Origin of the sequence: Mogibacterium diversum (assembly GCF_002998925.1) — a bacterium.
Classification (GTDB): domain Bacteria; phylum Bacillota; class Clostridia; order Peptostreptococcales; family Anaerovoracaceae; genus Mogibacterium; species Mogibacterium diversum.
In genome coordinates this window covers 1672476-1730146 of sequence record NZ_CP027228.1, presented here as the reverse complement: position 1 = coordinate 1730146, position 57671 = coordinate 1672476, and the positions used below count along the sequence as shown (strand labels likewise).

47 protein-coding genes, 1 tRNA gene and 2 pseudogenes (2 of these 50 cut by a window edge) are annotated in these 57671 nt (G+C 42.4%); 3 read left to right on the top strand and 47 right to left on the bottom strand.

The window, feature by feature from the left end; translation table 11 throughout:
• The 11 genes and pseudogenes from C5Q96_RS08255 to C5Q96_RS08200 form a co-directional block, all read right to left on the bottom strand.
• A protein-coding gene (locus C5Q96_RS08255; protein ID WP_106057900.1) for a hypothetical protein crosses the window boundary here: on the bottom strand, window positions 1-416 show its 5' portion. The gene continues 1036 nt to the left of window position 1, outside the view; the window shows 416 of its 1452 coding nt (coding positions 1-416); it begins with the start codon at window positions 414-416; its stop codon lies beyond the left edge, outside the window.
• Window positions 416-1606, bottom strand: coding sequence for a hypothetical protein (locus C5Q96_RS08250; protein ID WP_106057899.1), 1191 nt, complete (start codon window positions 1604-1606; stop codon window positions 416-418). The genes C5Q96_RS08255 and C5Q96_RS08250 overlap by 1 nt, the downstream gene beginning before the upstream one ends.
• Window positions 1607-2058: 452 nt before the next feature.
• Window positions 2059-2606 (bottom strand): annotated as a pseudogene (locus C5Q96_RS08885) (DUF6609 family protein).
• A 179-nt stretch (window positions 2607-2785) separates the two neighbouring features.
• A pseudogene (locus C5Q96_RS08240) lies at window positions 2786-3351 on the bottom strand (IS256 family transposase); the annotation flags it as partial.
• Between the two features lie 58 nt (window positions 3352-3409).
• The gene (locus tag C5Q96_RS08235) at window positions 3410-6580 is read right to left on the bottom strand and encodes an AAA domain-containing protein (protein ID WP_106057898.1); all 3171 of its coding nucleotides are present in this window, start codon (window positions 6578-6580) and stop codon (window positions 3410-3412) included.
• Window positions 6581-6799: 219 nt separating this feature from the next.
• On the bottom strand, window positions 6800-8386 hold the full coding sequence (gene rlmD, locus C5Q96_RS08230) for a 23S rRNA (uracil(1939)-C(5))-methyltransferase RlmD (protein WP_205763993.1): 1587 nt from the start codon (window positions 8384-8386) through the stop codon (window positions 6800-6802).
• A 585-nt stretch (window positions 8387-8971) separates the two neighbouring features.
• On the bottom strand, window positions 8972-9934 hold the full coding sequence (whiA, locus tag C5Q96_RS08220) for a DNA-binding protein WhiA (RefSeq protein WP_106057897.1): 963 nt from the start codon (window positions 9932-9934) through the stop codon (window positions 8972-8974).
• A 79-nt stretch (window positions 9935-10013) separates the two neighbouring features.
• Window positions 10014-10886 carry an RNase adapter RapZ gene (gene rapZ / locus C5Q96_RS08215; RefSeq protein ID WP_106057896.1) on the bottom strand — a complete coding sequence of 291 codons (873 nt, stop codon included), beginning with the start codon at window positions 10884-10886 and terminating at the stop codon, window positions 10014-10016.
• 3 nt (window positions 10887-10889) lie between these two features.
• Complete coding sequence (locus C5Q96_RS08210; RefSeq protein WP_106057895.1) at window positions 10890-11654, bottom strand: PHP domain-containing protein; 765 nt, start codon at window positions 11652-11654, stop codon at window positions 10890-10892.
• A gap of 39 nt (window positions 11655-11693) precedes the next feature.
• Complete coding sequence (gene murB / locus C5Q96_RS08205) at window positions 11694-12635, bottom strand: UDP-N-acetylmuramate dehydrogenase (protein ID WP_106057894.1); 942 nt, start codon at window positions 12633-12635, stop codon at window positions 11694-11696.
• A complete protein-coding gene (locus C5Q96_RS08200) occupies window positions 12595-13956 on the bottom strand; it encodes an AI-2E family transporter (protein ID WP_106057893.1) in 1362 nt (453 codons plus the stop codon). The genes murB and C5Q96_RS08200 overlap by 41 nt, the downstream gene beginning before the upstream one ends.
• Before the next feature lie 210 nt (window positions 13957-14166).
• On the opposite strand from C5Q96_RS08200, the gene yedF reads away from it, so the two are divergent.
• Together yedF and C5Q96_RS08190 are read left to right on the top strand one after the other, a co-directional pair.
• Window positions 14167-14748, top strand: coding sequence for a sulfurtransferase-like selenium metabolism protein YedF (gene yedF, locus C5Q96_RS08195; protein ID WP_106057892.1), 582 nt, complete (start codon window positions 14167-14169; stop codon window positions 14746-14748).
• An 18-nt stretch (window positions 14749-14766) separates the two neighbouring features.
• On the top strand, window positions 14767-15048 hold the full coding sequence (locus C5Q96_RS08190; protein WP_106057891.1) for a DUF3343 domain-containing protein: 282 nt from the start codon (window positions 14767-14769) through the stop codon (window positions 15046-15048).
• A gap of 145 nt (window positions 15049-15193) precedes the next feature.
• Here C5Q96_RS08190 and C5Q96_RS08185 read toward each other — a convergent pair whose 3' ends face one another.
• From C5Q96_RS08185 to C5Q96_RS08120, 14 genes are all read right to left on the bottom strand, one after another.
• Window positions 15194-20677 carry a Cna B-type domain-containing protein gene (locus tag C5Q96_RS08185; protein ID WP_106057890.1) on the bottom strand — a complete coding sequence of 1828 codons (5484 nt, stop codon included), beginning with the start codon at window positions 20675-20677 and terminating at the stop codon, window positions 15194-15196.
• A gap of 339 nt (window positions 20678-21016) precedes the next feature.
• A complete protein-coding gene (locus tag C5Q96_RS08180; RefSeq protein ID WP_106057889.1) occupies window positions 21017-23047 on the bottom strand; it encodes a hypothetical protein in 2031 nt (676 codons plus the stop codon).
• A gap of 284 nt (window positions 23048-23331) precedes the next feature.
• Window positions 23332-24735 carry an alanine/glycine:cation symporter family protein gene (locus tag C5Q96_RS08175; protein ID WP_106057888.1) on the bottom strand — a complete coding sequence of 468 codons (1404 nt, stop codon included), beginning with the start codon at window positions 24733-24735 and terminating at the stop codon, window positions 23332-23334.
• A gap of 361 nt (window positions 24736-25096) precedes the next feature.
• A complete protein-coding gene (locus tag C5Q96_RS08170; protein ID WP_106057887.1) occupies window positions 25097-25990 on the bottom strand; it encodes an RnfABCDGE type electron transport complex subunit B in 894 nt (297 codons plus the stop codon).
• Window positions 25991-26002: 12 nt separating this feature from the next.
• Window positions 26003-26584, bottom strand: a complete 582-nt coding sequence (locus C5Q96_RS08165; RefSeq protein ID WP_106057886.1) for an electron transport complex protein RnfA — start codon at window positions 26582-26584, stop codon at window positions 26003-26005.
• Window positions 26584-27288 carry an electron transport complex subunit RsxE gene (gene rsxE, locus C5Q96_RS08160; RefSeq protein WP_106057885.1) on the bottom strand — a complete coding sequence of 235 codons (705 nt, stop codon included), beginning with the start codon at window positions 27286-27288 and terminating at the stop codon, window positions 26584-26586. The genes C5Q96_RS08165 and rsxE overlap by 1 nt, the downstream gene beginning before the upstream one ends.
• Entirely contained in the window at window positions 27289-27870 is a 582-nt protein-coding gene (locus tag C5Q96_RS08155; protein WP_106057884.1) for an FMN-binding protein, read from the bottom strand.
• Window positions 27870-28838, bottom strand: coding sequence for an RnfABCDGE type electron transport complex subunit D (locus C5Q96_RS08150; protein WP_106057883.1), 969 nt, complete (start codon window positions 28836-28838; stop codon window positions 27870-27872). Before C5Q96_RS08150 ends, C5Q96_RS08155 begins: the two co-directional genes overlap by 1 nt.
• Window positions 28831-30150, bottom strand: a complete 1320-nt coding sequence (gene rsxC, locus C5Q96_RS08145; protein ID WP_106057882.1) for an electron transport complex subunit RsxC — start codon at window positions 30148-30150, stop codon at window positions 28831-28833. Before rsxC ends, C5Q96_RS08150 begins: the two co-directional genes overlap by 8 nt.
• An 87-nt stretch (window positions 30151-30237) precedes the next feature.
• Window positions 30238-31845, bottom strand: a complete 1608-nt coding sequence (locus C5Q96_RS08140; protein ID WP_106057881.1) for an aminotransferase class I/II-fold pyridoxal phosphate-dependent enzyme — start codon at window positions 31843-31845, stop codon at window positions 30238-30240.
• 181 nt (window positions 31846-32026) lie between these two features.
• The gene (gene serS, locus C5Q96_RS08135; RefSeq protein ID WP_106057880.1) at window positions 32027-33298 is read right to left on the bottom strand and encodes a serine--tRNA ligase; all 1272 of its coding nucleotides are present in this window, start codon (window positions 33296-33298) and stop codon (window positions 32027-32029) included.
• Window positions 33299-33335: 37 nt separating this feature from the next.
• Window positions 33336-35255 carry a type I glutamate--ammonia ligase gene (locus tag C5Q96_RS08130; protein ID WP_106057879.1) on the bottom strand — a complete coding sequence of 640 codons (1920 nt, stop codon included), beginning with the start codon at window positions 35253-35255 and terminating at the stop codon, window positions 33336-33338.
• Window positions 35256-35302: 47 nt separating this feature from the next.
• A complete protein-coding gene (locus C5Q96_RS08125; RefSeq protein WP_106057878.1) occupies window positions 35303-38275 on the bottom strand; it encodes a UPF0182 family membrane protein in 2973 nt (990 codons plus the stop codon).
• A 71-nt stretch (window positions 38276-38346) separates the two neighbouring features.
• Window positions 38347-40932 (bottom strand): zinc ribbon domain-containing protein, encoded by a 2586-nt coding sequence (locus C5Q96_RS08120; protein ID WP_106057877.1) that lies wholly within the window; start codon window positions 40930-40932, stop codon window positions 38347-38349.
• Between the two features lie 601 nt (window positions 40933-41533).
• On the opposite strand from C5Q96_RS08120, the gene C5Q96_RS08115 reads away from it, so the two are divergent.
• Window positions 41534-41609: transfer RNA gene (locus C5Q96_RS08115), tRNA-Lys, on the top strand.
• Window positions 41610-41804: 195 nt separating this feature from the next.
• On the opposite strand, the gene C5Q96_RS08110 is transcribed toward C5Q96_RS08115, so the two are convergent.
• The 22 genes from C5Q96_RS08110 to C5Q96_RS08005 form a co-directional block, all read right to left on the bottom strand.
• Complete coding sequence (locus C5Q96_RS08110) at window positions 41805-42776, bottom strand: hypothetical protein (protein ID WP_158696734.1); 972 nt, start codon at window positions 42774-42776, stop codon at window positions 41805-41807.
• The gene (locus tag C5Q96_RS08105) at window positions 42751-43080 is read right to left on the bottom strand and encodes a phage holin (RefSeq protein ID WP_106057875.1); all 330 of its coding nucleotides are present in this window, start codon (window positions 43078-43080) and stop codon (window positions 42751-42753) included. Before C5Q96_RS08105 ends, C5Q96_RS08110 begins: the two co-directional genes overlap by 26 nt.
• Window positions 43081-43083: 3 nt before the next feature.
• The gene (locus C5Q96_RS08100; protein ID WP_106057874.1) at window positions 43084-43386 is read right to left on the bottom strand and encodes a hypothetical protein; all 303 of its coding nucleotides are present in this window, start codon (window positions 43384-43386) and stop codon (window positions 43084-43086) included.
• 64 nt (window positions 43387-43450) lie between these two features.
• The gene (locus tag C5Q96_RS08095; RefSeq protein WP_106057873.1) at window positions 43451-43765 is read right to left on the bottom strand and encodes a hypothetical protein; all 315 of its coding nucleotides are present in this window, start codon (window positions 43763-43765) and stop codon (window positions 43451-43453) included.
• 21 nt (window positions 43766-43786) lie between these two features.
• Window positions 43787-44674 carry a hypothetical protein gene (locus C5Q96_RS08090; RefSeq protein ID WP_106057872.1) on the bottom strand — a complete coding sequence of 296 codons (888 nt, stop codon included), beginning with the start codon at window positions 44672-44674 and terminating at the stop codon, window positions 43787-43789.
• A gap of 24 nt (window positions 44675-44698) precedes the next feature.
• Window positions 44699-45736 carry a Gp37-like protein gene (locus C5Q96_RS08085; RefSeq protein WP_106057871.1) on the bottom strand — a complete coding sequence of 346 codons (1038 nt, stop codon included), beginning with the start codon at window positions 45734-45736 and terminating at the stop codon, window positions 44699-44701.
• Window positions 45737-45738: 2 nt separating this feature from the next.
• On the bottom strand, window positions 45739-46572 hold the full coding sequence (locus C5Q96_RS08080; RefSeq protein WP_106057870.1) for a phage distal tail protein: 834 nt from the start codon (window positions 46570-46572) through the stop codon (window positions 45739-45741).
• Complete coding sequence (locus C5Q96_RS08075) at window positions 46573-49476, bottom strand: tape measure protein (RefSeq protein WP_106057869.1); 2904 nt, start codon at window positions 49474-49476, stop codon at window positions 46573-46575.
• A 2-nt stretch (window positions 49477-49478) separates the two neighbouring features.
• The gene (locus C5Q96_RS08070) at window positions 49479-50054 is read right to left on the bottom strand and encodes a Gp15 family bacteriophage protein (RefSeq protein ID WP_158696733.1); all 576 of its coding nucleotides are present in this window, start codon (window positions 50052-50054) and stop codon (window positions 49479-49481) included.
• A complete protein-coding gene (locus C5Q96_RS08065; RefSeq protein WP_106057867.1) occupies window positions 50029-50637 on the bottom strand; it encodes a hypothetical protein in 609 nt (202 codons plus the stop codon). The genes C5Q96_RS08070 and C5Q96_RS08065 overlap by 26 nt, the downstream gene beginning before the upstream one ends.
• Before the next feature lie 22 nt (window positions 50638-50659).
• Complete coding sequence (locus C5Q96_RS08060) at window positions 50660-51148, bottom strand: hypothetical protein (protein WP_106057866.1); 489 nt, start codon at window positions 51146-51148, stop codon at window positions 50660-50662.
• A 9-nt stretch (window positions 51149-51157) separates the two neighbouring features.
• Window positions 51158-51592 (bottom strand): hypothetical protein, encoded by a 435-nt coding sequence (locus C5Q96_RS08055; RefSeq protein WP_106057865.1) that lies wholly within the window; start codon window positions 51590-51592, stop codon window positions 51158-51160.
• Between the two features lie 5 nt (window positions 51593-51597).
• Window positions 51598-52020: a minor capsid protein gene (locus tag C5Q96_RS08050; protein ID WP_106057864.1), complete on the bottom strand. Its 423-nt coding sequence runs from the start codon at window positions 52018-52020 to the stop codon at window positions 51598-51600.
• Window positions 52017-52358: a hypothetical protein gene (locus C5Q96_RS08045; protein ID WP_158696732.1), complete on the bottom strand. Its 342-nt coding sequence runs from the start codon at window positions 52356-52358 to the stop codon at window positions 52017-52019. Before C5Q96_RS08045 ends, C5Q96_RS08050 begins: the two co-directional genes overlap by 4 nt.
• A complete protein-coding gene (locus C5Q96_RS08040; protein ID WP_106057862.1) occupies window positions 52355-52675 on the bottom strand; it encodes a head-tail connector protein in 321 nt (106 codons plus the stop codon). Before C5Q96_RS08040 ends, C5Q96_RS08045 begins: the two co-directional genes overlap by 4 nt.
• Before the next feature lie 14 nt (window positions 52676-52689).
• A complete protein-coding gene (locus C5Q96_RS08035) occupies window positions 52690-53796 on the bottom strand; it encodes a P22 phage major capsid protein family protein (RefSeq protein WP_106057861.1) in 1107 nt (368 codons plus the stop codon).
• Window positions 53797-53801: 5 nt separating this feature from the next.
• Window positions 53802-54419: a phage scaffolding protein gene (locus C5Q96_RS08030; RefSeq protein WP_158696731.1), complete on the bottom strand. Its 618-nt coding sequence runs from the start codon at window positions 54417-54419 to the stop codon at window positions 53802-53804.
• Window positions 54420-54588: 169 nt separating this feature from the next.
• Window positions 54589-54933 carry a hypothetical protein gene (locus C5Q96_RS08025; RefSeq protein WP_106057859.1) on the bottom strand — a complete coding sequence of 115 codons (345 nt, stop codon included), beginning with the start codon at window positions 54931-54933 and terminating at the stop codon, window positions 54589-54591.
• 62 nt (window positions 54934-54995) lie between these two features.
• Window positions 54996-55316: a YjcQ family protein gene (locus tag C5Q96_RS08020; RefSeq protein WP_106057858.1), complete on the bottom strand. Its 321-nt coding sequence runs from the start codon at window positions 55314-55316 to the stop codon at window positions 54996-54998.
• Window positions 55316-55576 (bottom strand): hypothetical protein, encoded by a 261-nt coding sequence (locus C5Q96_RS08015; RefSeq protein WP_106057857.1) that lies wholly within the window; start codon window positions 55574-55576, stop codon window positions 55316-55318. Before C5Q96_RS08015 ends, C5Q96_RS08020 begins: the two co-directional genes overlap by 1 nt.
• Complete coding sequence (locus C5Q96_RS08010; RefSeq protein ID WP_106057856.1) at window positions 55573-57207, bottom strand: phage minor capsid protein; 1635 nt, start codon at window positions 57205-57207, stop codon at window positions 55573-55575. Before C5Q96_RS08010 ends, C5Q96_RS08015 begins: the two co-directional genes overlap by 4 nt.
• 25 nt (window positions 57208-57232) lie before the next feature.
• Window positions 57233-57671: the final stretch of a phage portal protein gene (locus C5Q96_RS08005; RefSeq protein ID WP_106057855.1), read on the bottom strand. The gene runs 1073 nt beyond the window's last position; the window shows 439 of its 1512 coding nt (coding positions 1074-1512); its start codon lies off the right edge, out of view; it ends in the stop codon at window positions 57233-57235.

The following is a 57671-nucleotide window of genomic DNA, read 5'->3' as shown; positions in this document are numbered from 1 at the left end:
CATGGATAATCGCTGTAATGTTGTTTAATGGCCTGTAATGACAAGTGATTTCCTGAATTGACAAACTTCTGTTGTATTTCAACACCATCTCGAATAAGATCCGCTGGGCCATTATCATTTACCCATTTATAGATGGGCATCTTTCCTAAAATCTGCTCTCTTGCATTTCCGACTCCACATTCAGCAACTTCGGCTATAAATCCATGCATCCCCTTTAGTCCGCCACGATTACGTTCAATAATCGTTTCATTGATTTTAGCCATTGTGGAAACTAAAGTATTAATTGCATCAGAAAAGTTTATCTCTTGATTGTTGAGACCTTCAATCAATCTATCCAATCGTACCTGGTTTAAGTAGTTTATCCATGATGCTACAGCCTGCTCTTCATTTCTCCTCAAAACTTTACCAAACATCATTAGTTGTCATCCTCCACTGTTTTACCCAGCAATGATGCTAGAGATTTTGTATTATTAACTAATGCAGCTAAATTTGCCTTATCTTCAGAGGAAAAAGTTGAATAATCAGCAGACTGATATATTGAGCAATCTTTATGTTGTTTTAGAAGCTTAGAATATATCGAGCTAGTTTGTACGCTTATCTTCTCAATCTTTATTTCAACTTCTTTCAGAATTTCAGTAAATGCCTTCATTCGCTTGATTTCATCGCGTTTACTTTCTTGTATTTTGAATCGTTTTCTTACCATCAAGTATACACTTGCTAATACTGACGTACCAGCAATACCCCATCCAATCGGGCCTGCCAAAGCTAATAATGCTTGACCAGCAACCATACCACCGCCTCCTGCAGTTAGGGCACCGCCTCCCAACCATGCAAGAGCTGCGTTTGTTGCAGCAGCACCACTCAAAGCTGAAATGGCTGTTCCGGTTGATGCAGTCCCAAAGGTTGTTGCTACCCACATTGCAGCTGTTGGAGCAATTCCAGCAACCGCACCACCGGCTGCAACACCAGCCCCAATACCAGCTGCACCCTTTTCAAGATTCACCTTCTGTTTTTTCGCAAAATCCAAAGAACTCTGAAATTTACTTTTTTCAACTTTTATCTCACTAAGTTCTGTATCAAACAATTTTGGTCTCTTTGCGATACTATTTACCAAATTTTCTACATCAGAAATAAGATATATAGATTTCTTACGTTCTTCAAGAAGTTTTTCACCTGTGATGTTTAAGTTTTTATATTCAGAATCATACGCTTTTTGTGTACGTTCAAGTACTTTGTTTAACGCATCTCCTGGATTCAATATTGCATCCTCAGTTTCTTCAATTATAGTTGTAAAAGCATTATGGTCAATCTTTGCCGGAACTCTCTTTGAATTGCAAAAATAAATATACTTATTGTATCTGTTTATATGAGTTTCGAAATCCTTTTTAGTAGACTTAGTCAATTTTTTGTCTAGCCATTTCATCTTCTGACCGGTCTCATAATATTTTTCATGCATTTCACTTATTGCATTAATATCGGCTTGAACTTCCCTCCATTTGATTTCAGCTTGAAGTTTCCAAAGAAATCCAGTCTTTTGGTTTACTATGTAAACGGCAACAGCACATGCCACAATCACGACTAATACCATTACCTCTAAAAAGCCCATAAAATCACCTCTTCCATTTTCTTAAATTATACATCAGTTTCACCCGCACAACCCTACCACAGATTTTTCACTTCTCTGAAGGAAAAATCACTGCCAGCAGTTTCACGCAATTATTTTCTCTCCGAGGGTTGTTTGCTCAGTGATTTTAATACAGTCAATTCGTTTTAGTACTCTAGATGTCAATACCCAATTTCTCGTAAGTAAGCTAAATTGAAAAATAATATTTTTATTCGGGAACTTATCTAAGACTGGATTCAAAGAAAAGCCCGTAAATACAGGCCTTTCAGGGTTCCGTATTTATTTCTTAGACATTAGAACTACCATCTCCACATGAAACGAGTGAACACTAAGTATATCAAGTAGTTGCGTTCGCATGTGGGAACATATCAACTAAACTATTTAACGATAGCATAAGGTTATCGTTAAATGGTATTACCTATATAAACTGACATTTATCCCTGTTTTGATGGCTTTGAAAAAAACAGTAAATATATTCCAAATATAAACTTGATTGCTGCATCAATATATGCAACTATCACCAATGAGATATCAGTAAATATGTATGCTACAGCAATATTTATACTACAAATGATTCCCAAATATATCATCGACTTTCCATGAACAAGATAGTATGGAAAAAAATGCAAAGCTGTCGCCATTAATGCACCTAACCAAATTAATCGCCAATTTTCAGTTGCAAAAAAGGTCCCCCTAAGAAAACCATTAACACGAATAATAAAATAATCGCATACAGAGAAACTTTATTTTGAAATTTACTTGACGAACCGTCGGATAGTTTATTCAACACTTTTTTATTCATATTTATTGAGAAAAAACTGATAACATAACCAATGCAAAATACTTGCATATTGATGATTTGTTTTCCCCCTATTAAAGTTGCCAATAAAATAATCAACGCTACAACAATTAACCATAAACCACAAGCTTTCTTATAATTAAATTCCAACTTTTCATTTTTATTGTAGTTTAAAAAAGACATAACTACCTCCCTACGAATTCTAATTTCTCTTTATTTAAAAATAAAACCTATTATATAATTCCATAAACTCTTTCGCAAACTTTGTGACAAGTTCATGATCAATTGCAGTGGCTAATGTTTCTTCATTATAATTAAATGTCGGTGCCCAATTATATGATCCGTGCATTACATACCCCATTATTTATCCCCAGCATTACATATGCTGCAAGCTTCTTAAAATTACGTGATCTTCACGCACGGATAAATGAACAGCATCTATGAATACTATTGGATATACGTTATCAAGTGATCTCTTTTGGCAGTCATCTATATCTTGCAAAATCTTATCCGTAACATTGGAGATTAAGCTTTCGCTGCATTCAAAGCCATAGATATCTTCTATCTGGTCAGATATCAGCCTCGTTGTAAGACCTCTTGCGTACATGGAGATTATCTTTTGATCTATTTCTGAGATGTCCTTTTGCCTCTTTTGTACCACCTGTGGCTCAAAAGAGCTGCTTCTATCCTGCGGTACTTCTAGTTCAAATTCTCCACACCTACTTCTAAAGCTCGTTCTTTTAGTTCCGTTTCTGTAGTTATCTTTCTCGCAGCGCTCATATGAATCGTATCCAAGATGTTCATCCATTTCTGCTTCCTGAATGTCCTCTGCTGTCTCAATGTCATATTCTTCAATAAGGGATTGGATAATATTTCTCTTATTGTCATTGAGGGGTTTAACTTTGTAGATATCTTTCTTCTTTGCCATAAAAAAATCCTCCTATGGTATTTTTGTACTACCACAGGAGACTAATTTATTCTTTAATTTACAGACTTTTTGTCATACGCTCTTTTGGGGGTTTTGAATTAAATTTTCTAATTTCGTTTATCGTTTTATCTATAACATCACTACACAAGTTTGAGTACAGCTTTTTTTCTCCAATTATATAAAATTCTTTTTTGGCTCTAGTTGCTGATACGTTCATTATGTTTGGATTTTCAGATCCCATTGCCCAGTTTGCAGCTCCCTTACTTTTTTCATCTGCCCCTAAAACCAAGAATACTATTGGTGCTTCTTTTCCTTGGAATGTGTGTACTGTTCCTACATTTGTCGGGCTGTAGTTACTGTCATATCTTGTAAAGTTGAGATCTGTTGCAAGTTTTCTGGATAAATTATACGCAACATTTTTAAACGGCGATATTACATAGACTTGGTCTTTCTTAGTTTTATCTAGAATGTCTTTATTGGTTTCTGCTAATTTCTTGATTTTTTCTACCAATAATTCACCCTGTTCTTTTACATACTTATTATCTGCAGATCCTCCAACATCATACCATTCTGCTTTTCCGTCTGATTTATTTCCTTGAACCATGTTACCACCATAAGAGATTTCATTTGATATGTTAAACATTGGATACTTGCAACGTCTGTGTACCCATAAAGGAATTCCTATCCAATCTTCAAGATTGTTGATACCTTTGTAAAATCCATATTGACTAGCACTGTCAATCAAAGTTTGAGTAGATGCATCTTCTGATAGATAAGCTTGTCCAACTCCATAATTTTGTCCCAATAAACTAAGTATATATGAGTCTAATGTTAAAACTGGTTTGATTTGGGCTGGATCTCCAACTGCCATAACATGCTTACATCTAAAAATCGCGCCAACGCTTGCTTGGGGCAAGGCTTGTCCTGCTTCATCAATAAATAAATGTCCCAAAGAATTTGCTTGAATATTTGAAAACATCCTTCCCATACTTGCAAATGTAGAACTTATAACTGGAACTGTCATGTTAATCCAATTCCACGCTTCTTGTATAATAATATTTTTATCCAAGTAATTTTGTTGTTTGTTCCATATTCTAGTTGCAGCTTCAATATTTTTTATATTTTCATATAAGAATTGTTTGCGAACTTTCAGTGCAATTATGAATAGTTCAGACTGAATTCTACGATACTCTTCATCAAACCAAGGATTACTCATTTGCAAATCATCATATGGCAATGAAAAATCTAACACATTAACATCTGTATTTATTAATACATATTTCATGTCTCTTATTTTTGCTTCTAGTTTTTTGATCTCTTTATCCTCATTTTGAATCGCTTGAACAATCTCTGAATTTTTATCTTCGATAAGCTTATTTTCATAAGAAATTTGATCTTCGATATGTTTTAAATCTTTTATAAAAGAATCTAACTTTGATTTTGTCGATCTTTCTTGGTCTAATATTTTTAGTAAATCGTCAGAGTATTTCCTCATCTGTTCATTGTATGTTTTTTTCCTGCTGAATTGGAAAAATCCTGGTTTTTGCAGTTTGAGGACATCAATGCTATTTTCAATCATTTTTTTATCTTCAATTATATTTGAATAATCGTTCTTCAATTCATTTACTTTTTGACTAAATTTATTTTTTTTCAAATATAATTCTTCTAATTTCAAATTAACATCATTTTTTAAATTACTGAACTCACTTTCTCTTTGTTTTACGTTTTTACTGAATTTTGATTTTTTGTTTAATAATTCGTATTCAAATTTTTTCATAGAGAAGTAGTTATCCGATATCTTTTGTCTTTTTTTTCTATAAGACAACGCCTCATTGTATTTTTTCTCAAATTCACTATAGATATTATCATCAGAAATATAATTAGTTTTTAAATCATCAACCACATGTTTTAATGCGGTGATTATATACTCCATGTTCTCTTTTCTTCCACCTTCAAGAGAAAATAATCCCCAGAATTTTTCATCTAATTGTTTTTCAATTTCTAATTTCTCTATATTTTTATCATTTTCTTTTACCCATTTTGTCGAAATTTTTGAATTAGAAATATCTTTGAAATAATTTATTCCTTTTATTTCATCTACAAATGAATTGTCAATTTCGGATATTAATGGGAGTTCATCTACAATGTTTTTAACAGCTCCATTATTAGAACTTGCAACAATAATCCCATTTTCTGCTATTTTTTCAGGAAGTATACCAATTGAAGCTTTGTATGATTCGCTTTCCCAATAAACAGTCTTATCATTTCCCGTAATTTTTTTATTTTTTAGTTTTGTGATTTCATAGGATTGATCTACTAGTAATTGTGCAAAAATATCCCTCAAAAGTGTTGTTTTCCCTGTTCCTGGAGGTCCATTTACACTTCTCATATTATTAGAATCATATCCTAACGACAAATTGATTGCTACTTGTTGCATAAAAGATGGTGCATATTGTATATTGCTCGGAAATCTCGACAAAGGATAGTTGTATGGCTGTAAAATCTCTGTAAAAATATATTTATTAAACTTAGGAGAAGTGGTTCTACTATCTAAATTTTTTCTATTTGAACAATTTCCAAGCAAATAATCATTCAAGTTTTTCGAATGAACAGATTTCGCCTTTTGCAAATCATTAATGAAGAATGAATGTAGATTAATTGCATCGGTCTCCAAATTTTTCAAAGGCTTCATTCTACAATTATTAATATCTATTTTATTAGTTTTTAAAATGTCCATTATAGCTTTATTGAACCAATCTTTATAAGGTTTATTTTCTGGACATTCAAATACTTCTTGAATTTTCTTGTTGAAATCTTCATCATATTCCCTAAACGCTTCTTCCGAAGGAATTTTATGAAAGTTTCTAATATAAAAGCTTTCTGTAAAAAAAGTCATATCATTATTTATCTGCAAATCCTTATCAAAATACAGTGCAAATGAAAATTTGTATCCTAAAGTGATTTCTTGATTGGATACTGGAAGATTGAATTTATCTCTCAAAAATTCAATTACTTCTGTAAATTTGAAAATATCAAAATATACAACTATCCCGCCTTTTTGGTATGGACTTAAATGAAGACATTTGATCTTTTTCTTAAATACATCATAGAAATCATAATCTTTAAGATCTTGAAAAGTTAAAATGTTCTTGTCTCTTAAATTAATATCTCCCTCCGATAAATGCTCCACCATAATCCATGATTCTAGTATTTTTTCTTTTTGATTCATGTTAGGCTCCTTTGTTATTTAATCTTATGATTTTTGTTCTATAATTTTATATGCCATTTGTCAATTGTCATAGCCTTGTGTATTTCACTATCCTAATCTGTCTTTTCTTGCAAGGCTTCATTAGTTTCTAATATCTTAATTTTAAAATTCTCCATAAGCTGCATCTTTTGAAAAATCTATTTCAGATAATTCTTCTTCTCCGATTTCTATATCAATATGTTAGTCTGTGTTTTGTTTGGATAATAATACCACCGTCTCAACATGCATCGTCGCCACAAACATATCCACTGGTGTCGCCTCCACGAACGCATATCCGAGTTCGCCAAGCAGCTTGATATCGCGAGCCAGTGTTCCCGGGTCGCAGGACACGTACACTATCTTGTCCACCTCACAGCTTGCGACTGCTCGGAGAAGTGCCTCATCGCATCCTGCGCGCGGAGGGTCGAGGATGGCAATCTTTGGGGCATTTTCATCTATGTAATCGACGAAAAGCTTATCTTCTTTGTCGAGGAGTCTCGGCATCACCTGCTCGGCGCGGCCTGTGTAGTAGCGCGCATTTACAATTCCGTTGATTACGGCGTTGCGGTTTGCGTCGATAACGGCGTTTTTTACAGACTCGATTCCGATGATCATGCCAGCGTCGGCCGCCATGCTGAGCCCGATGGTTCCGATGCCGCAGTAGAGGTCGAAGACGGTTTCGCCGCCCTTGAGACAGGCGTATTCCCTGACCTTGGCGTAGAGCTTGCTCATCTGCTTCGTATTGACCTGGTAGAATGCCGGCGCGGAAATCTCGAATTTCATGCCATCATCTGTGATGTCGGTGATTGTGTTTGAGCCAGCCACCACCTCGTAAGCGGATGCGGGTTCGCGGAGGTCTTTTGCCTTGTTCACCTCGACAACCACGCTCTGTAGGAAGTACGGCTCCTCATCGGTCGAAACTGCATCGATTGCGTCGCTGATGGTGTAGATGACCTTCTCGGCGTTTGGCAGCTGCTTGGATGTGCCTGTAAATATGAGCATCATCTCGCCCGTGCCTTCGCAGACCTTGATGGTAAATCCCCTTAGAAATCCTTTGCCGTGCCTCGCATCGTATACGGTGAGTAGCTTGTCTCTCAGGACTTCGCGGACTGCATTTGCTGCTGCCATTGTCGCGCGTTTTTGGAGGAAGCAGTCGGTGCAATCGACTATTTTGTTGCTACCGCGCTTGTTGAAGCCGACGAGCGGGCCAGCGCTCGTCATCGCCACAGCGAATTCAGCCTTGTTGCGGTATCTGAGCATCGATTCAAATGACTCGCTGTCATCATAGCCGGCACTCTCAATCTGCTCAGAGTGCCCCGTCTCCTCGGTCTCCTCGCTCTTCCCAGGTCGCCCGATCTCCTCAGCCTGCCCTCCGTCGGCTCCGATTCTATCTGTGGCGCCCAGGACTTCCCTGACAGTTGGCTCCTCAAGGGCGCCTATACGCTCGAGCTTAGTGATTATGTTTTTGCGCTTGATGCGGAGCTGTTCGTCATAGCTAAGCTCGAGCATCGAACAGCCGCCGCAGTCCTGATAGTATGGGCACGGTGGCTGTACTCTGGCTGCGGAAGCCTCAAGAAGCGTGATTGTCTCAGCAAGTGCGTAGCGCTTCTTGAGCCTCGTGATGTGGGCGCTCACCTTATCCCCCGGAACGGCGCCCGCCACAAAAATAGCAAGGCCAGACAACCTGCCCAGTCCCTTGCCATCATCAGTCATATCTGTAATTTCGAGCTCTACGATCTGCCCTTCATTAACTACAAGAGCAGCAGTCTTATCAATATTTTCGCTCATTTTCACCTCGGAATGTTTTCTCTAAATTTATCTTTACCTAGTATTGCTTTTTAACAATTTGATTGCTAGAATTCTTCGCTTTTTAAGTGCAAATTACTTGCTTTTTGATTCCGCAGTCGCTAAAATTTTCCTAAATTTTCTCATACTCAGACTTGCTTTTAGTTGTCGCGTCCGCTAAAACCTCATCCGTATTTTTCACTTTATGCTTGATTTCTAATTCCGCAGCCGCTAAAATCTTCACCCATAATTCTTAACAATCAGTCTTGATTTCAGAACTTGCTCCTGCTAAAATTTCAACTTCATTATCTGCAGGCCTTGATTTCTCAAATCCCAACTGCTAAAATCCACCAATTATATATTAGTCATGACTTGATTTTTATTCCTCTAGCCGCTAAAATCGGTCACTTTTGCGCTTGATTTTTGAATTCCAAACCGCTAAAATCCCATCCTTTTTTCCTTGCTTCTCAGTCTTACCCCTGCTAAAATCTCCACCAAATTATTAGCCATGAAACTCCCAAAGTTTCAGCACCCATCAGCTCTCAACTGTCACTTTCAGCTCCAGATTGGCACTTTCAATATCATGATCTACCTCTCCAGCCCCTCCGCTATCTCCTTCAGCTTAGCGAAGCGCTTACTTACGCCTGGTTTCTTGATTGGCGGGCTCAGGGCCTCGCCTATCTCCGATAGGCTGGCACCTGGGAGCTCAAGCCTGAGCTCCGCAGTGTCGCGAAGTACAGGTTCGAGGTTTTCTAGGCCTAGCTTGTCCTTGATGATTTCTATATGGCGGATCTGCTGTTCGGCGGCGGTCAGGGTTCGGTCTACATTTGCGTTGTCACAGTTCGAGATCCTGTTTACTTCGCGCCTGAGCCCTCTGCCGATTCTGATATTCTCGAATTCAAGCATCGCCTCATTAGCACCCATGATTCCAAGCATATCGCTGATGTATTCAGCGCGCTTCATGTATACTATATGCTCTTCTCCGCGCTCGATTAGACCAGCTGACAGGTCGACGAAGCTACCGATTAGCTTCCTTAGGTCATGTGCGACATGTTCGCTATTGAGCACGAATTCCAGATGATAGCTCTTCTTGGGGTCGGACATGGTGCCGACACCGAGAAATAGCCCTCTCAGATAAGCCTTCTTGCAGCATTTACTCCTGACAATTGGCTGGTAGATGCCGTCACTAAGAAACTCATCACCTTCTCGGATGAGCATCATGCCGGTCTCACGTAATATCTGCGAGCTCTTTTCCTCTGGCCTGATAACCAGAGAGTATCTGTATCTATAGTTACCGCGTGATTTCCCCGGCATCTGTGAATTTCCGACTTCGATACCAGCGTTGCTACCGAAGTATTCCTTGATCAAGGTCTTATAGTGCCTTGCAATCGCTGGATTCTCTGTCGATGCTACTATTGTAAATTTTCCGCCACCAGCAAGTCTGAGGCTGCCTGCTACCCTTAGAAATCCCGTAATTTCCGCAAGCATGCAGCACTTCTTGCTCGGCATGATGCGCGCTAGTTCGCCCTTAGTCTGTGATGAGAAAGACATCTATCTGTATGACTCCCTTCAAGTTATAATTTGTACCGCTTGATCACTGCATAAGGGCTTTCGCTTATCTATAATCTATCTATTTCTTGCTAATTCCCTTTGCGATAAAATCAAGGTCTCTATGTGTCACCGTCACTCTGTATCCGTCCTCGTGGAAGAGCTCTGCCATCTTGTTAGCGATTGCCACTGATCTGTGGTGACCGCCGGTGCACCCAAAGGCGATATTGAGATGATACTTCCCCTCGTGGATGTAGCCAGGTATGAGCTCCTTGATGAGCGCGTGGTACTTGTCCACGAACTCATTTGCTAGGTCTGACTTGAACACGTAGTTTACGATTTTCTTATTGTTACCGGTGAGCTTCTTGAGACTCTTCACGTAGTATGGATTAGGGATGAACCTGACATCCACCATGATGTCTGATTCGCTTGGAATTCCATGTTTAAAGCCAAATGAAGTCACGTTGATATTGAACTGATTTCCCTCCTTGCCGAGGAATATTCTCCTCATCGCCAGGTTAAAATCAGCAACCTTCATGGTGCTGGTGTCGATGATGTAATCAGCCTTCTTACGCACGCTCTCAAGCCTTGCTCGCTCCTCTTCGATTACAGCCTGTGTAACCTTTCCGCTCGCGAGCGGGTGATGCCTTCTCGTCTCGTTGAATCTCCTAACCAGCGTTGGCGTCGACGCATCTACGAAGAATACCTCGCTCTCTATCTGCTCGCTGCTCTTCAGCTGATCGATAACCTCTACAAGATCGGAGAAAAACTCACCGCCACGGACATCGGCAACGAACGCAATCTTGTCCATGCCATTTGTCATCGAAAGTTCTACAAAATTCATCACCAGCTTAGGTGGCATATTGTCGATGCAGTAGTACCCCTGATCCTCCAGCCAATCTGCGGCCTTTGTCTTGCCTGCACCCGACATCCCTGTGACTATGACAATCTTCATCTCTTACCTCTTCTCAATATTGACAATTCTCTCTAGATCGAGCCCTGCCTCGAGTGCCCTCTCTACACCAGCGATATAAGTACCAACTTTATCCGGCACATGCGCATCGCTGCTTATGGCAAATTTCACATCGTAATTCGCCGCTATCTCGATTTCCTCCTTGGTGAGGTGCGTGTGACGAGTGCTGATTTCCATAAGCGTGTTCGTCTCTTCACAAGCCTTGCAGAGCTCCTTCATGTCGAACGGGCCCTTGTCCCCAGGGTGTGTCAGTAGAAATATATCGTTCTCATACAGCGCCCTTAGAGCCATATCGGTGTTCTTATTTCTGAGCTGCTCCCTGCTTCCAGACGGCAGTCCTGCGTGCCAGCATATATAATTGGCCGTCATGTAGCCATGCGGGAGTCCGTAGTGGTATCCAGCGTTGACGATATCGAATTTACCTAGGTTCTCCTTCTTGATATCTAGTCCATTAGGAGTGTTGATGATATTGGCCTCTACTCCTAGCAGGACTTTGACATTCGGAAACTCCCTCATAGCCTCCTCGATATCCGCTCTCATAGCTGCCAGCTTACCCATCTTGAGCCCGTAGAACTTATGTCCCGGCCCGTGATCCGTAATCGCCAGCTCGCTCAGTCCCTTGGCTGAAGCTGCAGCGACATTCTCAAGGACTGTCCCCTTGCCATGCGCATACATCTTACCGTGCGAATACCTCGTGTGAGTATGGTAGTCCGCCGTCAATTTATATAGCTTCTTAATGTTGTTTTCCATCAGCTTATCGCTTCCTTTTTCCCTTATACCCTTTTAATTCTATTCCGCATCGATAATTCTCACCTCAGGTTCGAGTTTAATCCCCGAATTCTGCTCGACTTCCTGAGCCACTATATCGATTAGTTCTCTCACGTCCTTAGAGGTAGCACCCCCTATATTGATAACGAAGCCCGAATGCTTCTCAGATACCTGCGCACCTCCGACTGTCCTACCCTTTAGTCCAGCCTCCTCGATTAGAGCTGCCGCATATCCGCCTACAGGTCTCTTGAATGTACTGCCTGCGCTCGGAAAATTCACCGGCTGCTTCGTTCTGCGCTTCTCGGCGAGTTCGTTCATCCTCTCTGCGATAGCTTCTTTATCATCCCTATGCAATCTGACCCTTGCATAAATTGCAATATCATCATTATGCTGCAGTACACTGTCACGATATGAGAACTTCATCTCCTCACCTGACAGCTCATATACCGAGCTTCCATCAGATTTCATAAGAGTTACGCTCTCGACTACGTCCTTCATCTCTCCGCCATATGCACCTGCGTTCATGAAGAGAGCGCCGCCTAAAGTCCCTGGGATTCCAGATGCGAACTCAAGTCCTGCTAGAGCGTTATCCCTAGCGAAGTTAGCAGTGCTTGACAGCATGCGAGCCGCTCCAGCTCTTATCACATCATCTACCGCTTCGAGTAGCTCGATATGCTCGAAATCACCTCCGAGCTTTACTATCACGCCGCGGTATCCTTCGTCAGCGAACAGTAGATCGGAGCCATTTCCAATCAGCATATATCTTGCGTCCTCAGCATGAAGTAGTTTCAGGAGTTTGCTGAGTTCCTCTTCACTACAGACGGTCACAACTGCATCAGCTGAACCCCCTATGCGAAAGGACGAGTGCTTACTCATCGACTCATCCTGTCTTATCTGAGCTTCAGGTATGAACTCACTTATCTTATCTATTAGGCTTATCTTTATTAAGCTTCTCTGTGACATGATTCTCTCCGTATAAATCCTTCTCTTCAATACCGAACTTGGCATAATCTGTATACGACCTTATGTCGGTCTCCTTGCTGCGTTTTCTCAGCTTGCTATTAGTCAGTTTGCCAGCATATCTATAGAACACTGCAAAAACCGGAACTCCAAGCGCCATGCCGAGGAAGCCGAACAGTCCGCCACCGATAAGTACCGCGATCAGAACCCAGAAGCTGCCTATTCCTATCGCACTGCCGACTATCTTAGGCCCGATTACATTTCCGTCGAGCTGCTGAATTACGAATATCATAACGATGAAGTATCCAGCCTTAACAGGATCCTCCAGCATGAGGAGGCACACCGATGGGATAGCTCCTAGGAACGGTCCAAAGAAAGGGATTACGTTCGTCACGCCGACGATCACTGCGATGAGCAGTGCGAGTGGCATGTTCAGCACAAGCAGGCACACATATGTCAGGATACCGATTATTATCGCATCGAGAATTCTTCCGACGATGAATCCGATAAATGTCTCGTTTATTATCTTTACAAACTCATAGAGGCTTCTCGACCTCTGCTCGGAGCATGTCGCAGCAACTATCTTGCGAGTATTTGCAAATATTATCTCTTTATAATTTAACAGGTATATCGATATGAGTATGCCGACGAACAAATTCGCACTTCCGCGCACAACACTTATAATCTGCGCCGAAACCAGATTGGCTAGGTTCTGGAAGTTATCCTTCAGTATGTTATCCCTTATCCAGTCGATAATCTCGCTGGTACCTGCATTTGCAGCCTCGTTGATCCACTTGACGATCTGTGGAAAGCTCTGCAGATGGTGCTCTGACCAAGAGGAGAAGTAAGCGAGTCTCTGCGGCATGGTGTTCATCAGGTTGACGATGCTCATGACTATCTGCGGTATGACAAAATAACCTATTAGCGCAAAGAATGCTACGATTATCATAATAGATATCGCACTCGCACCGATCTTAGCTATGGCGAGGTTCCTCTTCATCCTCACTGTAGGGTCATCTACAGCTTTAACTCTGCCTCCTGCCAGCCTCGTGCGGGAAGGTCTCTTAAGCGCCTCATGAGATATATCGCCGCTATCCCTAAGCCTTATATAAATGCCTCTCACCAGCTTGTTATATATCGGGCACAGCAGAAACGCTATGAACACACCGATGTATACCGGCATGAGTGTCTTGTTAATCGTCTCCATGCCAGCGGTGAATCTCGTCTTGCTAAGCACATTTGACAGCATGATAAGCACGGAGCCACTGACAATCAGTGCGATTGAAGCTTTGATATACGGACTTTTTACAAATTTCCTGAGCAAAATTCCACCTCTCTATCTGCACATACACATACATAATTATATTACTATAAAATGCACCCATTTTGTGGCTATCTTTGTGAAAATACAAGGTAATTCACCATATACTTTAGCCTGCCGATATTTTAGATTTCTATTTGAAGTACCTTTCCGACACTGCTATGATAATAATGTATATTTTATTTTGAATTATTAGTCTGGAGGTATCACAAGATGAGACTAGATGCAGCAGGCAAGGCATGCCCAATCCCTGTAATTATGGCAAAGAAAGAATTAGATAATGGTACTCAGAGCCTCGAGATTATCGTTGACGGACAGACACAGATCGATAACCTAGAGAGACTCGGTAACGCATATGGCAGACCTATCAGTTCAGCTCCAGAGGGCGATAAGTTCCTCGTAAGCTTTGCTGATGGAGATGGAAAAGTTCCTGAGAGCGCAAGCAGCTTCTCAGCTGATAGCTACGCAGTATTTTTCAACAAGGCTTCCGTAGGTACTGGCGACCCAGAGCTTGGATTAAACCTTGCCAAGATGGCTATATTCACACTCTCAGAGGGTGACAACATCCCTTCATACGTTCTATTCATGAACGAAGGTGTTAAGCTAACCACTGGCATCGAAGAGCAGATTGTCGACAATCTAAATACTCTAATCGAGAAGGGAACTAAGGTTCTCGTATGCGGAACTTGCCTCAACTTCTACGGAGTTAAGGACGACTGCAAGGTTGGAACTGTGAGCAACATGTTCGATATCCTCGGAGCTATGCAGGAAGTATCCAAGGTTATCACTCTATAAGGGTGGAGCAGATATTTTATGACTGAAGAGTATTATCTATACACATTCGAGTCGACTCACGGCGCTATAGCTACAGAGAAGCTTCTAAAGGCTCTCGGCTGCACCGTCATGCCCGTGCCTCGCCATATCTCGACGAGCTGCGGTATATCGGTGAGAGTTGCTGTAGATAAGTTCGGTAGCTCCAAGGAAATTTTCCTCGGTAGCACCGATCTGTCACCCGATGAATACCATGTGTATCACATCACCGATGACAAATCTGACAGAGAGCACGGCTTCAAATTTGAGCAGGTTGTGCTATAGTATACGCCGTAGATTGAACTGGGATTAAAGAGAATTAAGAGATTAAGCGAGACATAACGCTAACAAAGAAAAAGCGAGGTAAGGTTAACCCTTACCTCGCTTTTGTCTTTCTCATAATTATGTGTGTATCTCTGAGAAAAGATTTCTATGCCCTTCTAGACTTTCTTCTGATGATGATCACCATCAGCGCTAGAATCGATGATAGCAGTACGACTCCGTACACTAGTGGATACATAGTATCTCCAGTCTTAGGTCCATGCTTCTTAACCACCTTAGGGGCAGGATCATTGATCCTAGTGTTGGTTATCACCATTCCATCATCCATGTTGCCAGAGTACTCGACATTGTACTTCTGAACCTCATCCTCGGTGACAGTGTATTTGATTTCCTTGCCGTTCTTGTTGACTGGCAGATTTTCGAAATCAACTGTCCACTTTCCATCTGAGTCAGGGCTAACTGTCTTGGTGTCTACCTCATTTCCATCCGCCTTTAGACGAACTGTAATTGATGCTGGACGGTTAGCTGCGGTGTCATTTTTCCAATTCTTAGTCACCTTGACTGTTCTGGTATATGGCACATGCTTGTTCGTGAAATCATAACCGTTTTGATCTGCTGTGTACTTCTCTACCGGCACTTCCTTAACGGTGTAGTTTATCACTGCAGCATCCTCGTCATATGTATCGAGTCCGCTGAACTCGTAATGCCAGTGGTTTGCCTTTGTCGCCTTCGCGGTCTTACCTGTATCAACACCATTCGCAAATAGCTTAAAGGTCACTTCGCTAGGTCTTACTCCGTCCTGATCATCAGCGTCATCCCAGTGCTTATCACCGGACACTGAACGCTCTACGTTGTTGAACGTATTTATAATCTTATTGCCATCATAGTGCACGGTAAAGTGCCTGTTGTTGATGTCTAGAGTTGCACCTTCCTCAAGCGAGTTCCCGTCAGCATCTAGCTCTTTGAACGTATAGACGTTCTTTGCCCCTGTCACCGTATCCGAATCGAGGAGGCCTGCAAATGTCGCCTTGAAATTGTTACTGCTCAACAGAGTAGCTGTTCTATTTGTAGCAGTTCCGTTTTTATACAGCTTCACCACTACTGAATGTGCATCCTTGTAATTCTGCGATACACCGCTCCACTGCTTCGTTACCGTAACACTGCGAGTTGCCGGAATCATAGGTGACCACGGCATGGATTTTTTATTAGTGATGGTAAATCCGCTCGTCACATCTCCAGTCGTAGTTGCAGTGTATCTATATGCGCCGTAGTCAATCTTGGACTGTGCGTTAAGTCCATGCTCCTGAACTGTATATGTGTAGATGTGGCCTGTTGCGATATCAAATGACACTAGATTGCTGAACGTATAAGTCCAGTTATCAGCAGCCTTAACATCCTTGGTATCTATCACTACGCCATCGCGAAGCAGGTCAACCTTAACGCTGCTAACAGGCGCTGTATCTGTTGCCCCTGTGTGGTCTGTCCACTTTTTAGTGACTTTAACATTCTTATATGGCACAAATCTCCAGTTTCCATACACTGTCTCGTTCTTACGAACATTGACTGAGCTAATCGTGCTCGTATCGGAAGCTGATTTCTTCCAGCCTTCGAATTTCCACTCACCCTGTACGCCTGCGCTTGTAGCATGCGTGCTCGATGATAGTGGAGCAGCTAGTGTCTGGTTGTGGTCATATTCAATGCCTGTTACTGTAGCTGGTACTGCATTGTCAGTTGGAAGTCCGTAAGTAGTATCCCCTGTCACTACGTAATTTAAATCGTACTGGCGGATAGCCTTGTGATATGTAGTCTCACTCTTTACATCCATCGGTACGCCGTCGGCGCTTGTAATCTTAGCCGTATTCTTGAACACAGTGGTCTTAACTGTCTTATCCGTTAGCTTGGTTGGGATGGTTATCGACATATCACTGTCTTTTGGCAGAGTTACGTTGAACTTCAGCTTCTGTCCATCTGTTGTGAGTCCAACCCCAGTCGCATCTCTCAGCAGCACATTGTTGAGCCCTAGCGCAGTTGATTTGATGCGGATATTATCCTTATCAACTGTCAGGCCATCAGGTATAACGTCCTCGACGTTTATGTCTCTGGTTGCTAGTAGGTCATTCTTGTTCTTGATCTTGAGAGTGTACGTGATAGGAGTATCCTTTTCATTTGTAACCTCAGTTGGCGCAGCCTCTGTACCAGTAGCTGGGGTCGACTCCTTATGTAGCTCTAATTCAGGATTATGAAGTGTAATCTCCGAGTGAGCCTTGTACTTTAATAGCCTGTCGCTTGGTCCTGCCGAATCACCAGCAAAGTTACGAGCATTGGCTACAGTCTCATTTACCGCCTTCTTGCCTGCAAGGTTTTTATCCTTTGGAGCATTCATATATACGTAGAAGCTGAGGCTATTACCTTGGTCTAGTATAAAATCATTGCCTTTATTAGTCTTGCGGACATCTACGGCTATAGCCTTTATGTCCTTCTTATTGGCTGGCATAGTTGTAGACCATATAGAGTGATCATCTACGTCAAATGTGCTTGGCACCGTTGTCGCATAGTACACGACTGGCTTTGCATACTCACCTTGGCGGCCGTAAGCAGATCTATTAGACATTGAACGAACATCTACTCTGTCTAGCGTTCCCTTCCACTCTGTAGGAGCATTCTCGCCTCCGTTATCGAGCACATCGTAGAACACGAGCTTATCAGTTCTCGTATAGTTGGAAGATGTGTATGCCAATCTGTAGCTGTACTGGTTGCCGATAAATGCATCTGTCTTGCTACCATACGAATTGTCGATAGTGTTAGCAACTTCCTTGGTAAGTCCTGACTGTGTAACCGTTACAGGATTAAACTGAACTGTGTCACCAATAAAGCGCCAGTACTTATAATCACCATTTACCAGACTGTTGAACTTATCCTTCTCCGTCAGTCTGTTGAATTTATTAGAAATGTCACTTTCTTTAGGCAGTACGTAATCGTTGCCGTCAGGATCTACCTTTAAAGCAGATGTGAGCGTGACACTATTACCTCTATCAACTATGTTGCTGTATGGATTATCTAGCGTATAGTTTAAATATATGAAGTAGTTATGGTCGTTAAAATTCCTAACATCTGTAACTCTAGGTGGCAGCTCATAATCCACCTTCATCATGGTTTGACCTGAGCCTTCCCAGTCTTCGATCATCTCAACACTGAAGTCACTGCCCTGAGAGATAGCGCGATCCTGATATCCAGGACCTGCTGTCATCTGCACGCTCGACTTCTGCACGCTCGTACCTAGTGGCAGCAGCGTGTAAATCGTACCCTTCTTGTACACGTATTTATTTAGATAGTCCCTATCGGGTAGCCCTGAGTCATTAAGGGATGAAATCTGATAATAGCGAGCGGTTATCCTATTGGACTGCACGCCCTTTACTGGGTCATCTACGATATTCTGTGGATAGTAAACAATCCCCTCTCCGAAGCTTGGTGTTATAGAGGTCATAGCTACAGACTGTATCTTTAGTGGATTGCCTTCTGTATTGGTGGTCACACCTGCCTGTCCACTCTCGGAGTAGCTCACCTTTGCACTAGATGATATGAATGAAGCCCCATACTGATCCTTATCCGCTTGCAATATGCGCTTCATGTTCGCCGTCGGATGAACCTCAGCGACAGTATCGGCTTTGAAGTTGTAATTGTAGTACTCACTGGTGTACTTGTACTTCAGTCCGCTCGTATTAGCTGGCAGAGGTATCTCCTTTCCCTTCGCATCGTCGACAACTGTGTTACCATCATCGGACGTGAATGTGTACTTGCCTGTGCTGTCAAAGGTTATCTTGCCGTATCTGGTGTAAGAGTTCTCACCTGACTTCCTAGTCCATATCTCTATAGGATGTGATCTGGACTGGGTAACATCTTCGTTGTTATCTGTGGTCCAACCTCCGATTACTGACTTCATTCCATCATGAGAAGTTAGCGTTATCGCCACACTCTTGTAAGTCGCATCTTCATCCTGGAGCTTCGTCATATCCGGTATGTTGCTGCTGAAACTGTAGTTAGGTCTAAGCCTGTTCATCTTGGAGGAACTGTATAGTGGTCCCTCTTCAATCTCGGCGGTATACGGCTTAACGGTATACTCCCCAGTAGCATTGTTGTATATAGGTTCGGTTCGTGGACTTCCCTCAACCTCGGTCTCAAAGGTCTTATACTGCCCACGGCTACGAAGTTCTCTAGTTTCCCCATTCAAAACGAAATCTAGCGTACCTGTCATATTTGATCCGCCATAAGAGTGGTTACTGTAATCATATTTCCAGATGTTATTAACACCAGTATAATTGCCTACTTTAACCGTTGCAGTCGCTGTATCTGTCTCAGTCATAACTTTGCCGTTTGCAAGCTTTGTCTTGACTGTAACCTTATTGCTAACTGGTATACCGGTAGCAGAGAGGTCTACACCTCGGTTTTTAGCATCTTCGAGCATCGTCATAGGATAACGCTTCAGCATCACCATCCTATCGCTATCCCAGTCAGTATATGTCCATCCCTGCAATGTATGTAGCATAAACCCAGGCGTGTATTCTTTGAACATTCCCGGCTGATTGAGCCTGCTCTGCCATCCGCTGGCAGCAATATCTGGATATGATGTAACAGTGTATCGGTCGATATCAAATGCACTCAGAAATCCACGCTTGTCGTAAGGTGGCACATAATAGCTGTTTCGCTTAGTCGCTCCAACCAGCTCTCCATCGCTGTTATCCTGAACTACTTCATAATCAAAAGGAACGGTATCGGTCCTACCGCGCTTCATATCTGCGTACCACACTACGTAGAAGTAATCCTTGGCATCGCTAGGAGCTGGCCCCCAAGAGTTCTGCCAGTTCATGTATACGCCATTAGCCTTCGATAGATTATCCTTCTTTAGATTTAACGATACTGGCTTCGTCTTGTTCTGTATCTCCGCCGTAAGCGAACGGTTAGTGGTCACATCAGGAGTGCCGTCACCGTTGGTGTCTATCTCAAGCTTAAAGTCTAGATTCCTCTGCTGTACTCCGTCACTATCTACCTTGATATATGAAGGTCTGAACTGAAATGCCTGTTCAAAGTGAAGCTTAGCACCGCCTGCAACCTCTTTGAAGTTGGTCACTGTATAGGTGCCGTCGCCGTTATCAACGTAGTTAAAGTCACTCACTGCAGATGTCGCAGGAGCCTTAGGAATCTGCCAAGAGACGGTATTCCTAGGGGTACCGCCGTCTACTCTATTTACCGCATACTTATCAGTCCATGAATCGAACAGGTAGTTCGGCATGGTTATCTTGATAGAGCCTGCTGGTAGCTTAGTATTTGCATCGTTATTGATAGCCAAAGAATACCCTACTGTCCCGACCTTAAGATTGTCGTTAGTAGGTGTCATAATAAGCTTCTTATGATCTGGGTCTGTAGCATCATCGTAGTGATAGTCGACTACCCCAGATGATACTCCGTTCGCCCAGTCTACATTAAAATTGTAGTCAAGAGGCTGAGATGAGCCTGATCTAGTAGCTGTCGTCCCTGACGGAGAGCCGCTATCAGCCCATACAAAAAGTGAATTAAATCCTGCACTCACTACCATGAAGATAGAGAGCACAATACTCCAAATGCGTTTTTTATTCATGTATCTTCGCTCCTTTTACATTACGAATACATCACTGAAAGCATTATCTCTAGTTAACTTCCGATTGTCCTTAATCTTTACCTTTAATATTTAAATTCTATATATATTTCATAGTTTAATCAAGACTTTCGCGCTTTGTACAAATAAAAATTTTTTATTATATTGTCAGATTCATCCCGTCATGTCACCTAATATGCGCCCATACATAGACGCCATAGTGTCTCTGCATATAAAAGCAAAAGAGCGAGGCATCTGCCTCGCTCTTATTACCATTATCACTTGATTAAATATCATAGCCCCTAGGTGCTTGCTATACACCTAGTTCGTTTTAAACGCTTCCTACGCAACACTTACGCCAATCGTTACGATGGACTCTTTCCCTGTGCTGTGCGAAATTACTTTTACCTTTACCAAAGTGTATCCGTTTTCCGACATATCTGGGTGGTCGAGTACCTCCAGCGTTACGCTGCCGTCATTTGGGAAGTTTGAGATGAGTGCCTTGTACTCATTCAGAGTAGGTTCTGCATCTCCAACCTTCTTGTTGATTATCTTAGATGACAGCACTGGTGTAAATTCATCTTCAACTTCATTTCCTTCGTCAGGATTTCCCTCGTCATGGTTATTATCAACGGTGCCAGGATCTTCATTGTCGATATCTTCTACGAAAGTGATGTAGAGCGCAAAGTTAGCGTTCTTGTTCTTTTCGTAGTCCTTGTTGATGCAGTTGAAGCTGAACTTGTAGTTGTATTCATCAACCTTGAATCTGCTCTCGTATACATAGTGCTTGCCACTAATCGATGTAGTTCTAAATATAGCCTTCTTGCCGAAGTAGTCCTTATTGAGCTTTATCGTCTGTCTGTATGCTATGTTATTACTATTTTCTTCAGACTTAGCAGGGTCAGTTACCTCTTCCCAAGTCTTACCGCCATCGAAGCTGTATTCCATCTTAGTGATGTAATCTGTGCTGTAAGATTCAAAGAATATCGCAAATTCCGTACGTCTCTTCGAGCCCTTATGCGTAACTCTAGCGATTAACGCCTGGCTCTTAGTTTCATCAGAGAGATTCATCTTATCGTAAAGCTTCTCGCCAGTATCCCTGTTGGTCACTTCTATTCCGTATTTGCCGAACTCAGAGTATGGAACCACGATCTTGGTGCCATCTTCCTTAACGAGTTCAACCTTTATGCTCGACAGATCAAGAGGCTTCGCGATATCGGACTTTAGCACTCTCTGGCCTGTATATCCGTTAATCTCTGTAGGCTCTAGCATTTTGATATCGGTTATATCGTTTCCTGTCTTCTTGTCATTCTCAGAAAGCTCTAGGGCGTTATCCACGGATAGTCCAACTCCGCCTGTAGTTAGTGTAGCTCCAGAGATTGCATCCATCATCTTCTTACATTTGTGATGTTCACCCAGATACTGTCTGATAACTGGCGAAACCAGCTCTGCTCTTCTCGCATCTGTAATCTTGCTCGCATACTCTTTGCCTAGAAGCTTCTCCGCCTCCTTGGCATGATCCTTTGCGCCAGCAATCTGGTCGATGTACTTTCTGTACAATTTGAGAATAGCGATGTTTCTCTTGCCAGCTTCTCCGCATAGGTGTGGTATTACTCTCGACGAGATACCCATGTAATCGAGTCCTGAGTAGCCTTGACCCTCGACGAATACGATGCTCTCGATGACATTGTTCTTGATATTGACAACAGTCTTAACTCCGCCTCTAGCCTCATCGAATCCATCACCGAGTCCGATAAACTGTCCGTCCTTGAGCTCTCCTGTTCTCATGAATTCACTGATCTCTTTTTCTACCCTAGCATCTAGATCCAGCGCAGGAGTTACCTGCTCTCCTGGATTAACCGTAGGATTAGTACCAGGGTTCACTGGATTTGAGCCAGGGTTTATGCCTGAGTTTCCACCAGGAGTTGTACCAGGATTTTCACCCGGCTTTACATCTGGTTTAGATGGCTTCACGACAGGCTTTGATGGCTCTACGGCTGGCTTCGAAGGCTTTACAGCTGGTACTGTGCTAGTTCCGTTCTTAACCACTCGTGAAGTAGCTGTCTGATTCTGAACTCTATTATGAGAAATAACTCTTCTTGCTCTCTGGCTATCGCCCGAGCTCCTGTTTAACGCGCTGTTACCGCTTTCCCCGTTACTATTAGTCTCATAGTCCCCTGCAGTACCCTTATCTTCACTCTCCTGTGGCGTATTTTGCTCATCAGCTACATCCGTCTGTTCTTTCTTGTGGGAAACTGCAGATTTCTCTGATTTATCAGCTCCACCTCCGAACATAGCGAAAGCGATTCCCCCTGCCACTGCTAGGATGAGTGCGCCGATCAATATCGGCTTTAAGATCGCGTTCTTACCCATTCATTCCTCCTAAAATGATAGTTAGATATATTAAATTTTAGTTAACCATGACTAACTTTAGTATATCATAGAAATACATATAATTTTTATCAATCTTTTAAATCACATGTATTTTATTTGTTTATTTACTATGGTTTATGACCGCAGTCAGTAGAATTTTGAAATGCATAGCTAGTAATAGTTCCAAGCAACTTCCCGTGCATAAAAACAACGGATGCGCTGCCGCGCATCCGCTGTTCATAAAAGAAAGTACTTTAATGATATGTTGTCAATTTAAATGTATATTACTTCTTTTTCTTCTTCTCTATGACCTTATGCTTTTCTTCATCTCTGGTGTGCTCTATATGTAGAACCATACCTGTGAGAGCGAAGAGTGCAATAACGTTAGGGATTACCATCAGCTGGTTAAACATATCTGAGAGCTCCCATACGAGGTCATTCGAAGCACAAGTGCCGAGGAATATGAATACAAGTGCAATTGCCGTATACACCTTTACCGACTTCTCTCCAAACATGTAGATCATGTTAATCTTGCCGAACATGTTCCAGCCTAGGATAGTCGAGAAGGCGAAGAAGAATAGGCAGATAGCTACGAACATCGGTCCTATCTTATCACCGAAAGCTGATGCAAAAGCAGTCTGAGCGAGGTTCGTTTTATCTATACCCTTAGGAATAACTCCGCCAGCGATAGCGCCGTCTTCTGTGTACATGGTCGAAATAACCACTAGCGCGTTGAGCGTTAGGATGACGAATGTATCGACGAATACACCGATCATAGCTACAGTACCCTGATCGTGAGGGTTCTTAACGTGAGCCTGAGCGTGAGCGTGTGGAGTCGAACCCATACCAGCTTCATTCGAGAAAAGTCCTCTCTTAGCTCCCTGCGAGACAGCAGTCTTAAGAGCCATACCGAAGCCTCCTCCGATGATAGCCTGTGGCTCGAACGCATACTTGAAGATCATGCCAAATGTAGCTGGGATGTACTTTATGCGCATTATCAACAGAATCAGTCCACCTAATATGAATATAGCTGCCATGATTGGTACGATTTTCTCCGTAACGGAAGCCAGTCTCTTAGTACCACCTAGGAAGATAAATCCGCAAAGTATAACCAGAACAACACCAACTGTCCAGCCAGGTACGCCAAAGGCTGTGCTAAATGTAGCTCCGATGGAGTTTGACTGTACCATGCAGCCGAAGAATCCGAGCGCAAGTGTAATAGCTACTGCAAAGAATCCTGCGAGGAATCTTCCGAAACCGCCTTTGAATGCAGTCCTGATATAGTAAACAGGACCTCCGAGGAATTCGCCAGATGGCGCCTTCTGCCTAGTCTCGATAGCGAGCGTAGCCTCCGCATATATTGTGGCCATTCCGAAGAATGCGATAACCCACATCCAGAATATAGCTCCCGGTCCACCGGTTAAGATAGCACCTGAAGCACCTACGATGTTACCAGTTCCAACCTGAGCTGCAATAGCAGTCGCAAGAGCCTGAAATGAGCTCATGCCGTTGTCATGCTTATGACCTCTGAGGGATATTCCGCCGAAGGTTCTCTTAAACCCCTCTTTGAAATATCTTACCTGGACAAATCTAGTCTTAAACGTATACCATAGTCCAACACCAAGCAACATGAATACCAACACATAGTCTGATAAATAAGCATTTATCTCTTGCACAATCGGAAGCATCTGTTCTCTCCTTTAACTAAATAATTCCTAATTGCTAGTCGTTATGATTCCTAGCACTATGTACTTATATAAGTACATCATAAAATTATATTAGCAAAGAGATTTATTTGTGTCAACACATAAATTATTTTTTATTTTATTGTTTTGTTTGACAATTTAAAACCTTAATTTTGTATCGCATTACAACTGAATCCGTTCTAAATTCCATGTTATGAACAAAATCATGTCTTAATATAAAAGCAACTCGTAAATAAAGTAGAGCGTCCTTCATATTTCCCAACATTATTTAACTTTTTGAACAAAAAACACGACCAGCATACCGCCAGCCGTGTCTAATCGCTATATTCGATTGTACGAACCTTTACGCCTGAGCTGCTGCCTTAGCCTTCGCTTCAGCTGCTTTAGCAGCCTTCTCAGCCTCAGCCTTCTTCTTGGCGTTAATCGCCATCTTTGCGTGTCTCTCGTTATAGCTGTTGATCGATCCTGTAGGACAAACGCCCATACACATTCCGCAGTTCTTACACTTCTCGTAATCTACAGCTGCGACGTTGTTATTAACGTGAATTGCATCGAACTTACATGTCTTCTCACACTTTGCACAGCCGATACATCCGTTCGAACACTGCTTGCGAGTAACTCCGCCCTTCTCAGTGTTCATACATAGCACATGCACTTCCTTCTTGTAAGGAACCATCTTGATGATAGTCTGTGGGCATGTAACCACGCACTTACCACATGCAACACATGTGTCTCTATTAACCTTAGCAACGCCATCGATGATGCCTATAGAATCGAATTCGCAGACACCTACGCAGTCTCCAAGACCGATACATCCCTGGGAACAAGCTGAGTTGCCGTTAAAGAAGGTCTTAGCACCTGCACATGACTGCATACCCTGCCACTCAAGAATCTTCTTGGAAGCATCGCATGTTCCGTTGCACATTACCTGTGCGATCTGCTTATCAGCGCCGCCTGCAGCACGACCGAGTATGTTAGCGATCTGCTCAGCACAAGAAGCTCCACCTACTGTACAAGCGCTACAGCTTGTTGACTCATCGTTAACTACTGCGTTTGCGTAGTCATCACATCCAGCGAATCCACATCCACCGCAGTTAGCGCCAGGTAGAATCTCTCTTACCTCGGATACTCTCTCATCTACTGGAACGTAGAAAGCGTGTGAAGCGATTACTAGCAAGAGAGAAGCTATGAATCCTGCGCAAACTACAAGTACTACTGCTGTTATAATTGCGTTCATCTATACCCCTCCTTACTGGAATAATCCTGAGAATCCCATGAATGAAAGCGAGAGGATTGTTGCACTTACGAGTACCATTGGAACTCCCTTAAATGCAGCAGGTACGCCCTCTTCATTCCAGAGCTTCTCTTCACGAACACCTGCAAACAGTACCATCGCAAGGCCGAAACCCACTCCAGCTCCAGCTGTGTAAACGATAGCCTGAATGTATGTGTAGTTATAGTTGATAGCGTTAATTGTCGCACCGAGGATAGCGCAGTTTGTTGTGATCAACGGAAGGTAGATACCAAGCGACTTCTGAAGCGCTGGCATAAACTTCTTCATGAACATCTCAACGAACTGTACTAGAGCCGCGATTACGAGGATAAACACTACAGTCTGTAGATATGCGATATCTAGCTTATTAAGTACCTGTTGGATTGGCCATGTTGTAATCTCCGCAATTACCATTACGAATATTACCGCACCACTCATACCAACCGCCGATTCCATCTTGTTAGAAACTCCGAGGAATGAACAGATTCCGAGGAACTGCGATAGCAGGAAGTTATTTACAAGAACGATCGACATAAAGATGATAACTAAATTTAACATTATGCCTCAGCTCCTTTCTCCTCTGCTGCAACTTCCTTAGCTTCTGCTAGGTTGCATGAATTGTACATTGGGCATGTGCCACAGCTAAACGATTTCTTCTTGAGAGCCTTGCCATTAGTGAGTACATTTAGTACTGCGATGAGAACTCCGAATACGAAGAAACCACCAGGTGCGAGGTTGAAAAATCCGATTGGCGTGAACCATGAACCGAATACTGTCATACCAAACCATGTTCCTGCTCCGAGTAGCTCTCTGATTGTACCCATTACTGTAAGTGTGAGCGTAAATCCGAGACCCATTCCGATTCCGTCTAGAGCAGAATCAAATACAGTGTTCTTGTTAGCAAACGCCTCAGCTCTTCCGAGGATGATACAGTTTACTACGATTAGAGGAATGAATAGACCTAGCGACTTATAAAGTGCTGGCACGTATGCCTCTAGCAAGAACTGAACTACTGTTACGAATCCAGCTATTACTACGATGTAGCACGGGATTCTTACTTTGTCAGGAATAACCTTACGAAGTAGTGATATTACTACGTTAGCTGCAATCAGTACCGCTGTAGTTGAGAGTCCCATACCAAGACCGTTCGAAGCGGATGAAGATGTAGCTAGTGTAGGGCAAGTACCGATTAGAAGAACCAATACTGGGTTCTCTTTGATGATACCGTTTGTGATGATTGATAATTTACTCTTATTGCTCATTTATTTAGCCCCTCCCATAGCCTTATACTGCTTTAGACCAGCAAAAACAGATTCGTGAATAGCCTGTGAGGAAATCGAAGCTCCAGTGATATACTTAACCTTCGACTTTGAATCCTTGATAGTCTCGCTTCCAAGATCCGATAGTCCCTTGTACTGTCCAAGGTGCTTTGGGTCCTGAGCCTTTGTACCGATGCCAGGAGTATCTTGAGCACTCATAATCTTAACGTTAGTGATCTTACCCTTGTTGTCGATACCTATCATAGCAGTTAGGGTACCACCATAACTGTTTGAGTTTACAGTCACTACTACACCTGAGCCATTTACAGCCTTGGATGCCTCTGTAACGTAAATCTTATTCTTCTGAACTACTACGAGCTTTCCGTCGTAATTCTTGAATTCGCCTTTTGCCTCTGGAATCAGTTCGGACTTAGCCTTGTTCGACTCCTTGAGGTTGTTCTTATCGATGATTGGCTTCGTAACACCGTACGCCATAGCAAGTGCAAATGTAACTACGAAACAAATCAGTACGAGCACGAGGATCGGCGAAATGAAACTTGAAAATGTGCTTTCTTTTTTCTTCATTATTTCGCACCTCCCTTTACATAGCTCTTATACGACCATCTGTTGATAAGTGGTGTACAGATGTTCATAAGTAGGATTGAGAACGAAACACCTTCTGGATAGTTACCCCATAGACGGATAGCCATAGTGATAATTCCGCATCCGATACCGAACATAATCTGACCCTTGGTTAGCTTAGGCGATGTTACATAGTCTGTAGCCATGAAGAATGCACCAAGCATTACACCACCGGCACAGAGGTGGAAAATAGCCATATTGAAGTCACCCTTGTAGTATGCAAGAGCGATAACAAATACAGTTCCGAGGAACGCACATGGAATTGCTGGGGAAATTACCTTTCTCCAGATTAGGAAAAGTCCTCCAACGAGAAGCGCAAGAGCACTTACTTCACCGAGGGATCCGCCAGTGAATCCTAGGAACATGTCCATATTGGATGGAAGATCAGACTTGCTAGCTCCACCAGCAACGAGTGCTAGAGGTGTAGGCCCTGTTACAGCATCAGTCTTAGCTGCCATTCTTGGAAGTGGCCATGTTGTCATCTGTGCTGCAAACGAGATGAAAAGGAAGATTCTGGCAGTGATTGCCGGGTTAACGAAGTTTCTTCCGATTCCACCGTAGAGCTGTTTAATAACAACGATAGCTACGAAACATCCTATTACTGCCATCCATAGCGGGAAGCTGGATGGAACGTTAAATGCGATTAGTAGACCTGTTACTGCTGCACTGAGATCGCTGATTGTCTGCGGCTTCTTAGCGAGCATGTTGTATATCCATTCGAAGCCTACGCTGGCAACGATACATACAGCTGCAAGCAGCAGAACTCTAGCTCCGAAAATATATGTGCTGGCAACTAGTGCTGGAAGCATTGCAAGCAGAACAGTTCCCATTAATTTGGTAGTATCTTCATCTGTAACAATGTGTGGAGATGTGGATACTATCAGATTGTTATGAAATTTCTTATTATCCATTCTTCTTCGCTGCCTCCTTTACCAAGCCTTTCGCGAGCTTATTGGTAAAGCTCAAAGGTCGTCTTGCAGGACATACGTAAGAGCAACTTCCGCACTCCATACACTGCATAACCTTGAACTTATCAAGTGACTCTGCGTCATGTCTTTCGTAGAAATCTGCGTAGAGCATAGGAACGAGCTTGAATGGACATCCGTGATGACAACGACCACAGTTGATACATCCAGTCTCGGTCTTTACAGTAGCTGTCTCCTTGCCGAAGCATAGGAGCGAACCAGTATTCTTAACAGTTGGAGTCTCATCTGAATGAGTTGCACGACCCATCATAGGTCCACCCATTACGATCTTCTTAGGCTCCTGCTTGTATCCACCGCAAAATGCAACTACATCAGCGATGCGTGTTCCGATTGGAACGAATACGTTCTTAGGCTCAGCAACAGCATCTCCATCAACGGTGATTCTTCTCTGAACGAGAGGCATACCTGTTCTGAAGTACTGTCCCAGAATTCCGATTGTTGAAACATTACATAGAATTACACCAAGCTGTGCAGGAAGAACACCAGCATTCATAACCTTACCGGTGGTCTCATATACGAGCACACGCTCAGCTCCCTTAGGGTATCTCGACTGTAGCTTGAACACCTCGATGTTATCGATGCCGTTCTGCTGAATCAGTCTGTTTAAATTTTCGATAGCGTCAGGCTTATTCTCCTCGACTCCGATGATACCTTTCTCTAGGTTCAAATACTTCATAGTTAGAAGCATACCGTCGAGAACATCCTGTCCATCCTCTACCATAACTCTGTTATCGCCTGTGATGAATGGCTCACACTCAGCACCGTTGATAACCAGGGTAGTACATTCGTCTAGATTCTTTGGATCCATCTTGATGCTCGTTGGGAATGAAGCACCTCCTAATCCAACCATACCACTAGCTCTTACTGCCTTGACGAAATCAGCATGACTCTCAATGTGAGGAATCTGAACCTCTTCACTGATTTCCTGCTTCTTATCAGTCTCAATAACTATATGTGTCTCCATTCCGCCCATCGAAGAACGTACCGATGTGATATCAGTAACTGTTCCAGATACGCTGGAATGAATAGGAGCACTAACGAAAGCTTCTGTGTCACCGATCTTCTGACCGACTTTGACATAGTCGCCCTTTGCTACGAGAGGCTGACAAGGAGCACCAATACTCTGCGACATGCAGATTTCAACCACATCTGGAATCGGCATCACTTCGGTCTCACGACCTGCAGTATTCTTGTGATGCTTAACCAAAATGCTTGGTAAATGTTTACCTTGGCTCATCCTTAAGAACCCTTCCTTTCTTAGATTCGTACAAATAATATCCATTGCATGAGAAAAATTATACATCAAAATTCCCTATAAGTCACCTCAAATTTCCTTGAAAAGTACACAATCGCTTTCAACTTTAACTCGTCCCTCTTCATCTACCCCTAGAACCACATGTTGTGCTACTAGTTGGTCTCGGACGTACAAGATAACCGATTTGCTTAGCACTTCACCAGGGCAGGCGATAGGCGTTCCAGGAGGATAAGGGATGATGGACTCGTAGAGAACTCTTCCCTCGGCACTATATAAAGGAACCTCTTCATAGGTGTCGGGGATTTTGCGCTGCTCTAGCCGCTCTATAAGTGCTGAATCTGATGATGGAGTTCTCAATTCTGCAATCTTGTCTACCGGCTGTGATGCATTCTTGTTCGCCACCTGCGTTTCATTTTTTGCCACCGCCTGTATTTCATTTTTAGCTTGCTTCTGCGCCGCATTCTGAGCGGCAGGCTCGGTTTTAGAGGCAGAGCTTTCCGATTCCACACCTTGGATTCTGCCGCCATAGTGCGCCGAGAGGTCACGCAGGGCGGCCAGGATGTCTTCGTAGTCGCCCCTCTCGTTTCCGAGTCCTGTCATCAGCATCACATAGTCGCCATGCGTGAGTTCCACCCAGATGTTTCTCTTCTCGAGCTCCTCCGCCAGCTTGGGGCCGCTGAGGCCGAGGGCTGACATTGTGATGCTGACCTTGGTTTCATCAAGGTCGATGCGATTGATGAGCCCGAGGCCGGCGATCTGGGCAGCCTCCTGATAGAAGTATTTGATATCTGCATCCCAGTTCTTGATGAGATTGTAGCCGTCCATTCTGAGTATCTGCTGATTGATATCGAGGCTGCCCATCAGCAGATAGCTCGGACTCGTAGTCTGCAGCATGCGGAGGAGCTCGCTAATCCGAGAAACATCTGGCCTCTCGGTGCAGATGTTGAGAATTGCGGAGCCCGTAAATGACAGCAGCGTCTTGTGCGTGCTGTCCACCACAATGTCGGCTCCGCAATTCTCTGCCGCACGGTGCGGGAGCCCATCTTCACTGCGCAGGTAGTCAAAGAATTTAAGGTGCGCACCGTGCGCCTGATCGACAATAAGAATCCTGCCGTGCAGGTGAACGATACTGGCAATTCGCTCGATATCTGATAATACACCGTAGTAGTTCGGGCTGGTCACCAGCACGGCTTTGATATCAGGATCTTCAATTAGGGCTGCCTCAATTTTGTCCGGGTCTAATCCGAGCTGAAGCCCAGTTTCATCGTCTATCTCAGGCATTATGTATATAGGATCTATCCCGCCAAGTCTGAGTGCTCCATATACAGATCTATGGGAGTTTCTTCCCATAAGGAGCTTACCTCCTCTTGGAACACTACCTAATATCGAGGCCATGAGTCCGGCACTGCTACCATTTACAAGGAGCTCTGTATGCTTTGCCCCATAGAGCCCGGCGTAGCCTTCCATAATATCCTTAATTCGTTCTCGTGGTTGCTGCAGCGCATCAGCTCCAGGAATTTCCGTTATATCGTTTCCCACTACGTTCTTGATGAAATCTCCGAAGCCGTATATCCCATACAGCGTGCTTTTCCCTTTGTGGCCGGGCATATGAAACGAAATCGGGTGAGTCTCCTTATGATACATAAGGAAGTCGGTCAAGCTGACTCTGTCTTTCATTTTTAGGTATCCTCCGTCTCAAGTGGCAACTGAGGAGCAGCCACCTTCCTATAGTAAAAAAGCACAACGAACTGATTGCGACCTTACCTGGCCATCTAGTTCCTTGTGCTTTTGCCGCATCATAAATAATGAGCTCCGCTCGTTTTCCAATCTAAATCTCGATTGGCTAATTTAGCATTTCCTACTTGATCACGTCTCTTCCAACGTAAGGTCTCAGCGCTTCTGGTACTACCACGGTACCATCTTCCTGCTGGAAATTTTCAAGGATAGCAGCTACAGTTCTGCCTACCGCTAGACCAGATCCGTTCAGCGTGTGTACGAATTCAGGCTTTGCCTTCTTCTCTCTTCTGAATCTTATATTAGCTCTTCTAGCCTGATAATCTTCAAAGTTTGAGCAGCTTGAAATCTCAACATATCGGCCGTAGCTTGGCATCCACACTTCGATATCGTAAGTCATCGCTGCCGAGAATCCGAGATCCCCAGAGCACAGTCTAACTACTCTGTAAGGAATACCTAGCTTCTGTAGTACTTCCTCCGCATCGTGTGTGAGCTTCTCTAGTTCCTCATAGGAATTCTCAGGATACGCAAGTTTGACCATCTCAACCTTATTGAACTGGTGTTGTCTGATTAACCCTCTAGTATCGCGTCCAGCCGACCCCGCTTCTTTGCGGAAGCATGGCGTATATGCCGTGTAATAAACAGGCATTTCCTCTGGCTCGATAATCTCATTGGAACGGAGATTGGTAACCGGAACTTCTGCTGTTGGAATCAAGAAAAAATCCTTCGCAGGCACATAGAACATATCGTCTTCGAACTTAGGTAACTGACCCGTCCCGGTCATAGCATCGCGGTTAGCCATGAAAGGTGGTAAGATTTCAGTATAGCCCTGTTCTTCCGTGTGGAGGTCGAGCATGAAGTTTATCACAGCTCTCTCGAGTCTTGCACCTATGCCCTTGTACACTGTGAAACGAGAGCCAGAAATCTTGGCAGCGCGCTCAAAATCCAGTATGTCTAGAGCTTCTCCGATATCCCAGTGCGCCTTTGGCTCAAATGCGAACTCAGTCGGCTCTCCGAACTTACGAAGCTCGAGATTTTCGCTATCATCCTCTCCGCTTGGAACGTCTGGGTGAGGTGTATTAGGGACATAGAGTAGCGCCTTTCTGAGTTCCTCTTCCACTTCGCTAACCTCTGCATCTAAGGATTTAATCTCTGCACTTAACTCCTTCATCTCTGCAAATAGAACTGAAGTATCCTTACCTTCCTTCTTGAGCTTTGGCACTTCACGCGATACTGTATTCTGCTTGTTTTTAAGCTGTTCAACTTCCGCAAGAAGCTCCCTTCTCTTAGTATCGAACTTTAGCACGTTGTCGATGCCAAAGTCACCTTTGCCACGTCTTTCCACATCGGCTTTAACGCTCTCGAAGTTTTCTCTCACTCTTTTGACGTCAAGCATTTCTTAACCCCCATATTATCGTATCTTCCTAAATCTATTAAAATAAGTTCTTAATATAAGTGCTGTACGCACCTCTAAGCTCCTCAATCTTCTCCTGAATAAGCAGCTCATATCTAGACGCCGCATCAAAATCCGCAGAATCAATCGCTTCTCTCGCAAGCGTCAAAATCGATTTGCTATCGATGGAGTCCTTGCCGAGCGCAATGCGCAGGCTGTTGACCCTTCTCCAGTTCATTATATCATAATCAGTTGCTTCGAGCTCATTATGTCTCTTCTTACAGTTTCTAACAAAATCCATTGAATTAGGCAAAATCCTATCGCGGAACTCCATAACCCACTTCATAGACATCTGTGCACGGTATGACATAATCACATCCTTAGCCGTCTCATCTCCGCCTGTAAGCTTAGCGAGTTCATCTTCGTGTGTGTCAAACGCCTTCAAATTCTCCCATACCGTAGCAGGTGCTTTTCCGAAAAGCTTTTCTCTCTCTCTCTTCGTGAAGCATTCGAAAACGTTAAGTTCGCTTCTATATTCCCTATCCTTAGCGAGATAGAAGTCCTTTTCTCCAGCTTTCTTAGAGATTGATACTGCGAGTTCTGCTGGTGTCTTGCCATTAGAGAGAACCGCCTCAATTCCATCTAGCATAAGCATGAACGACGCTCCCACAACCAGATAAGTGTTGCTATGAGGGTTAGGCGACCTGAGCTCAAACCTTGTGGCCATAGGGTTGTTCTGGTCTCTGACTAATCCGATCAGAACCGTTCTATTTCTAGAAGGTGTTACGCAGTCCTTCCCGAGAGATGTTACGATGCAGACCGGAGCCTCGTATCCTGGCTTTAGCCTTCTAAATGCATCATGCGTCTGTGCCACGAAAGGGTTTAAAAGCTCGTAGTTATTTAAAATTCCCATGAGCGCTCCGAATCCAACAGGACTCATGTATTCGTTCATTCTATCCTTTGACTCAAATAGGTTTACGACATTTCCCGACTTAAGCCTTGCAGATACACCGAGATGAGTATGCTCTCCGCTACCTGCAACGCCTGGCATAGGTTTTGCAAGGAATGTTACCTCCAGGTTGTTAGCTCTAAATACATCCCTCACTATGTGCTTAATCTGACCTTCATTATCACCAGCCTGCACTGGCGATGAATATTTCCAGTCAATCTCAAGCTGCTCCATGATATGGTCATAGCTTCCAGAGTTGCCCATCTTAGCTCTTACTCCGCCAACCTCCTTGTGTCCCATCTCGACACCGAAGCCATAGCGGTCAAGTATCTCGAGCGTCTGCTCAAGGGCTGTATTTACAGGTCCTATAGTCCTCTTCCAGTACTGCTCCTTAAGCTCCTGCGAGGTGGAAAGCTGATCTCTGTCCGCTTTGTCATCTGGGGTTTTTACCCAGAACTCGAGCTCAGTTGCACTAGTTAGGTTAATCTCTTCAATATCGTCTATCGAATTAATGCCGTCTAGGTACTCGACTACATATGGGTACTGTTTCAGCATCTCCATGAGTCTTGTCTTGAACTTGCGTATAGAATCCTTGCAGAAAATTCTCGATCCAACCATCCTATCATTGTTGTGCCTTAGGAATGATGGAATCCTCAGTGTGCCGACTGGCAAGCCGGTCGCAAAATCCATGTTGCTGAAATTATACTCGACGTACCAATTCACATCCCTATCCGGAAGTATATCAACTCTAGCATTCGCAAGGTTTGCAATCTCTGGCAGTGCCACGCTGGATCCGTCGGTCTGAACACCGTTTTCAAGCAGCTTCTCCATATCATCGATGAATGTCTTGATAGGAATTTTCTCATCCGTAAAATGTCCACCAAGGTCCACGCCCGCAAATGACACGAACTTAACCTCTGGATGTGCACGAAGCACATTTGCTACAGTTTCAATTCCATGTTCTTCAGCAGGAATTGTAAAGAGCATCTTTTCCAAATCGAAATTTATCATAACATCTCCTTATCTCGCAAAGTAAAAAGTAATTTAAGCTCAATTTCCTATCCAGCAAGCTGATCGAGATATCCAGACAACTCGTCTAGGTACTCACCATAAGCCTTCCAGTCCCCATTCTTCTGGGCTTTAACAGCATTATCATACGCTTCCTTAGCCTTGCCAATCAGCTCTTTCTGGTTGCTGGAGCCACTAGCTCCACCAGAGCCGCCTGACGAATTGCTGCTGACACTACCTGAATTCCCTGCGCCATCCCCAAATAAGTTTTCAAGCGCCTCATCCAGTGTAGATGCATATGCTATCTTGTCCCCATAAGCGACTATTACCCTCTTAACCTCAGGAATCGCTTGGTTCGAAGCCTCGAGATATACCGGCTCTACGTACATTATAGAATTATTTACAGGAATTATAAACATGTCTCCACGTTTATACGTAGTCCCTGATGAATTCCATAGTGAGAACTCCTTGGCAATCTCAGAGTTCTGATCTATCTGCGCTTCAACCTGCATTGGCCCGTACACCGTCTTGTTCTTAGGGAACTTATACACCACGAGCTTACCGTATTCGTCCCCATCATTTCTCGCCATCATTATGGCTGTCATGTTCTGCTTCGACTTAGGAGTGAACGGAATCATATTTATAAACTCTTCACGCTTCTCTCCCGGCAGATTGAATATGAAGAAGCTCGAACTCATCGGTCTCTCTTTTGTACCGTATATTTGATTTGCAATGTCCCAGAGATCTTCCTTCTGATAGAAGACCTTGACTTCATTCATATGATACTTGGTGTAAGCACCCGCCTGAATATTGAGGAGCGTCGATGGATACTTGAAATGCTTCTTTAATCCCGCCGGAATCTTATCCTTACCCTTGAACAGCGTCGGATATATCTTCGCATACGTCTTCGCAATCGGATCCTTATCATCTACAACGTAGTAATTTACATCCCCATTATAAGCATCCACAACCACCTTGATTGAGTTTCTGATATAGTTCGTCGTCCCAATCTGACCCGAATAAGGCTCAGAATACGGATAGTTGCTGCTAGTCGTATACGCATCGATAACCCAGTACAGCTTTCCATCCACGATGGTCATATAAGGGTCCTTCTCATACTCGAGGTATGGCAAAATTTTATTTACCCTCTCAAGAATATTTCTATTGATGATTATCCTCGAATCTGAGTTGATATTTCTCGACACGAGCATCTGCATGCTTCCCTCTCTTATCGAGAATAGCAGTCTACTCACAATTCCGAGCTTTATTCCGGCTTTCCCCTTATACTTTGTATACTTGTTGTTGTTCCCATCAGGGTAATCGAATTCCTGCTCATCCCCATTGACGATTATATAGTTGTTCGTGAGCTCACCGAAATAAATCTCAGGTCTCTTTATCTTTATTTCAGGAATATTTGACTCAGGTGGAATATTCTTGACGAGCACATCCGGTTGTCCGCTTGCGGTTACGGAATTAACCTTGGATAGCGCAACTCCATAACCATGAGTGTATTTCAAATGCTTGTTAATCCATGTATCACTGATCTTGGCTTCGTTAATCTCACGCGCCGATAGATACACCTGGGTCTCAGCGCCATTTATATTATATCTATCTACATCTACATCCTTGAAATCGTAGTACTGACGAATACTCTGTGTTTGATTGTAATAATCCTTTACAGGCTCATAGTCGTTGATTCTGATATTGCTGATAGTCGGTTTGTTACTAGCTATATCTGCAGCCGTCAGATTGTTCTGTGCTGCAAAAGAATCGACCTTAACCTTGTCTAGGCCGTATGCATGATTCGTATATTGGATATTGTTCTTGATGTATTTGCTTTCTTTGTTGATTTCATCTGGAGCAACTATCAGGCTCTGAACACCAACCTTAAGAATCGTTCCGAGGAAAAGCACTCCTATTATGAGCATAGGAACTCTAGCGAGCTTAAGATATTCCTTCTTATGAACGTGTCTTACCAGGGTAATCGCTCCGACTACAGCTAAAATCATAACCAGCAGGTACACTTTTTGCGTAATAGCAATATCTGTAAATCCAGCACCATACACCGTTCCAGTATGTGCATGTAAGAGTGTGAACTGCTTTAGCACGAAGTGAATGCCTAGCATAACGTAGAAAACAACGCCCAAAATCATAGCCTTCCCAGATGCTAGGCTAAATAGATGGTCCACATTTGATCTATTGATTTCGCGTTTATTTTCTCTGCGCTTCTTAGCTTGTTCCTTTGCTTTGTCACTAAATCCTTTTATGATTCTCGTAACATCATCTACAGGGTCTCTCTTGCCGAACGGAATACTGTTATCAGGACGTCCTTTCCTAACTTCATCATCTGCCGAGGTTTCATCTCCTGCCTGTGCTTCTTTCGCTGCATCATCTGCCTCAAGATCTTCAAAGACATCCTTCTTGTCGAAAATGTCCGGTTTCCTTACCGAAAGCAAAACGGCATAGTAAATCAATGTTACGATAACTACTCCGATAATCACGAATATTGCGATTGAATTAAGTTTAGATAAGAAATCAAGCTTAAATACATAGAACGAAATATCTAGTCCAAAAATCGGATCCTTTAGTCCGAACTTTGAGGAGTTCGCAAACATGAGAAATGATTGCCACGTGCTCGTAGCCGATACAAACGCTGCCACAACTCCGAAAATTACAGATATCACCCAAGATAACACGTTTAGCTTGTGCATATCCGGAATTTCGTGCGATTCTATCTTACTAAAATATCCCTTTCTAAGGCTATTTAGATATACTCGAACCAAAAGACCGGAAATCAAGAATATTACAATTCCGAGCTTTAGCTCTGTTGCAAGCTGAGTCCAGAAAACCCTGGTAAAGCCAAGCTCTCTAAACCACATCCAGTCTGTGAGGAAGCCGACGCTTCTACCGACTATAACTATCACAAAAATTGCTATAACAAGCAGCTTTCCCAAGACATTCCGTCGCTTACCTTCACCATTAAATGTGTATGTAACTTTTCCTTTTTTCTTATCCTTAGCCATAATTTCTCCAAAAACCACATAATGCAGCGGTAGCCATCAAGCCTGCCGCTGCATATACGTATAAATCACCCTTATAGTAGCAATTCAGAATTATCACCCAGCGATGCGAAATTCGTAAACTTTCCAATCACTTCGCTGATTCGCTGCGCAACACTGCTGTCCGGAGCAAAGTTAAGTATCAGTATCACTACCAATAACAGAACAAGCAAGATTGCTACGATGACCGCAATTACCGTTAGAACTCCGCCTTTGCGCGACTCTTCATCGTCATCGTCGACTACAGACGGTGCTACACTGCTTGCCTTACTTGCCGTATTAACTGCAGCCTGAGCTGGCGAACTAACTAGAGTTGTCGCAGCAGTAATAGGTTCAGTAACATTAGCGCTATTACTGAGTTCTGATCCTGCATCCTTCTTTGCTGCTTCAAGCTTAGCTGACTCAGCCTTAACTGCAGCTTCGACTGTCTCATGATGGGCTTCAACTGGAGTTTCCTCAGCCTCTTCCTCATCCTGATAATCAGCTAGCACATCCTCCATAAGCGTATAGTCGGCACTGCCATCCTGCAGTTTCTTATACTCCTCATCAAGAAGCTGCTGGAACTCTTCATTCTTACGATAGAGAGTATAGAACTTGTCTATCTTACGAGTTGCCTCCATCCCTGCATCATCAACATCTGTACCAAAGAAATCCTTCTGTAGATCATCAATCGACATAACCTCTTCTTGATTTAGATCCTCATTATTCTCTTCCACAGCTGAAGTGTTAGCATCTGCCACATCTTCTGCAGAGAAAAGCATATCAGCCTCTTCATCTGGTTCATCATCAATTGTATCGAATCCTAAAGCAGCCAACTCTGCCTCTAAGCTAGTTAAATCAGAGCGAGCCCCTGTCTCTGTAGCATTTGCTTCAGTCTCCGCCTCAGCCTTCTCCTGCACAGGCTCCTGTACTAGCTCTTCGGCCGAAACAACTTCTCTTGCTGGCAGCTCAACTGTTTCTGAAGTGTCTTTACCGAGAAGTTCTGCTAGACGCTTCTGTAGGTTTGCAATTTCACTTTCTATAGCCTTTGCAGCTGCTAGCTCAGCATCCTCAGCCTTTTCAGCAGGTGCTGAAGCTACCTCTACGGTTTCTGATGCTGCATTTACTGGCTCTTCCAGTGATGGCTTTGGAGCTATCTCTGCAGTTGGTTCTGAAGCTGGTTCTGAAACTGGCTCCGCAGCAACTTCTGAAGTTACTGGCTCCTCTTGATCTTTTGGTTCAGTCGAAGTTTCCGAAACTGCTGGAACTGCTTCTGTAGCTGCTACATCACTAGTCTCATGCGAATCAACTACCTCATCAGTCTCTAATGTCACCGGCTTATCAGCCTTTTCTGTCTCTTCATCCATATATAGCTCAGAGTAGTTGACAGGCTCCTCATAAGGAACATCTATGTCATCATCACCGAATGCGAAATCATCTGCTTCTTCTGTAGATTCAGTTTCAGGTTCAAGTTCGTAGTCCGTCTCTGGCTCTTTGTTATCATCTGTAAGCTCATCGTACGAGAATGTCTCTGGCTCATCATCGTCATCCTCATCATCGAGATCAAATTCCTCGGCTTCAGCGCGCTCCTGTGCACGCGAAACCCTGCTTGGCTTCACGTAGTCGAGATACTGGCTTACAGTCTCCTCATCTTCATCTGTATCTTCAATATCAATATCAAAGTTGAATAAATCATCGTCTGATTTGTCTGCATGAACATCTTCTTTATCAGCGTCCTCATGGTTACCGATAAATGCAGAAAGCTCTGTCTCAAATTCATCTTCTGGAAGCTTAAACTCGTCCCTAGTATCAGCTGCGGACACATGAACCATATCATCAACGAAGTTATGTGGTGGCTCTGCCTGGAACACTTCCTCGTGCGATTTGCGGCGAGCATTTAGATACTCATCAAAATCCGCAGAAGCTGCATCTAGTCTATGCGAAACTTCCTTCTCATCCATCTCGCTTGCCTGCTTCTCCAGTTCAGCAACGATATCGTCCTTGAGTTCTGTGTATCCCTGAGTGTGCTCCCTTTCTTCATTAGGTAGAATAGAATCACTAAAATCAGAGTCAGCCGAAACGGTTGTTTCTTCAGCTTCCTTCGCAGCCTTCTCTCGCTCTTCTTTTTCCTGCTTCATGACCTCTATGAAGTTCATAGTGCGTCCGTGGCCAGATGCCGGAGCAGCTGCGGAATCACGCTTTAGAATTTCCTCGAGGGAATCCGGCTCCTCAACCTTATGCGCAGGCTCAGCAGTCTTGTGCTTATCCCAATCATTATTAACTGAACTGAACGACTGTGTTACGGCTTCAGCTTCCTCATCGTCAATCCCAGTTGTCTCCCAAGGGGATCTGATTTTCTTAGTAGGTTTCTTATGGCTCTCCTCAATTACAGAGCTCCAATCGAAAGAAACCGAGCTTGTTTTCTTCTTAGGCTCCTTAATCTCTAAATCCTCGGATCCGAAATTAAAGTCGAACTTCGTAGAAGATTCTCTCTTGTCCATCATATTTCCTTCTCTATTCGACGAACTAAACGCTGTATGTTCGTGTACTGATGGTTCTGCATCAAGGCTCAATCTTGCACCACATACACTGCAAAACTTAGCGCCTTCTGTTACTTCATTGCCACAATTGCTACAGAACATTGTTACCTCCCAAATCCACTAAAAACACTCGAGCGAGAGCATCGCTTTTGTGCTGGTTGTCAATCTTCTATAAAGATACTTTGAAAATTATACAACAAGGATAAGTTAATAGCAAGATTTCGCTTGCAATTAGTGGAATTCGCTCAATAAATGCATAATTTTATACAAAATTATCGTCATTTTATACTATCTTTTCCGCCTTTTTTATGATAACATTATCCGTCAAGAGGCACGCGCAATATCATATAGATAGGAATTAGTCCCACCCGTGTTCCTATTTATTGTGGAAATATTGTATTTCCTGCACCTGTTTTAAATCGCGCTGCTTCTTTTTTTATTGTATCATGATTGATTTTGCTAAGGTTTAGTTATTGTGATGAATTGAAATGTTTTTAACGTATTTTATAAATACATTTGTGTATTTACGATAAGATATAAGCACATGAAATTGCTTATGCACATCACACGACCTATCTGAATGTATGCGCAACTAAACGCTTAAATAAAATTCTAATTTAATTCGAATTTTTTCAAACTTTTTCTTGACTGCCTTGTAAATCAATGCTAGACTATATAAGCTGTTAAGCAAACAACTAAATATGTGTGATTAGCTCAGCTGGCAGAGCACCTGACTCTTAATCAGGGTGTCCAGGGTTCGAACCCCTGATCACGCACCACGCAAAACACCGCAATTCCAACGAGTTGCGGTGTTTTTATTCATTATGTGATTTTTCGCTTATTGTCGATATTACCACCTAATACCACATGTCAGTGTGGTACAAAGTGTGGTATTTTTTTCATCATAAGAGAGGGCATAACCCTCCCTCGTATATGTAATCTCCTCACCTGCTCTATTAATACGTAAATATCAGCTACACAACGCTAATTGCTCCGCCCTTATCTGCTTCAACAGTCACCTTATCGTCAGTAACGAGTGCTCCATCTTTGATAATATAGACGGCATCACCTTTGACAATCCCCTTGTCGACTCTCGAGCCATCCGAATTAAAATACTGCCACTCGTCTTTAACTTTAACCCAACCTGTGCACATTACTCCATCTGCATCAAAGTAATAGCTTTTACCATCTATTTTGTGTACTCCATTTACATACATAAAACCATCTTTTGGATCTAAACAGAACCAGCGATTATTTAAATAAGCCCAGCCTGTTTGCATTTTGCAACTAGAGTTAAAGTAGTACCACTTACCTTCTATCTGTTGCCAACCATTAGCTGCATACCCATCAGAATTAAAGTAGTACCAAGCTCCATCTAGTTTCTGCCAGCAAGCTTTGTAGTAAGAGCCATCTTTATTTTTAAACCACCAACCACGATTATCTTGAATCCATCCATAACTCTGGAAGTTAGGGACAACAAAGCCCCTGATGAATCTACCATTGACAGCAATCCTACGATATCCTGTACTATGATTGTTATGGATGTTGAACTCAAATACATTGATATACTTACTGTCTGCTGATACAACGATACCTACATGGCTAGCGCCAGTGGTATTATCTCCTCTACCTGAGTCTTGCCAAGCATAGATTATCCAGTCCCCTGCGCTTGGGATGTAAGCATCATTTTCTACCCAGATACCCATTTGCTTGGCTTTACTAACAATAACACCTACATTAGCAGAGCAAGGATAAGATGTTCCAACCCCACAAAGATATGCTACTGCTGAAGCACAAGCAGCGCAGAAATTGGCTGAGTATGTCATAGCCCAGCCATCAGGTCTATTTTTATTAAACTCGTCAATCAGAGTCTTATGAGAACCACCCTGAAAAGGCATCCCATTATATTTAATTGCGGTATTAACAATTCGTTCCCGAATTCCCATCTTCAAGTACCTCCGCATTTTTTAATCCTTCAGCAATAAGGTCTTCATGTAGCTTTGTGTTATCTCTACCATAGGTCATAGCTAGGTCACTATCTCCTATGCCTTTAGTTGTCGGGTCTGTGATAACTCCAAGCATACTCAAAAGCCCTAAGATAGCTGCTACAATCTTGGTAACATCTGTTTGTGGGATAGGAACTTTAATTCCTAGTGTTTCACAAATCATGTAACTTGTTGTTACTACTGCACCAACGAACATGGCTACCCACTTCCCATTCCTGAATCTAACTTTCCAGTTTATCTTCATTTCTTACTTCTCCTTCCTATTTTCCAGATAACCGATTCTCTTTTCATGTTCATTTAATCGACTGTCGTGTTCATTGTGTTTCGTCCACATACGCGCATGTGATTCCTGATCATGTGCTTCTTGAGCCTTTACATCATCTTCAATCTTCGAAATATTTTTACTAAGTATTTCAACTTGAACTGTAAATGCTGATACGGATTTATCCAGCTTATTTATCGGTTCGCTTACTAACTTACTAAGGCTATAAATCAAACCTGCTAATGTTGATAATCCTAATATGATTGTTCCTAATGCTTCTGGTGACATTTCAAACTTCCTTTCTTTGACCATTAAAAAAACCGGGCTTATAACCCAGTCTTATTAGCTATTTTTATTGGTACAAAACATTAATCTCAAAGACCTGCTTTTGCAGTCCTGTCAATCTTCCATTGACTGCAATTTCAACAGTTTTCTTCGAGCTATCCCAGGAATATCCATAAAATACCGCTGTCCATATATCATCAGCGCCAGCTTTATGTAAAGGATGTACTTGTGCTAGCAGTACCTCACTATCTTGTGGGATTCCCAGCTCTGCCATAGATATCGACGACATTGCCACACCACCGTTGGTCGCTATTGTTACGCTTTTGTTTGCAACTTTCAACTGTGAACCATTGCCTCCACCATTTACTTTGCCTATTGCCATTATTACGTATCCTCCTTCTGATTAAACGGTAACTTCTTTAGTTAGCCTTATTACTGGGATTGTAATGTTGCCAAAGTTATTTTTTGAAACATACACTCTTACAAACCCTGATCGCGTCTCACAAATTTCATAAACTAGATCACTTTTCCCTGATTCTAAATAAATATCTGGGATGTGTTCTTCTGTACAACGATTAATAGGTATATCAATTCTAAAAGGATATTTAGCATACGTATTATCTTCAACAGCAGCAGAGCTGTATATTTTGACATCTGTTTCAATTGTTATCATTTTAGACATGCTATTTCGTAGTTTTCCTGCGGTGGTTCCATCTATAGCTGAACTTAGCAGATTCTTAATCTCATCAATTGCTAAATCCATTACTCTTGTTGTAGTGATACCACATAAATTGTAATTTAAGCGCGTGTCTGTAATGCGCTGTGTAGATATAGCATTTGTACCTCTAGCTACAAAGATTTCAGCTACACACAACTCATATGTGCTACTGTTTCTTGTCAACTCAGGTGCTGATGGATTCGCAGATGGAGTCCCTTTAAGGATATACCAATCCGTTGCTCTTACATCAAGGGCATCATTATGCCTAACAATAACTCTATCTATCCTATCCAAACTTTCATCTGCTGCCTGAACCGCAAGTGTCCTACTCTCGGTGGATAAGCCTCCTGTGTGAGGGTCATCATCATAACAAAAAATCCCTCTAATTCTGCCCATACCAGGACTCACTACAACCGACATCCCCACTCCCGGAGTAGTTTCCCATCCACCTGGATATACTCCATCTGTCCAGTTTGCGAATGCCTCAATTCTGTGATCACTTGCTCCTGTCAAACGGTCCCATGGAGGATTTGCCGATTGATCATATATTGATTGATAAGGAAATGCTCTCATATTTCACCTCTTCATTTCTTCTCTTTAACGTTTAATTTTCTTGTGCCCCAGCGTTATAGTGTAGGTCTGTGTATTCTTTTCCCAAACTTCATGGACTTCTATAATCTGGGCTTCGTATGTAATTCCCACTTCTGGAATTTCCACCAACACAATATCTCCAAGATCGTAATCTATTAGATATCGACAACCTGCTATCTGTAGTGGTGTAACTTCAATATCTCTAATTACATAATGATTTAGAAGTTCAAGCTGACACATCTGAACAATTTGCGCTTTAATTTTAGATTTGTTAGCTGCTGTAATATCAAGTCCTTCAGGCATAGAGAAGTCCATTGACATCTCTTTTTGTTTAAACCTATCCTCAACTTTAAGAGTGCTTGTAAAAGAATCTGACTCATAGTATTTGCCACCTACATAGGAAGTTCCGCTATAGCCTTCTTTTACAACGTCATCTGGGATTTCTACATACCCTGTGCATTTATGCTTATATACAGACATATCTTGGGAGTAGACGATTTCTTTCGCATTACCAATTCCTTTTGAAAAGCGAATACCTGTATCGCGAGGTTTAACAAACTTAATTTCCCAACCACCATTCCAATTAATCTGAAATGATTCCTGGTCAAGAGCCAAGATTCGATACATCTCCACTCCTACGTCAAGACAGCGTGTTATTACTTCATCTCTCTGTTTCATGGACTCACTATCGTTCGCTTCCTTAATGCCTTTGGCATTTAGGTACGACATAAACTGATCATTCATGCGCTTTGATGCAACAATTGTCATTCCGTGACCTGTTGTAGCATCATTGGTCATATCCTCTGCAAACTTACCTTCTGTTGTGACATATCGACCATTTGGATCGGATTTATACGAAGGCTTGTATACAATACCAACCTCTCTGCGACCTTCGGCCATTATGTAAGCAGCTTCAATATAATGCTTTGACTGCTGATAGAGCGTAAATCCTCCAGGTTCTGTATTGTTCCTATCCCATAGAAGTTGTATATACTTTAGTTCTCCTATGCGGTTCATATTTTCGTCAAATGCAAACACTTTCATAATTACATATCTCCGTTATACAGCTTGTGGTAATTGACAGTACCAAACATTTCCTTGTTGCTGACCAGTGTATTATCACCTGTCTTTAACATAGGTTCACCAAGCACAATCATATCTTTTAAAACATTTTTGCCATCCAGCTGATAGATTCCGTTTTCAGAATCTATGTATAGAGACTCTCCTGAACCGACTGTTCCGTTGTACTTTATTAGCGCATCATTGATTTTCACTTCAGGATTATCAACTGCACCGTGAATTGTAATTGTAAACAGCGCCGGTGCATCTCCGTCGTTATATACGTAAACTGTTTTATTTACGTTGATTCTCTCAAATACAGTATATGCATTAGCCGGGAGATTTTGATTTGGTTCAATAAATACATACGGATAATGCCATAATGCCGACTGTGTATAGAAGTTCCTTACAGTGTCGTCGAGTGACTTCCAATATGGATCAGCTGCATAAAAAGTAATCTCAACCTCTTCATGAGAATATAAATCTTCTGTATGCTTAGGAGTCAGTAATTCAGCATCTAGGTAAACCTCTCTGCCATTAAAATACGACTCCACTCTGAATTTATGAAGCACATTAAAAAAGAACTCCATAAATCTTCGTGAAGCCGTTATCCCTGTATGACTTGTAATTTTATATTTCAGAGTCCTGCCCTTAACTCTTTCTCCTGAATGCCAATCACCATATCCACTTCCTTTTGCATCGTAGTAGTGTTCAACTTCTACGTTACTTGTACCAGTCTTACTGAGCAGTTCGTAATCTTCTGCACCATCTCCTATATTCATGATGGCGCCATCGTCTCTGATAAACTTCAAAAATATCATTTATGCATCCACCTCCAATCCCAAACGAGCTAATTCAGCCAATCTATCACGAGCATCTGCAGGTGTGTAAACTCTTTCATGGAAGTTAATCTCTTGCGTTATTGGTCTAGCATTAATCTGTTCAACCTTGTCTATGAGTTTATCGAGTAATCCTCGTTCTTTTGACTGCATCATAATTGAGGTCCTAGCTTGCACTGGAAGCGTTGTTCCTTTCGCAGCATTAGGAATGCTAATTTGCTTTTTTACACCAAGTCCTATGGTGACAGGATCAACCTTCATAGCAGCCACTGTATTATTAGCTACTTGTCTAGCTTTCTTATACAGAGCCTTTGACTCGCGCATCATGCCAACTCCCACACCTTGCGTAATTGGTGCTCCGACAAGTCTTGCCGTTTTCCTTGATGGAGAACGAGACTCTATTGCTTTTTTCATATTATCGACAACTGCATTCGCTATCGCTATACCTGCAGCAATAACCTGTGCTTTTGCTGCAAGTATGCCGGATTTAATACCTGTCCCTGCGTTGTATCCGACACCATAAAACGAAACACTACCAGCACTTGAACGCGCTGCATTCATGAGGGATGACATAGCAGATGAAATTGTACCTCTCCACCCATGTGGTGAGCTAGATAGCTGAGATAATCTAGGAGCAAATGCGCCTTTAAGGTTTGCTCCTCCTGCAGCGTTGTTTGCAGCAGATACTAAACTATTCATTGCAGCTTTAATTCCACCAGCATAATTTTTAGGAGACTCTGATAATTTATCAAGCTGATCATCAATAGATATATCTGATTCCTTGATTCCCTCTTGTACGCCGCCCATCATATCCTTAGTTGCAGCTTTCATCTTTCCACGATTACCTTTGACTCTCGCAGTCTGTTCTCCAAGCTTAGAATCTATAGCAGCTAACTCTTTTTGTTTGGCCTCTGCAGCAGCCTTTACGTTATCGGATCCAGTCTTCTTATATAGCTTATTCAATGCCTTAAGCTCTTCAGCTGTATCTTGCCTTTGCTTGCGAAGTTGTTTCTTGTTCTTTTTGTTGATATCAGCCATCGCTTGAACATGACCATCAAGTACTGCATTAATCTTGGAGTAATTACCTTTTTCAAACTCGGCTAACGCTTGTTCGTACCTAGTAATGTCCTTGTTGTATTTGTTTACTTGAGAAGCTGCTTTCTCCTTTATTTTTATACGCTTCCGCTGTCCCTCTTCATACTCACTTAACTGTCTTGCAGACATCTTATTAATTTCAGCTTGAGATTTGGTGTGCTTATCAAGCTCTCTGCTAGCTTTGGCGTATGCCTCTGTCGATTTGCGAATATTTCTCTGCGCAGTCTTATACGATTCCTCATATGCATCAAGCACAATTTGAGCTCTTTTCTTAACCAGGTAATTATCTATAGCTCGGCTAAGTTCTCCGTAATTTTGAATTACACCATTCTGCATACTGATTTCAGCACCTTGGGATTGCAATATCGATACAATGGCAGCTGCCCTGCCTTCATAGCCTTTTTTAACACGTCCGGATGCATCCACGATACCGTCAAGCTCTTTCTTGAGATTAATAGCATTTTCTATTTCTGCACCTTTTTGAACCATATCATTTGCAGCTGCTCTTCTCTGACTGTTATATGCCTTCTCTGCTTCCTCGTTAGCCTTGGCAAGTTTTAAAACTGCACTATAATCCTTGTCCGCTTCCAAAGCGTGTGCCTGCATCGTCTTCTTTGCCAGCTCCACTGCTGTTACAAATGCTAGTACACCAACTACTATAGCTACATAAGGATTGATTCCGGCCATTACAGCTTGCGCTCTACCTAGAGCAAGAGTCTTTGCTTCTGCAAGTGTAAGCTTCTGAGTCAATAATCCAACCACTACACCAACACCGGATATTTCCGCCTTGGTACCTTTCAAGCTCAAACGTGCAATAGCTGCCATCTCAATTTTGTATTTCTTTGCTTCCAGCAGTCCTCTACTCCAAAGACCAGCTAGTGCACCAGCACCAGAAGTTACTCTTGGTGCTACATATAAACCTGCAATAAGAGGAGATACTATCTTGAGAACATCAATAAGTGTTCTTACTCCAGCTACAGTCTTTTTTACGTTGAATTTATCCACGAATTTGATAGCGTTAGGAAGAAGTGATGACTTAATTATGTTGCTTACGCTCTCCATTGCTTCGCCAAGTTTCGCGTGGACATTATCCTTTAGGGTCGACCAAAGACCGATTACAGTTTTTGACTGTGTTTTCATGGCATCATTAAACTGACCACCTGCAGATGTTGCTGTCTTCATAGCATCCGCTACCATATCAAAGGTGATTTGACCTTTTGCCATTTCATCCTTCAGCTGCGACATACTCTTTCCGGTCTTCTTGGATATGATAGTAAGCGGGTTAAAGCCTGCATTAATCATCTGTAGTAAATCTTGCCCCATTAGACGGCCCTGTGACTTAACCTGACCAAATACCAGAGCCAATGCCGAGAACTTCTCCTTGTTACCAAGGGATATGTCTCCAAGCATTTTGAGGTCACCTTCTATCAGATTGACATTCTCTCCAAATGCCAACAGCGTTTGAGATGCATTTGCTAGATCTGTCATTTCAAACGGCGTCTCTGCGGCAAATTTCTTGAGCATTTGCATGTGCTTTGTAGCTTCCTTTGTGCTACCAAGCATTGTTTTGAAAGACTGGTAGTACTGCTCCATTTGAGCGTTATACTTAACACCAGATACCATAGCTGCTGTAATAGCTGTTCCCATAGCTATGGCTCCGCGTTTTGCATATTTTGCAAGCTGATCTGTAAGCTTGCTTCCCATGCCACCTATCTTTTTAGCGCCCTTATTAAAGCCACCTGAGTCGAGCTTTGTATTGAACATCAGATATCCTGCATATTCTTGAGCCATAACTAACCATTCCCTTCTTTAAGTAAATTATTGAATCTATCTACAGCGTTTTGTTCTTCTTTTGACCTTCGAACTTTAAGCTCTGCAATATCTGCATTTTCTGCCCACCAATCAATATCACTTTCTGTTTGCTTACCCTTTTGTTTCAGCAAACGTTGAGATACTATCGTTGTGAAACTGGATTCGCCAACTTCTGAAAAGGCCGATAGAAAGTCCCACCAATGAAAAAAGGCTTTTCCACGAACTGAAAACCCCACGGTTTTATCTACTGCCGCTATTATGAATCTCAAATCCTGATTCCATGAATATAGTCTTCTTTGACTGCCTGCAGAAGATGTTTGATTCAGCTCTCCACCATTTAGGAACCACACTGTTTTCTCTAATGCTTCCTGTAAATAAACTCCTGGAATTACTGCATCTTTGAAGATTACCTTCATTGCTATAAAAAGCTTTTCACTGTCTGTCAGTTCAGGATCTTCAAACATCTGCATCAAACGGATACCAGCTCTATAATCACTCCTGATAGAATATTCCTTTTCTCCTAGCTTAATGCTATTCGGCAATATCAGTGTCAGCATTCTCTTCTTCTGCCTCTTCAGTAGCATTAATTACTTCTTCTGTAGGCAGCTCCTTTTTCTCTGTAGGCAGCTCCTTTTTCTCTGTAGGCAGCTCCTTTTTCTCTGTAGGCAGCTCCTTTTTCTCTGTAGGCAGCTCCTCTACTATTTCAGAGTAAACCTTGTCGATTCTATCGGATCTAGTTTGAATTTCTTTCTCAAAGATAGGATACAAGGCCATGAGCATTGCTATCATGATATATTCCCCATCACTATTAATAGCAATGGAGGATGTGTCTCCAAAAACAATTTGAGCCTGTCCTTCACCAAAAATACTATCAAAAGCACCTCTGAACCAACTGTCTATATCATCCATAAGGTCTGCAGTTTGAGATGTAAATTCAGCTTCAGTAATATCTCCTGACTCCTCAATACCTTCTGCCCTCTTTGAAAAATCCTTCATCTTTTCTTCCGCTTCATCAACCAGTCTCAAAAAGCCTTTAAGTACTTTCTGATCTGTAGGATTAAACGAAAACTCCCGGGATGGATCACCCTGCACATACAGGGTGATTGTCCCGGTATCAAAATTCAAATTTGTACCAGCCATGACTTATTATCCTTTCTTATCCTTATAGAGTCTTTGTGAATTTCTTTGTAGTAGGATTGAATTTACCCTTCTCATTCACATTCGTATAGTGTAGCTCGTAAGGAATCTGAAAAGCATCCGTGTTGCCTCCAAGAGACTTAACCTCTACGATTACATCCTTCTTGATTGCCGGATATTCAGATGATTCCGGTTCAGCGAATAGGTCTACATCTATTACGTGTGTCTCACAGTCACCATGTGTCTTGAGACCATCAGCAATTCCCTTTAGGAATGCAAAGGTCTTTGTCCCCTTATCTGCCTTATAAGGTGAAACAGACATACTTGGTGAATAACCGTCTACTGCCGTACTGTTCTTGCCAAGAACATTTTTGGTCTTGCTAACATTGGCATTGAGCTCTTCAGTCAATGTATCGTTATCTTCTCCAATCGCCTCGTAGTCGAAGTTAGTCCCACCAGCATCTGGTATTCCTAAAAACGTCTGCCATAGTTCTCTTTTAATTACATTGCTCATATTGTCCTCCTATTTTCTCCTCTTAATTGTTAGTATTAACTCTACTTGATATACACCTGCACCGCTTTCCTCGATGTCATACAGCATATGATTAGATGGAACTAGATTGACCGCTTCATACTTACCAGGTAATTCAGGTAGGATTCCTTCATCAATCTTCGTTTCAATCCATTCTGATAGAGACTCCAAAAAGTCATACATATCTTCTCTCGCAGAGTTGTCTACGGCCAAATCCTTTGCGAAAAAGATATATGAATTTTCATAGGTCTTATTCCCAAGAACGTCTGTCCTCGTTCTAGAATTCCCTGTTGGTGCAAGTGCGGAAGTTCCACCTTTTACACCTCTCTTTCCCGGTGTGTAGTCCGTTTCCATCTCTGACATATTTATAAGCTGCATTCCATCATACGTGGCTAAGTAATCTTGTATGCTTTTAATAATACTCATTAGTTCTATCCCCTCGTTATTGCAGCAGCTCCAGATAGTATGCTATGTAGATGTTGCCTCTTCATTCGTTCGAACCACTTAGGACCTCTCCTAGGTGCTCCGTGATACTGCATATTACGGTTTGTAAGCTTCTTAGGTGCTTTCCCAACCATCAGCCTGCCGTAATAGTGATATCTAGCATATGGTGCGTTATACACTACTTCACCTTCACCTGGCACAGTTCCTAGTATGCCGGACTTATCTAACATACCCGAGCGAAATGGAACCATTGGGCTGCATAACCTAATTACTTCATGGTCAATAAACTTTTGAGCTTTATCAAAGCTTTTGCCCCATAGACTTCCAAAACCTGGATTCCACTTTAGCTCCGCAGTACCATCCTTAGTTACAACAATGCACCCCCGTGGTGTTTCTATTTTGTTTGTCATCTTGCCACCACCACTATATGCTTCTGCCCATCGCCAAAATCAAAATTTTCAGCCGATGTGACGAGAAATGCGTCCTTGTGATATAAGATATCATTTGCCTTATTTATGGCTGTTACAGGTGAAATTCCATCGTATATGATGTCTCCTTTTTCTACGACTCCATCATTAATAGATGTAAGTGGTATGTATGCAATCAGTTTAGATGAGGATTCAACACCATGCTTTCTGATTGTTTCTCCCTCGATCTTCTCTACATGTGCATCATTCACCACTCTAGTCAGCCACTTATTATCTTCCACCTTGTGATAAATCGTTACAGTCTGTGTGAACATGTTCACGCCCACTCAACTCCCTTCCGATATTCGGATAGATAAAGCATGGCTGCATTAAGCAGTCTATCTTTATCAGATACACTATTCACGCTGTAGTGCTTTGACCATGACCCTACAGTCTGACTTTCCAGTACACCCTGATCTACTGTCTGTTTTGCCTCTGCAACAGCACATATACCATGCTTATAATCATCTGCTTCAACACTAAATCCTACGAAATGTTTTCGAATATAAGCACTGGCGAAAGCTTCACGCCCCCGCCAGTCTTCCTCGGATATTGCCTTGCCGCAGAATTCGTCCGTGTAAAACTTATATTCAACCATTAAGGCCTCCTTGCTTATCCAAGCACTCTTGTCGCAAGTTCAGGATAAATTGCTGTGTAACCGTAGAGTACATCCATTGACAGCATCTCTTTCTTCTTCGTCATGTCATAACCCCTTACTACACGAAGAGAAATTCCGTTGTGGCTAGTTACGTAGCTCTCAACTCCTGCTGGTGCCTGAAGTGGTCTTGTTACATACGCAAAAGCCATAGGATTAAATGCAAGGTTTGCAGTGTGGCTCTTGAGCAGCACTGCCTGCACATCTGCATTTGCTGTGATCTTTGGTGTTACATTAACATGGATTTCATCTCCAGAAGCTGATGTATCCTCTGTGACTAAATACTGATTACCCACAATAGTGATAATGTCTCCTTTTACAAGGTTTCCAGTCATGCCTGTTCCTTTAAGAACAACTTCATCGGAATCTTCAACCTGAGATTTAACGGTGATTTTATCCCCAGTAACCTTAAGCGTACCTGAAGTATGCTTTCTCACAGCCTGGGACATGTAGTTATCAAGGCCCATTACTCTACCGATTGATCCTTCTCTGAGAGCACTGGTAGATCCTGACTTCTCAGCATTAACGATTGCTGGTACAGTTGAGAATGCAGCATCAGCTTCGGTGTCCCACACTCCAACTCTTCCAGCAACTGGCACGAGCTGCTTATTAAGCTGCTTTCTTACATTTGCAAGATCCGTTAGTTCAGATGGTGTCGTACCTGCCTTTCCTACAGCTGTAGGAATGAACTTATATAGATCTAGTCCATCATTGTTAATCTTCTCTGCCAGAGCGACTGCCGCTGGTTCAAGGAATAGTCTGTTTAGGTCATCTACGTTAGTAGCTCTCTGTATTGCGCTAAACTCCACATCTACTGTAGCTAGCTTATCTAGCTTAACCTCTACAGATTCCTCATTGATTCCCTGTGGCTTAACTCCCTGTGACTCATTGAATTCCTCTGCAATGAGTTTTACCGGCTTCTTAACCTGAATCTTGGTTCCAAGTCCTGGAACAAAATCATTTGAGAAATCTCTGTGCACTAGGTTAGGGAACACTAGATTGTTCATTAGTCTAGGCAGTGTCTGTCTTGCGATATTTTTTACTTCAAGAAAATTGTTTGGCATAATTCTTACTTCCTTTCTTTTTCTTCGAGTCTTTTGTAATACTCTTCATCCGATAGTTTGTCGAGATCAGGTTCTGTCCCGCCTCCGTGATTTCCGCCACTTGAGAATCCACCTGCTCCGCCAGTTGCACCATCGTCGCCATCATCCTTTTTAAACAATGCCGGTGATGCTTCCATCATTGGCTTTAGGATGTCAGATAGACCTATAGGATTACCCTGGCTATCAAAAGCAAACTTATCGATGCCACCATGCTTATACACGATGTAATCAGGATCCAGTGCACCTTGACCTCTTAGTGCATCCTTTAAGGCGTATTCCTTTTGTAGGTCGCTAGTCTTCTTTTTCTCTGCTGCAATATCAGCATCATACTTATCCTGTAGCTCTTTGGCATCATTACGCAGCTTGTCAACATCGACCCCATCGAACTTATCGACCTTCTCTTTCAGACCCTTGATAGTCTGTTCAGCTGTATCAAGTTCTTTCTGTTTGTCCTGTGCTGTCTTGTCCTGTGCTGCTTTAATGTCTTTGCCATTTTCTGCAAGGATGTTTTCGACGGTATCTTTCAGCTTTTCATCAGATACTCCAGCTTCCTTCAAAACTTTCTCGATCTCTTCTCTTTTCATTGTGTCCTCCATTCTTTTATCCGCTACGCCATCTTTTACGGCAGGCGACGCCGATGCGGCTCACATTTTACGCCGATGAGCAGGCGAGTAATAAAATTCCGTCAGTTTTACGCCTTGACTGGGCGAATATAAAAAACAGAGGTGCGCACCCTCTGCAATTTATCTGATGTTATAAGCACCCTGCCTCTTCAAATGCTTTTTGTAGTTTAGGAGCTTGAAGTGCTATCCAGTCAACTATCTCTTCGTTTCTTGCCCATTCTGAACTTACATCAAGCCCAGATTCATATAGAAAGGCATGCACAATCTCATGTCTTAACACCTTCTTTTTATATAAATTGGGATTAGCAACTGTTTCCGAAGTTGGTTCAAAGTCATCAATTACAATCTCCTTTGAATAAAATTCACATATGCCATCTGCATTTTCTAGCTTGGCAGTTTCTTTTCCCTTTTGCCTCTTGATGCTATATTCTGTTCCAAGTATATTTACCTCGTCTTTTAATTCTAAAGATTCCATTGTCACTCCTTTTCTTTGCATGCAAAAAGCAGACCGATTGGCCTGCTTTAAAAATCTAATTATTACTTAATACTTGAACCTATTGTTATTACATTAGTTGCTATCCTCATGAATTTTTGCATTGAGCTGTTTTCATGAAGGTACTGCGCTCCCTTCAATGTAATCCTAGCCTCTTCAATATCAACCTTTGTTTCTCCGAGCACATTCTTGCTTATCTCAACACCTCGAACATAACCCTCTTCAATAAGATTTCTCATGACCATAAGCCACTCTTCATCCGATACATTTAAGTGTTCAGGACTAATAAGTGTGCCCATGTATTCAACATCTTTTGCAGATTCTAAATTTTTCAGAATCTTGTATGCTGTTTCAAGCGTATTCATTATTCCCCTCCACCTTTTCTATCATCATAATCATCACATGCATCTAAAACGCGATCATATATCAATTGTGCACCTTCCCCAATCTCGTTATAGAACTCCATCTTTTTATCAAAACCATAGCATAGAATCATGTCATCAAGAGCATCAAGGTATTTCCTAATATCAGTACGTTCCAATTTAATTGCTGCTAGCTCAGACCATTCCTCTACATATGGTTTTAAAAACTCTTGTTCTTCACCGCTTATTTCTACAACAATCATATCCCTCTATCCTTTCTGTTAGTTTGTACAAGCATACCAGTTTTAGGATTATATGTAACTTGGCATCCTGAGCCTATCAACACTATAGTGTCTTTATGACGTTCGGACTTTTTCTCTTTTCCATTAGTAATACAAGCTTTTAATTGCTCAACACTAACACCTGCTCTATTATATTCTCTATCCAAAGCAGAACGCCCAATCATTCTGCCGACAAAATGAGAGGAATAATCCATAATCTCGATATTCTGTGGCGTCTTTAGCCCCATAATCTGCTCTTCAATCTGACGCGCTGTTTCTCTATATACAAGAAACCCAGTTAGTGGGGAAAACTCAGCTTTATTAACAGATAACACATATTTTTTGAATAACTTGTACTCAGGAGGGTTATTGTACTTCATGTCGTAATAGCTTGCAAGTGTTTTTCTCATTCCTTGACCTTCAAGAGAATAAGCTTTACGAAACCACTGGTAATATTTCCTCGCTTCCCATTGAGATTTACCGGCTTCACCTTTTCCAAAACCTGCTACTATCATACGGTCATGCTGTGATGGCATGCCTGTCTGATCTTCCAGGTTCTTCAATTTTTCCATATATGATCGCATCTTTACACTGGATTCTGTTGTATCAAGCCCTGCAGCTTCTTGCATTAGGTATTCTCGTTTCCATCTCCTCCGAGCTCTTTCGTAATACCTCTGCATCTGAGATACTTCATACTCTGTATATTTCTTGCCATTGTATAAGTAATCCTTAGCTACATATTCGGCCAACATCTGATCGCTATAAGCAGGAGTTGATAATCCAGGATAGAACGGATGGAAATTGTGCCTGCAATTATATCCGCATAACCCTGGTCCTGTTCCGTACCCTGTAGCTTCATAGAAGTTAGGGTATCCCGGTTCCTTACCATGTAGTTTAAACACCTTGCCTTGCCACACCTCATGTTCAGGACGCGCTCCGGCATGTGCTGTCGTTTCCACGTATTCGCTATCCACATCTTCCGCTCTTGCAAGCTGCATATCTCCAGCTGTCTGATTAATACCGGTCACAATAGCTCTTCTAGCTGCCACTTCTATATTGTCCACACGCCCCGAAGGATACCTTACTGACTCAATCCCTTTTTCAGCTAATGCCTTGATTGCATTTCTTATGGCTGTTTCTGTATCAAATGCTCCGGATATTACTTGCATATATGCTTGGTCAAGTATCTTGCTAAACTGTTTGGATGCATTAGCTGCAGTACTTCTCGTGAGATTGCGAAAAGCTTTTGCCGTTCGTCTATATCCGGAATTCATTACAGCTATCAGAGATGGACTAGCTTCCAGTGGTGGGCATTTCTTTCCTGCAATTGTATGAATCCGATCATCATTAGCTATTGTTTCCATCCCTGCTTCTTTCATGAGTTCCTTGATTTCTTGAATGCTTCTACCTGTAAGCTGAGACAGTCTCCTGTTTATCTCTGCCTCAAACATACCCATAGCTTCGAGTTTCCTCTTCTGCCATTGTGCAGCAGGGATATAGAAATCATATGTGGATATACGCCTTGCCATGTCGGCTAATATTGCTTCCTCTGTTTCTCTATATAGTTCAAGCAATCCTTCTGGTGCTTCATGTAAGAATTCCGGTGTAAGCATACATCCTCCTTAACTATCAGCTGCTTTATTTTTGATTAAACCCGAATGGATCCTCTTCATAACTACTTTCAGGAATATTAGCTTTTGCAGTGTCGTCACTTTCTCCATACCACTTAGCTCTATACTCCCATTTATTCATAATACCTTCCCTTACATCCTGCATGTCTTGAGCCCTTTCAGATGCACTATCAGTAATGAAGCTATCTCCAAGGTCTATTTCAATCTTTGTTTCTGGATCTACCGTGCCACCTCCAAGCTCTTTCTTTACCCATAGGATTGATCTGATAAGTGATTCAAGTGCATCTTTGACAATAAGAGAGTGTTTCCCTGTATTTCTAGTCAAATCTTGACGTCCACCAAGATATTCTGTAGCGGTTACCTGAACAGATCCTGTACCACTATTGAAGTGATAGAACTTTGTCCCCAGTCCACATTTAAACGATAGTAAATCTAGTTGAGCCTGA

Coding starts and splice junctions, on each gene's coding strand:
- C5Q96_RS08025 (WP_106057859.1), bottom strand. CDS start 54,933: ATGGAATCTTTAGAATTAAAAGACGAGGTAAATATACTTGGAACAGAA.
- C5Q96_RS08140 (WP_106057881.1), bottom strand. CDS start 31,845: ATGAAAGACAGAGTCAGCTTGACCGACTTCCTTATGTATCATAAGGAG.
- C5Q96_RS08075 (WP_106057869.1), bottom strand. CDS start 49,476: ATGGCTCAAGAATATGCAGGATATCTGATGTTCAATACAAAGCTCGAC.
- rapZ (WP_106057896.1), bottom strand. CDS start 10,886: ATGAAGATTGTCATAGTCACAGGGATGTCGGGTGCAGGCAAGACAAAG.
- yedF (WP_106057892.1), top strand. CDS start 14,167: ATGAGACTAGATGCAGCAGGCAAGGCATGCCCAATCCCTGTAATTATG.
- C5Q96_RS08050 (WP_106057864.1), bottom strand. CDS start 52,020: ATGACAAACAAAATAGAAACACCACGGGGGTGCATTGTTGTAACTAAG.
- C5Q96_RS08110 (WP_158696734.1), bottom strand. CDS start 42,776: ATGGGAATTCGGGAACGAATTGTTAATACCGCAATTAAATATAATGGG.
- rsxE (WP_106057885.1), bottom strand. CDS start 27,288: ATGAGCAATAAGAGTAAATTATCAATCATCACAAACGGTATCATCAAA.
- C5Q96_RS08095 (WP_106057873.1), bottom strand. CDS start 43,765: ATGGCAATAGGCAAAGTAAATGGTGGAGGCAATGGTTCACAGTTGAAA.
- C5Q96_RS08250 (WP_106057899.1), bottom strand. CDS start 1,606: ATGGGCTTTTTAGAGGTAATGGTATTAGTCGTGATTGTGGCATGTGCT.
- C5Q96_RS08055 (WP_106057865.1), bottom strand. CDS start 51,592: ATGAGTATTATTAAAAGCATACAAGATTACTTAGCCACGTATGATGGA.
- C5Q96_RS08235 (WP_106057898.1), bottom strand. CDS start 6,580: ATGAATCAAAAAGAAAAAATACTAGAATCATGGATTATGGTGGAGCAT.
- whiA (WP_106057897.1), bottom strand. CDS start 9,934: ATGTCTTTCTCATCACAGACTAAGGGCGAACTAGCGCGCATCATGCCG.
- C5Q96_RS08020 (WP_106057858.1), bottom strand. CDS start 55,316: ATGAATACGCTTGAAACAGCATACAAGATTCTGAAAAATTTAGAATCT.
- C5Q96_RS08070 (WP_158696733.1), bottom strand. CDS start 50,054: ATGCTGACACTGATATTGCCGAATAGCATTAAGCTAGGAGAAAAGGAA.
- C5Q96_RS08010 (WP_106057856.1), bottom strand. CDS start 57,207: ATGCTTACACCGGAATTCTTACATGAAGCACCAGAAGGATTGCTTGAA.
- C5Q96_RS08150 (WP_106057883.1), bottom strand. CDS start 28,838: ATGGATAATAAGAAATTTCATAACAATCTGATAGTATCCACATCTCCA.
- C5Q96_RS08065 (WP_106057867.1), bottom strand. CDS start 50,637: ATGGCTGGTACAAATTTGAATTTTGATACCGGGACAATCACCCTGTAT.
- C5Q96_RS08030 (WP_158696731.1), bottom strand. CDS start 54,419: ATGAAAAGAGAAGAGATCGAGAAAGTTTTGAAGGAAGCTGGAGTATCT.
- C5Q96_RS08060 (WP_106057866.1), bottom strand. CDS start 51,148: ATGAGCAATGTAATTAAAAGAGAACTATGGCAGACGTTTTTAGGAATA.
- C5Q96_RS08125 (WP_106057878.1), bottom strand. CDS start 38,275: ATGGCTAAGGATAAGAAAAAAGGAAAAGTTACATACACATTTAATGGT.
- C5Q96_RS08105 (WP_106057875.1), bottom strand. CDS start 43,080: ATGAAGATAAACTGGAAAGTTAGATTCAGGAATGGGAAGTGGGTAGCC.
- C5Q96_RS08210 (WP_106057895.1), bottom strand. CDS start 11,654: ATGGAAAACAACATTAAGAAGCTATATAAATTGACGGCGGACTACCAT.
- C5Q96_RS08130 (WP_106057879.1), bottom strand. CDS start 35,255: ATGATAAATTTCGATTTGGAAAAGATGCTCTTTACAATTCCTGCTGAA.
- C5Q96_RS08165 (WP_106057886.1), bottom strand. CDS start 26,584: ATGTTAAATTTAGTTATCATCTTTATGTCGATCGTTCTTGTAAATAAC.
- C5Q96_RS08170 (WP_106057887.1), bottom strand. CDS start 25,990: ATGAACGCAATTATAACAGCAGTAGTACTTGTAGTTTGCGCAGGATTC.
- C5Q96_RS08015 (WP_106057857.1), bottom strand. CDS start 55,576: ATGATTGTTGTAGAAATAAGCGGTGAAGAACAAGAGTTTTTAAAACCA.
- rlmD (WP_205763993.1), bottom strand. CDS start 8,386: ATGAGCGAAAATATTGATAAGACTGCTGCTCTTGTAGTTAATGAAGGG.
- C5Q96_RS08155 (WP_106057884.1), bottom strand. CDS start 27,870: ATGAAGAAAAAAGAAAGCACATTTTCAAGTTTCATTTCGCCGATCCTC.
- C5Q96_RS08035 (WP_106057861.1), bottom strand. CDS start 53,796: ATGCCAAACAATTTTCTTGAAGTAAAAAATATCGCAAGACAGACACTG.
- rsxC (WP_106057882.1), bottom strand. CDS start 30,150: ATGAGCCAAGGTAAACATTTACCAAGCATTTTGGTTAAGCATCACAAG.
- C5Q96_RS08190 (WP_106057891.1), top strand. CDS start 14,767: ATGACTGAAGAGTATTATCTATACACATTCGAGTCGACTCACGGCGCT.
- C5Q96_RS08100 (WP_106057874.1), bottom strand. CDS start 43,386: ATGTCACCAGAAGCATTAGGAACAATCATATTAGGATTATCAACATTA.
- C5Q96_RS08090 (WP_106057872.1), bottom strand. CDS start 44,674: ATGAGAGCATTTCCTTATCAATCAATATATGATCAATCGGCAAATCCT.
- C5Q96_RS08085 (WP_106057871.1), bottom strand. CDS start 45,736: ATGAAAGTGTTTGCATTTGACGAAAATATGAACCGCATAGGAGAACTA.
- C5Q96_RS08120 (WP_106057877.1), bottom strand. CDS start 40,932: ATGTTCTGTAGCAATTGTGGCAATGAAGTAACAGAAGGCGCTAAGTTT.
- C5Q96_RS08175 (WP_106057888.1), bottom strand. CDS start 24,735: ATGCTTCCGATTGTGCAAGAGATAAATGCTTATTTATCAGACTATGTG.
- C5Q96_RS08080 (WP_106057870.1), bottom strand. CDS start 46,572: ATGATATTTTTGAAGTTTATCAGAGACGATGGCGCCATCATGAATATA.
- C5Q96_RS08040 (WP_106057862.1), bottom strand. CDS start 52,675: ATGGTTGAATATAAGTTTTACACGGACGAATTCTGCGGCAAGGCAATA.
- murB (WP_106057894.1), bottom strand. CDS start 12,635: ATGTCACAGAGAAGCTTAATAAAGATAAGCCTAATAGATAAGATAAGT.
- C5Q96_RS08185 (WP_106057890.1), bottom strand. CDS start 20,677: ATGAATAAAAAACGCATTTGGAGTATTGTGCTCTCTATCTTCATGGTA.
- C5Q96_RS08180 (WP_106057889.1), bottom strand. CDS start 23,047: ATGGGTAAGAACGCGATCTTAAAGCCGATATTGATCGGCGCACTCATC.
- serS (WP_106057880.1), bottom strand. CDS start 33,298: ATGCTTGACGTCAAAAGAGTGAGAGAAAACTTCGAGAGCGTTAAAGCC.